Origin of the sequence: Paenibacillus sp. FSL H7-0943, assembly GCF_037963265.1 — a bacterium.
In the GTDB taxonomy this organism is placed as follows: domain Bacteria; phylum Bacillota; class Bacilli; order Paenibacillales; family Paenibacillaceae; genus Paenibacillus_AQ; species Paenibacillus_AQ odorifer.
In genome coordinates this window covers 5,709,477-5,767,147 of the sequence record NZ_CP150148.1, presented here as the reverse complement: position 1 = coordinate 5,767,147, position 57,671 = coordinate 5,709,477, and the positions used below count along the sequence as shown (strand labels likewise).

Genomic DNA, 57,671 nt, shown 5'->3' with positions numbered 1-57,671 from the left:
TCAGTGGAAACGTGTGGAAGATCATTCGTTTGTTATTTGTACTGATCACCCTTTGGCCGTTGTACATACGTACAGATGATTCTCCCAAGCGACTTTTATTTACAGTGTTGATCCTGATTGCTGTGAAGCTGATCGCGAGCTATGGATTATGGAAAGAGATAGCTATGCTGTCACGTCCGATGGCAGGTGTGTATGCTTTCTTGCGCTGGGCAGTTGGAGGTTTGATTATTGCTGCTTGGTTGTGGCAGCCTGCCGGCCCGAGCCTGATATTTATGGTGTTGTTGGCAGCAGCCTATCTTGCTGCACTGTCTGTGCCCGGACGTCACGCTGTGCCATGGGAAAGACTGATCGCCATGGAAAACAATCAAGGTGCACGTGCGCTGATGGTTCTGGGCTGGTTCGTGGATGTGCCGGGCCGTGAGCAACGGGTATATTTCCGCCGTTATCTTTCCAAATGGGGCGCTAAGCTGCCTTGGCGCAAGGATACTGCTTATCGGTATCTGCTAACGAAAAGCTTTGCCCGGGGCGATATCTTTGGAATCATTATGCGGATATCGGTGCTGGCTCTGCTGCTGAATTGGTGGAACCGTGATAGTTACTTTGGCACCGGAATTTATTTGTTCTTCCTGTTCATCATTGGTGTTCAATTGTCGGCACTCCGCAAATTGCATAGCGAGTCTTTTTGGCTGACAGTGTATCCTTTTCCTGAAGGCAGTAAGGCGGACAACACGACACAATTTGTATTCCGTGCGCATCTGGTTGTGGCATTGATTCTTGGATTACCTTTCTTAGCTTCCATAGGTGACCGTCTGATGCCAGTGATCTTTACCTTAGCGGCAGGTGTTGTGGTAGTCTTTCTGTTTAAAGGATACTTGTCCCGCAAAGCAGCACGATTGGATGACGACGATCTGTAAGGCAATTTCATATTCACAATAAAAAGGCTGTCTCACAGTAGAGAAATTCTACGAATGAGAGAGCCTTTTTTTTGCTGGAAGCATAATTTGAGCCGGGCAAGTCCTTAAATTTGCAAAAACGGAACAGAGTATTTAAAAAATGCTGTATGTCTTTTACCAGATAGCTCCAGCATAATAAGCCTGTATCTTACATCATGTATACGCTTCCAATCATGGGCGTAGTCATCCGTACCAACAAAACAGTATTGGGGGAGGATTCAGGCGTGAAAAGAAGATTATCAATATTCATAGTGGCGCTTTTACTATCATCCTTATTCTTGAATGTGCTTGAGGCGGGTATACCACGGGCTGCAGCGGATGCCGCAGGAGTTCCAGTGTACTATGATCCCACAAAAAGTGTGGAGGAGCGCACTGCGGATCTATTATCCCGAATGACGCTGGAAGAGAAGATTGGGCAGATGGTTCAAGCAGAAAGAGCTGCCGTCACTCCTGAGGAGGTACAGAAATATGCTCTTGGCTCTGTACTCAGCGGGGGAGGCTCATTCCCTAACGGAAAAGAAAGTGACAGCACTCGCGATAACTGGAGAAGTTTGATTGATAGTTATCAGGATGGTGCATTGTCTACCAGATTAGGCATTCCGCTGCTCTATGGGGTGGATGCGGTGCATGGACATAACAATGTCAAAGGCGCGACGCTTTTTCCGCATAATATTGGCCTAGGGGCTGCTAATGATCCCGCATTGACTGAGCTTATTGGTGCAGCTGCTGCTAAGGAAGTAGCCGCAACAGGAGCGAACTGGACATTTGCCCCAACGATAGCCTCCCCTCATAATGCAAGATGGGGTAGAACCTATGAAGGTTTTAGTGATAATCAGGATATTTCAGCAGAACTAGGTGCGGCTTATGTGTTTGGTCTGCAAGGACGGACTGCTGCTGCATTGGCAGGGACAGATACAATCACGGCAACTGCAAAACATTATCTAGGTGAAGGTTATACGGATAATGGTGTAAATCAAGGCAACATCACTAAATATACCGAGCAAGAGATCATGGATAAGGATTTGAAAATTTATAAAGCAGCTGTAGACGCAGGGGTGCAGACGGTTATGGCCTCCTATCACAGCATCCAAGGTCTTAAAATGCATGCCCATAAACATTTGCTGACCGATGTTTTGAAGGGTGACAAGAAAAATGGCGGACTTGGCTTTACCGGTTTCGTTATCTCGGATTATAACGCTGTGCAGCAAATCACAGTGGATAGCGAGGGCAAAGCTGTTAGCGGGTTGAAGAACCAGCTGAATGTGTCCGTAAACGCCGGAGTCGATATGTTCATGATGCCGACCGTTTGGAAGGATACGATTAAGTACATCACAGAACTTGTAGGCGAAGGTAAAATCTCTACGGAGCGCATAGATGATGCGGCAGAACGTATCCTGCAGGTCAAAATCGCTTCAGGATTGTTCGAGCATCCCAAAAGCGAACCGGAGCTGTTGAGTGCTTTTGGCTCAGCAGAAAGCCGCAAATTAGCCCGCCAAGCTGTGGCGGAGTCGCTTGTTCTTTTGAAGAACGATGAGGTAAATGGAAGTCCAATTCTATCGCAATTAAGCGGGATGGATAAAATATTCGTAGCGGGTAAAAACGCTAATAATATCGGTAACCAAGCCGGCGGCTGGTCGATCACTTGGCAAGGGAAGTCGGGCAATATAACTGAAGGCACGACGATCCTCGAAGGGATAAAGGAGGCTGTTCCTGCTTCTACAACGGTCACATATAACCTTAATGGGCGCGGGGCTGCGGGTTATGATGCGGCGATCGCTGTTATCGGTGAGACACCTTACGCCGAGACCGATGGCGACCGGACCAGCTTGAATCTGGATGAGCAGGATCTGGCGACACTTGCGAATATACGTGCTGCTGATCCTAATATTCCGCTTATCGTTGTACTGGTGTCTGGACGTCCAATGACGATAGCCAGCCAATTGGAAGATTGGGATGGGCTTGTGGCAGCTTGGCTACCAGGCACAGAGGGTGCTGGAGTAGCTGATGTGTTATTTGGTACTAAGGATTTTGTAGGCAAAAATCCGATTCGTTGGCCATTCACTTTGAACAATTATCCGGCAGACAATAACAGTACAAATGTGTTATTCAAAACGGGATATGGCTTGACCAAAAATGAGAAAACACCAAAGCTTCCAACCGCTCCTGTCGATCCGGAAGCTCCAGAGATTCCTTCTCTGCCGATTCCCGGCAAAATTGAAGCAGAGGATTTTTTGAACAAAAGCGCAGGACTGCAAACTGAAAATACGCAGGATATAGGTGGCGGTCTCAATGTCGGCTATACCTCGGCTGGCCAGTGGCTCGAATATAACGTGAATGTGGCGCAAGCAGGTACGTATCAAGCCGATTTCCGCTATTCCGTTAATAGTGGCACTACAGGCGTCAACATCAAATCAGCAGAGGGAACTAAGCTAGGAACATTAAGCGTGACCTCAACAGGTGGCTGGCAGAATTGGCAGACGAAAGCTGTAGAAAATGTTGTGTTTAAGAAGGCAGGGTTGCAAAAGATCCGTCTGGAATTTACCGGTGGAGATATCAACCTGAACTGGGTAAGCTTCACTCGAACAGGTGATGTGCCTGTAGATCCATCGAATCCCGGAGATGGCGGGGAAAGCACTAAACATGTTATTAAGTCAGATGTAGTTAGCTCTTGGGTATCGAGTGAGCGAGATCCTTCCGATCGGAAGTGGTATTATGCTGACCGTTATCAAGAGGGTGATTTGAAGCTGGAAGAGCAGGCGAAGCTGGATATTGTGGTTCCCGACGTGAAGGCAGGTACAGAGCTCCATATTGATCCTGACCGGAAATATCAATCTATTCTAGGGATCGGTACCTCTATGGAGGAATCGACGGTTAATAATCTGGCGAAGATGTCTGCGGCGAAGCAGGAGGAATTGCTGCGGAAAATGATTGATCCTGTATCGGGGATCGGAATGAGTATGCTCAGGTTGACGATTGGGACGGCTGACTTTACAGATAAACAATTTTATACCTACGATGATATGCCTCCAGGACAAACCGACATTAATTTGGAGCATTTCTCCATCCAAAAGGATATTGACTACCATATCATCAGCACGGTTAAAAAAATTCAAAACATCAATCCGGATATTAAGTTTTTTGCCTCACCTTGGAGCCCGCCCGGTTGGATGAAGACTACAGACAGTATGATCAAAGGCCAAGTGAAGGATGAATATCTGCCTGTACTGGCCAAATATTATCTTAAGTTCGTACAGGAGTACGAGAAGCTGGGAATTACCTTTGAAGGTCTGACCTTGCAGAATGAACCTTTGCTGGAAATTGAATATCCAAGCACCAAAATGCCGTGGGAGCAAGAAGCCCAGCTGGCTAAACTGCTGCGGAAGGAATTAGATGAACATGGTTTCAAAGACGTGAAGCTGTGGACATTTGATCATAATCCTGGTGACACGATGGCCTATCCAGCACAAATCCTAGGCAATCCTGAATTAGGTGCCTACGATGCGGTGGACGGAACTGCTTTTCATGATTATGGCGGTGACCTTGGTCTGATGACCCAACTCCATAATCTCTATCCTGACAAAAATGTATATTTGACCGAACGCGCAGTCTGGGGTACCTCAGGCGCAGACCGCATTGCTCAATATTTCCGTAATTGGGCCCGCAGCTATAACTCCTGGGTAGCGATGCTGGACAGTGATATTGCCTCCCATCAGTGGACCGGAACGCCAGACCCAACCCCGATTGTGCAGGATTCGGGAGACCGTAACCATTACTGGCTGCTGCCAGAATATTATCTGTTGGGCCAATATACAAAATTCGTTAAACCGGGGTACGTGCGGATTGATAGTGACTACGGCTCAAGCAGTACTGTAACGAACGTAGCTTTTGCTAGTCCAGATGGAAAAGAGATTGTGACGGTAGTAATCAACCAGACGTCGGATCCACAGCCGTTTAAATTGCTAGTGGACGGTGCGCAAATTAGTGCTGTGCTGCCGGCGAAATCAGTGGGCACTTATAGCTGGGAACGTCTGAATGGTATACAGGCGGTGCCGGGTGTAGTGAATGCTGTTGATTTTGAAGAAGCGCAAGGGGTTTACACTGTGAATGAGCAGGGTTATATTGGCGGGTTCTCGCCAGACGCATCGTCCACCTTCGACTATGTGATTGATGTTAAAGAGAGCGGTGAATATTCACTTCAATTTAAGCATGCCGCTCAATTCAGCGATGGCGCCGGAAAATCGGTGGAGATTAGTGAAGATGGTAAGGTCATTGCTACGCTTCCAATTGTGCAGCAGACGGAGAGTCTGACCGATTTTGCAGATTATCAATCCTTGATCTCTCTGAACAAGGGCATTCACAAGCTCACCTTGAAGACGAACGGGAACGGTTATAATATCCGTTCATTAGCTTTACGCCAAGCGCCTTCCGGATCACATGAGCTTCCTGCTGTGCTTCAAGGGCAAGACTACACGACAGCTTCAGGTGTATTAGTAACGGGTGGTGCAGTGGGTTATACTGACCCCGGCGATTGGGTGAAGTACAAGATTAATGTACCTGCCAGCGGTACCTACCCACTCCTGATCTCCTATGCTACTAATCAGGATGATGCAGAGCTGGAACTGCTGACGGGAGAGGATGGAGTAACGGTAACGGCAGCTACTTATGCTTTGACGAAGACGGGGGGATGGTCCAATTGGCAAATAGCTAATGGAACGGTAACCTTGCCTGCCGGGGAGCAGACGCTGACCATGAAAGTAAATGGAGCAGGATTTCATCTGCAGTCGCTTACGATCGGCCCCGCGCTTCAATCGGAGACTGCTCTGGTAGAAGGAAATGAGGAGGGTGCAGAAGTTATCGTCAAGCTAGTAAATGACAAATATGCACCTGAACTGGACACCGCTTATTGGTCTATTGAAGGTTACGAAGGTACAGTTGTCAATAGCGTATACCGGGTGGATGATTATACAGCGAAGGTCGTATTAGCGGGTACGCGAATTATTGATTTCGACACGGATCGTATTCTTACGGTTACCGCTGATGTGTATCAGACAGAATCAAATCAGTCTTTTGGCAGCGTACATGTTCTGAAATTGCCTCTTATAGTTACAGCAATCAACGACGAAGAGAGCATCAGTCTTTCTCCGAGCACGCTTCCTTATCAAGTGAACGGGAATGAATTGGTAGTCAGCCTTTCAGGAGGGACATTTAATCCTGATGCCATTCAGAGCATTTCTGTCTCGGGCCCAGGTAAGGATCAGGGGCATGTAAGTATTGGGGCAGCTGCCTTACTTGACCCTACCCATGTGAAGCTGACGCTGGCCTGGAATGATCATACCCCGTATTATAGTGATTTGCAGCTTGCCGTGAATGTGCCTGCAAATGCTTATGCCGATTCAAGTGGTGGCGGCGTGCTGCGTGCGGAGGTTAAGCTCTTAGGAACAACTAGTGCTACAGCACCTATAGAAGTCACAAGCTTGAACGCACTGGATCAATTCTACCAGTTGCAAGGGATCACAGTCAGCGGCCAAGGCAGTGGAGCGAAGCTGACCGGCATTGATGCTGGAGACAGCATCGATTACTGGGTAAATGTGCCGCAGGATGGAAACTATGCTTTTACGCTTACCGTAACTTCCGCGAATGGTGCTCCTAAGGGCATTATTTATAAAACGGAGGATGGGAAGACATTAAGAACCGTTGATGTGCCGAATCTTTACTCGCAAACCGTTGGCATACGCACCGTTCTTCAATTGAAGGCGGGTGAACAGAAGCTGCGCCTGCAAGCTGGATCAGCAGGATACGAGCTCAGTGGTATTCAAATAGAACCTTATACTGAAGAAATCATGGATGGCGCTGGTTCTTTAAAGGTGGAAGCCGAGAATTATTACGATGCTACACCCAATGGAATTCAGAGTACCATGACTGGCGGTGTGCTGGATTTTAGAAATGTAGGGTTTACCGTTGCAGGGGGTTCCATGGATTATGTCCTTGATATTACTGAAGCCGGATTTTATAAAATCGTATATCGGTATGCTACAGCACAAGGCGGAGTAAGCACTACGTTATCTGTAAAGGGTACAAAACTCTCAACAGTGCCTATGCCTACTACAGGTGGATGGTCGAATTACACGCTGGCGAGTGGTGTCGTACAACTTGCGCAAGGAAAACAGGTAGTACGGATGAGCTTCAATAATGACGGTGCCAATCTAGATTGGTTTACGCTGGAACGGACGGAAGAAGGAGAGCAGCCGATTCATTCAAAGGTTTCCTTACCCGTTTCTTCTTTGAAACCGGGAGCTTACAGCGGATTACAAACGATCAGCCTTACTACAGCGACATCAGGAGCAGAGATTCATTACACAACCGATGGGTCATTGCCTACAGCAGACAGTCCACTTTATACCGGAACTATTGACGCAGCAGGAGTCACAGTTCTTCGTACGATAGCGGTAAAAGAGGGCATGGAGAACAGTTTTGTAGCTCCATTCACGTATGTGATCAGCGGAGTGGTTGATATGAAAACGGTGTCTGCACCGCAGGCTGATCCTGCCGGGGGAACTTATACAGGGCAGGTTGCCGTGAAGTTAACTACAGCTACAGCTGGAGCGTCTATTCACTACACGTTGGATGGCACTGTACCTACAGCAACCAGCGAACTGTATAGTGGAGTGATTTATGTAGGCAAGAGCAAGACGATTAAGGCGATTGCTGTAAAAGAGGGCTGGAAGCCAAGTGATATTTCCAGTTTTGAATATATTGTTTCTGCGGATAAACCTGATCCTACACCTACACCAACAGCAACGCCTGAACCAACCCCAAGTCCAACCATTGAACCGACTACTCGGCCAACGACAGCACCAACTTCCGGAAGCGGGGGTACCACAGGTGGTGGCAACAGCGGAACAACAGGGGGGAATTCAAGCGGAAATGCAGGCAGTGTAACCGGCAGCACCATCCTTACAGCAACACCAGTGCTGAACAGTAATATCGGTGCGGCGAGAGCAAGTGTAGACCTGGAGAGCTTGAAAAAGGCTGCTACAGCAGGCTTAAGTGGAGCAACTTCAGCGGTTACTGTTGATATACCGGCAGTAGCTACAGCTAAGGGTTATGAGCTGCAATTGCCAAACGGTATAATCTTTGCAGATGATAAGACTTCATTGGTCGTTCATACTGAATTTGGTGTGCTGGAGCTGCCAGGTAGTCTGCTGAAACAAGCGGCAAAAGAGGCAGGAACCCCTTGGGTAATTACGATAACCAAGGTGGATTCAGATTCTCGTCCAGAATTTAAACTGAGCGTAACTATCAATGGCAAGGAAGCCGTATGGAACAGTCCTGACATGCGGGTTAAGGTGTCCCTACCGTATATTCCACGATCAGAAGAACGTGGTAAAGAAGGACATATAACGATTCATAGTCTGAATCCGTTGGGGATTCTAACGGTTGTTCCAAGTGGCAGATATATCGCTGCTACAGGGATGGTTTCCTTTACAGGAATTCTCTCTGGTACGTACAGTATCACCTTTACGGAGAAGACATTCCGGGATATCGGTAAATTTGAGTGGGCCCGCAATGCGATTGAGGTGCTTGGCTCCAAAGGCATCATCAACGGAATGACAGAGGATCAATTTGTGCCTCAAGCGGAAGTGAAGCGGGGAGATTTTGTGCTCCTGCTTATAAAAGCGCTTGGCTTGGAAGGCGTTAGTGCAGAAAGCTTCACAGATGTGCAGCCTGGCGATTACAGATATGAAGCGTTGGCTATAGCGAAGCAGTTGGGGATCGCCACTGGTCGTCCAGATGGAAGCTTTGATCCTAACGCTTCTGTTACGCGGCAGGAAATGATGACATTGGCTGCAAAAGCGATTGCAGCAGCCGGCAGACAGCTTCCAGCCGGCAACGGAGCTTCAATGACCCGTTTCACGGATAGCCAGCAAGTATCAGCGTTTGCACGTGACAGTGTGGCAGCACTAATACGTGCTGGCCTGATCAAGGGAGACGGCTTGCGGATTCATCCACAAGGTGTTACCACCCGTGCAGAGGCAGCGGTTTTGATCTACAACCTGTACAATCTGTAATACATCAGCTGTAAAGATACTTTTAGCTTTTGGGCTGTCACATCCGTAGATTTTCTACGTTTGCGACAGCCTTTTTAAGGTGTGGTTTGGATCTATATTAAGCCCGCACGTCCGCCGCCGATCATAATTATCCCCTGAGGCTTACGGACCCAGTTGACGTTATTTGCAAATATACAACCTTTATCGGGGAAGTTCGGACACCAGTGGCATTATTCCCTATGAAGAGGTTCATATTTGGGGTTTGGCATGCCAATAACGGCTTTGGGGTCCGTAAGTGAGTAAAATATGGGATTATACTGCCTTTAGGGTCTGCGGTGTCCGATAGCTGCTTTTGTGCGGGCAAATGTGATCTGAGGTAACAAAGGTTGGTGCGGTTGGTGCTAAGAACAAGGTGGAATTTTAAAAAAAAGACGCAGACGTCACAGCAGCCATTATCATGACCTACTGGACACCCACGTCTATTGTGAAAAAAAGGGATTGAAAATAGGAAAGAGCTTAGAGCTCTCTCCCGAGACTGTCATTAATGGTTAGACAAAAAGTGAACGGCTGATGATAACCAGCAAGATAAAGAGAACCAGGATGGCGCCAGTGCTAGTGAATGGGCCACCTCCACAACATCCATATCCGCCTCTAACTTCTTCGCTCATGTTCATTCCCCTTTCGGTGTGTGTGTTGTACTTGAGTACATCGTATTGTATGTGCGGAGAGTGGGGCGTGTATAGGCCAATGTCGGATTCGTGTACAAAAAAATCAGCTCCGTGAAAACGGAGCTGATTGTAAGCTATATAAAGTTCAGTTAGGCTTTTTCTAAATCGCGAACACCTGCGTATACAAGATCGAAAAGATCTTCGAGCTGTTCCTCTTCGATACATGAGAAGGCAATACGTAGATCAGTTTCACCCAAAGCAATAGTGCCTAGTCCGTAATTATGAATCAGATGAAGCCGGAGATCTTCAGCCGCAACAGTATGCAGCTTCAGACACATAAAGTAACCGGAGTTAAAGGGATAATACGTCCATATATCCTCGCCGTATTTGCCGCTATCCAGCAGTGCTTTTACTTTATTCGCACGGCCTTTCATGATCTGGAACTTCTCTTCCTTCTGTGCTTCGAATTCCGGCGACTTCAAGGCGTCTAGTACGAAGGTCTGCGAAGGATGCGCACCGCTGGAAATGGTGGCACGGATGATGCCTAGTGTTTTTTGCTCCAATGCTGCCAGCAGGTCTTTGTCCTCCGAGGCATAAGTGATGAAACCGACACGGAAGCCCCAGACAAATTCTTCTTTGGTTGCACCGTCAATCTTGATTGGAAGCACACGAGGATGCAGATGAGCCAGTTTGCCGAACAGCGATTCTTTCAGTGAATCCTCAAAGAATAGCCCGAAGTATGCATCATCACTTACAACAACAACGTTGATGCCTTCCTCAGCCGCACGGAGGATAGCTGCAACGATCTCATCGCCTTCCTTAATCCCTGGAGTATATCCGGTAGGATTGTTAGGGAAGTTCAGCAGTACAATCGCTTTGCCGCGTTCTTTTTGAGCAAGCAGCGCGTCTTCCAGACCTGCACTGTTAAAAGTCATTTCTTCTGTGAACAGCGGATAGTTAACGGTCTCCCCATGGCGGCGGATTCCGAAGGTTAATTCGTAGTTCTCCCAGTTCTTGTCCGGGTAGATAATCGCGTCACCTGGCTCTGCGAAGAGGTCAGCGACAATGCTAAGCCCGTGAGTCAGGGCATTGGTTACAACGGGATTGCTGATGGTTTTACCTTCTAGCGATGGATTTTCGCGCAGCATCTTTTCACGCCATACAGTACGCAGCTCTGGTTTACCTGCCGGAGGGGCGTAACTATAAAGATCCTTAGGACTGTAAGCGGAGAGTTTATCCTGAATGACGCCGAGGTGCATAGGTACGCCACCTTCAGTAGCAATACCGATGGTTGCGTTGTATTTCTTGGCGTGAGCTCCTGCTTCAGCGGATTGGCTCAGGATGCCCTCTTTTGGGAAGTAAATCTCTTTGCCAAGCGTAGAGAGCATATCATACACATGTTCATTTCCTGCTTTGATACTTTCGTTTAATTGTCCAGCTAGTGGATTCATCAGTTTCATCCTTCCAGGGTTCTTTGGGGATAACATACTGTTAACATTGCCTAACATTATATCACCGCCAATTGCAACCGTCACTTGGAAAGATACGATTTTTAAAAAATATCATTCGGCGTGGAAAGGGCAGTATTTTTTCATCATTTCTATCGTTTCTTCATCACGCGGATTATTTCTTTCAGACAGGCCGGAAATGATGCCGGAGCGCTCTTCTTCTTTTAGGTTTTGCCCAAACTTAAACTTCGCTGTGATCTCATCGGGGGTAATGCGCACAACGGCAACTCCCTTTAGACGGGGACGATATTTAGGGTCCTCTGCATCGATGGAATCATAACCCCCCTCGGGCTGGAGCTTTTTCATAAATAAGGAGAGTACACTGGCTTTTTCACTAATGTCTTCAACAGGTTCGGCTGTGCCGTAGGCAGTCACACTTTTAAAATAGGCGGTTGCTGGGCAGGCCAGCTCGGGATCGCTAAAATAAGACGGGATAAGGGCATACTCATCCGCTACCGTAAAGCAGACCTTCTGCTGATTGCGGATCGACTTCATTTTGCTACCAGCATGACTGCCATGGAAATAGAAACAACCATCTGTATATACAAAATTCAGCGGTGTCACCCGCGGTTGCCCCTGTTCATCGCTTGTACCGAGAAAACCAAAACTCATTCCGTTAAGAAAAGAGACCAATTCTTCCTCCTGATCTACTTTAAATTCTTTTCTGCGCATAGGGATCACGTCCTCTTTCTTTTTAGTCTAGAGCATCTGCTCCAATGTAAATGTTCTTTAAAGAATAGTAGAGTGGTTGACAATTAAAAAGGACCAATTAAGATAGTTTTTAATGGACCACTTGCTGGTCAAGGAGGATAACGATGAATATCACGCTGGCATATGATCAATATCTGGCGATACACCGCTACAAATATTTAGCGTTATATCACGCGCTCCGCGCAGGAATATTGGAAGGAACACTTCCGGGAGGCACTCCGCTGCCGTCTACACGAAGTCTTGCTAAGCACTATGAGCTGTCGCGCGGATCGGTCTCGCAGGTGTATGAAATGTTGCTCGCTGATGGTTATGTAAGGACTGAAACGGGGCGGGGGACATTCGTATCGGAAGATAGCTTTGCTTCAGCTGCCAGTCGCAGTGACGGTGAGAACCGGGCTTTGGGTGAAGACGCAGATGCTGCTGGGGGAGATTGTGCAAGCGAGACTACGATTCCAATCTCGGCATGGGGAAAGCGGCTACTTGCGCGCCCGATACCCTTCTATGGAAAGAGTAACAAGAAAGTAGTGAGCTTCCAGAGTAGTGGTATGCGGATGGAACATTTTCCATACTCCGAATGGCGCAGTGCGCTCTCTTATGCCGGAGGGAAGGAAGGTGGATTGCTGCAAAGCACTTGTCCACCTCAAGGCGATGAAGGACTTCGGAAAGCTATCGCTGCACATCTGCGGATTACCCGCGGGATTCGCGCGGATGCAGAGCATATCGTATTGTTCAGCGGCTCGATGCAAGGCATCGTTATTTTGACGCAGCTACTGCTGGATGCAGGAGGCTCAGCGGTCGTTGAGGACCCGGGCTTTCACGGGATTCGCCGAGCCGTAGAGATCACTGGAGGCCGATTGCTGGCAGGGGAGCTGGATGGCAACGGTCTTATTCCGGAGGATTGGAATGCCCGGCTGTTGTTTGTTACGCCGAGCCGTCAATTTCCTACGGGTGTGGTACTGCCTTTGGAACGACGCCGAACCTTGTTGGGATGGGCGCAGCGGCATCATGCAGTAATTATTGAAGATGATTATGACAGTGAGTTCCGTTGGGCTGGGCGGCCCATCGAGCCCTTAAAAGCACTGGATCGTGAAGAGCGAGTCGTATATGTGGGCTCCTTTTCAAACACGATGTTTTCAGGCCTGCGGCTCGGCTTTGCAGTGCTTCCGCCCTCTTTAGTAAAGCCGACTATCGCCGCCAAGGCGCTATATGAGCCCTTGCCGGTAGGGCTGCTGGAGCAGCGAGCCTTGGCGCGGTTCATGAATACAGGCGGCTATGGCCGTCATCTTCGCCGGATGACACGCATCTATGGTGAACGCGGACGCATCCTCAGGACGCTGCTGTCGGAACGGCTTAAGGAGCTCTTCGAGCTGCTGCCTGGTGATGCGGGCTTGCATGTATATGCCCGCTGGCTGCGCAGCAGCGAAGAGTTTGTTGCTTTCCGAGCGGCAGCGCTTAGGCGCGGCACGGATTTTAGAGATGCCGCGTTATATCAGCTATCACCGGGAGCGCCGGCCGCTTGTTTTTCTTTTGCCCATCTGAATGCCGCGGAGCTGGAGGAAGGGATAACAAGCCTGCATCTGGCGTGGGAAGATGTACAAAATGCAACATGACAAGGTATGATAAAGAAGATGAAATGCAAAACTAAGCGAATGCTTACGAATTTTGACGAAGAAACTCGGAGTAGATTAAGCTAAACAAAACTATATAGACACTGCGAAGTCAGAAAGAGCAGATTTGCTGAGAATACTAAGCGGATGCTTACGAGACAAGTTTTGCTAACAAAACAAAGCGGATGCTTACGAAGCAAGTTTTGCGAAGAGGTTTAAAGTAGGTTATGCTAACAAAACTTTTAGGAGGGAACGTTATGCTGCATGCATCGCCGTCCTCTTTTGTTATTTTGCCGGCTCTGGCTAAGATTGTATGCGAGCCGGGCTGGAAATGGCAAAAAAGAGAGAAGTCGCTGCAAAATTATGATTTATTTTATGTATGGAGCGGGGAAGGGACGGTTGTGCGTAACGATGAACCCTTTCAAGTAGGCAAGGGAAGCTGCTTCCTTTTTCGTCCGGGTGACCATACAAGTGCTACACATAATCCGCAAAAGCCACTTGTACTTACATATATTCATTTTGATGTCTCCGAAGAGGTGACGGATATTCCGCTGCCCTATCGTGAGCTTACAGAAACCGTTGAATTTGAACATCTGCTTGCTCGGTACGTTCGACTATTTCTGGTGGATACTTACGCCGCTGAGGAAGAAGGGCAGCTTGTACTGAAGCAGCTGATGATTCATCTGCTGAGGGAGGACCGTGTGAAGCCAGTAGAACGTTATGTTAGCAATCATTTGACAGAAATCATTCACGAAATAGCGAACTATGTGAGCCAGCATCCGGGGATTGCACATCGTGTAGAGGATCTTGCTGCTCGTGCGGGGCTTTCACCGCGGTATTTTTCAATTAAGTTCAAGGAGCTTACGGGTTCTTCTGTGCAGTCTTATGTCATCCGAGCCCGGATTGAGCGTGCTCAGCATTTACTGCTGTACGCGGGAATGAATGTTACTGAGGTAGCAGATGCGCTTGGGTATCGTGACATTTTCTTTTTCAGCCGCCAGTTCAAGCAATATACCGGAAAAAGTCCATCTGAGATCCGCTGATTCACTTTTGTTGTTTCAGTTTGTTCAACCAAGGGTAAATACTTTGCAGTTTAGTTTACAGAGAATTTACATAACTTCTTGGAAGGAGACTCTTGGCATGATCATCAGACGCAGAATTTGCAACACGGATTGTAAGAGTGGAGGCGGAGGTATTTTTAGAAACCGCTTAAAACGGTTAAAGCAGGCGAATGCTTTTGTCGTGGATAGCTGGTTCTAATTGAACAAGCAAGCATAGAATCGCATGATATGACTAAAAATATAAATAGCCGGGGCCGTGAGGCATCCGGTTTTTTTGTGTTGTTAGAAAATGATATATATAATGAACTTAAGTCGAAGATTAGAGTAACTGATGCGCATTTCATCGTGCCTCACGTTGTATTTTGTACAATAGATTGACTCTAATAGCAGTCGAATTTGAATTCTGTGACACATCTTACATTCAAATTCAGCAGAAACAGCCTTTCTAGAGATTATCACGATAATCTATTGCACGAAGTACAATGTAATGTATCTTCAAGTGAAAGTTAAGATTTTCTGTTGCACATTCTGCAATGAAGCATACGCTCATTTACCGCAATATCCACACACCATTCACGCTCCATGCACGCCTCATTCACGTACCTTTGAGGATGTTTAATTGGTCTAACTATGAGGTAGCGGTAGATATTTATTTCTACGATTGGGTTATTACTAAGGTGAGAGCTTTCTGCGATACGTTTCGCATAATGTTGTTCGTCGGTAGAATATATAAGGTTCATAGTTGGAAGGAGAGAGAGAAAATGTACGAAATCGTACTTATACGTCATGGTGAGAGCCAGTACAATGTACAGAATTTGTTCACAGGCTGGAGTGACCCGGATTTAACTGAGAAGGGTATCCAAGAGGCAAAGACTGCTGGTAAGCTGTTGAAGGACGCTGGGTATACATTTGATCTGGCTTTTGCTTCGGTACTCAGGCGCTCGATTAAAACTCTTAACTATGTACTGGATGAGATGGATTTGCTGTGGATTCCCGTGCAAAAGTCTTGGAAATTGAATGAACGCCATTACGGGGCATTGCAGGGATTAAGTAAAAGCGAGACAGCACTAAAATATGGAGATGAGCAGCTGCATATCTGGCGGCGGAGTTTATCGGTGAGACCCCCGTTGCTGGAGCTTGATGATCCTAGGTATGCCAGAAACGATATTCGCTACAGCAGTGTTCGTCCGGGAGATATCCCGCGTGGAGAGAGCCTGGAGGACACTGTACATCGTGTAGGCGATTTCTGGGGAAACCGGATCGTACCTCTTTTGCGTAAAAAAGAACGGGTGCTTATCTCAGCCCACGGCAATACGCTGCGTGCATTGATTAAATTTATGGAGGATATTGATGAAGCGGCATTACTGGAGCTCAATATCCCTACCGGAGTACCGCTCGTGTACAAACTGGATGAGGACATGAATCCTATCAGTCGCTTTTATCTAGGCGATCCGGAACAGGTAGCGGCCAAGGCGCTTGATGTTGCTAAGCAGGGACATGTGTAATTGGCGTGTAATAAGCGTATAGGCGTACCAGGTGTATTGAGTATGACGGGTGTACAGTAATAAGCAAAACGGGGCGTAAAGGTTAAATAAGCGCAACAGGTGTAATAGGTTATATAAGCGTAACAGGTGTATTAGGTGTAATAAGCATATTAGGGCGTAGCAGGTTGAATAAGCATAACAGGTGTAGTAGGTTAAATAGGCGCAACAGGTGTAATAGGTGGGTTACATGAAAAGATAAAAGGACAGCCTTGGGGCTGTCCTTTTTGTTATTAGTGTGTTTGTGACCAATCAAATGTGCGAAAATGCCGCGTTTAAGGTCAGCTGGGTCCGATAGCGTTGAATGCTAACGTTCCACCAACTCTCCGTAGATCCTGACCAATGCTCGACCAGCCCTCCACTAACGCTCGACTAGTCCTCCACTAACGCTCGACTAGTCCTTAACTAACACTCGACCAACCTCCACCAACGCTCTGCAAATGCTTACGGACTCAGCCGTCGCTATTTGCCCATTTATCGCTATTTGAGCGGAGTTTCGGACTCCAGCGTCGCTATTGCCCAAGAATCGACTCTAATATGGCGTTTTTCATGCCAATAGCTGCGGTGGAGTCCGATAGAATCGCAAATGTGTCAAAAATCCGCGTATAAGGTCAGCTGGGTCCGATAGCGCTGAGGCTAACCTTTCCCCAACTTTCCGTTGATTCTCGACCAACTCTCGACCAGCCCTCAACTAACGCTCGACCACCTTCCACCAGCTCTCGACTAGCCCTCAACTAACTCTCGACCACCTTCCACCAGCTCTCGACTAGCCCTCAACTAACTTTCGACCAACCTCCACCAACGCTCTGCAAATGCTTACGGACTCAGCAGCCGCTATTTGCCCATTTATCGCCATTTGAGCGGAGTTTCGGACTCCAGCGCCGCTATTGCCTAAGATCTAGCGCAAATAGGGTGTTTTTCATGCCAATAGCTGCGGTGGAGTCCGATAGAATCGCAAATGTGTCAAAAATCCGCGTATAAGGTCAGCTGGGTCCGATAGCTAGCGATAGGTGTACGTTGGTTAGACGATATGTATACGTTGGCTAGCGATAGGTAGATGATAGCTGGACGATTGGTACACGATGGTTAGACGATAGCTAGAGCGTTCGCCTCCGCAACTGTGCTCCACACTAAGTCCCAAAAATTAGAGGGCACCCCAGCAGCCATTTCATGGCTTTTGAGGCACCCTCTAATTTTTCTGGGAATTCGCCTAAATCTCCCTACAAAGGTCGATGCAACGTTCCCAGTAGTTCGCCCATTTTTACCTTTGAGTTGACCTCAAGCTTGGGTCTCGGGGTAAAGGTACCGCTTTCCGTGAGCAGCACTACGGTGGAGCCAAACTCAAAATAAGCCAGATCATCGCCTATTTGCCACTCGGCAGCGGTATCATCCGTATAACGAATACTGCTGACGTTCATTGCGCCTACCTTTACTACCGCGGTTTCTCCGTGACTCCCGGCAATATACGTAATGAGACGTTCGTTGCGGTTCAGGACACCCTTCATATGTCGCATTCCGAAATCGTTGACAGGATAGGCCCGTCCGCGAATATAATCGCTCTCCACCTTTTGTCCGGTAAGGGGAGAGTGAATCCGGTGATAATCGGTAGGACTCAAATAAAGAACGAAGAAAAAACCCTTCTTGTACAGCTCCAGATGCGGGGAGTGATTAAGGAGATCCTCGATCTTATAATCCTGCCCTTTTACATTCATAATCGTACCGGCGTTAATGTCACCCATAGCAGTAATCGTTGCGTCTACGGGACTAACCAAAGCGTCAGCGTCGGTTGCAATAGGCCGCATGCCCGGCTTCAGCCGGCGGCTGAAAAACTCATTAAGAGTGAGATATTCTCCAGGATTTTTCTCCGCTTGAGCGGAGGGGATTTGATAAGTCTTAATAAATGCCGGGATAAGAAAACGGCTGATTCTACTATGAGAAAAAGATCCCATTAACCGTGAAAGCCACCGGTGTGAGGATAGCTCGGTCATCAGCCGTAGCAATTGTTTTACCATGCCCATCTCCCTTCCATAATGCAGCAGTACGGTTGTATACGGGTCGTCTCTGCTCTGCATTATATTGACATAGAATAGGAGACAAATCAATAACTGTTATATACCGTACTGTTCGTTTCTATTAAAAAACGCGCATATCCCATAGGTCTGCGATAGCTGTCTTTCCAAATTTCCGTAAGGCCGGCTTTATGAAATCCGTAGCGTTGGTCGCGACCGTTACATTCTATGAAGAAGAGTCGTCCGTCCTTAGTAATGCCTATATCCAGTCCGATATCGGCCAGTCCGGGAAGGTGTTGCTCCAGACACCGCGCGATTGCAAGGCTAAGTATTTCGACAGACATACGGATGTGGGCCGCTGTGGATCTTGAAAAGGCTTTTTCGAGCGCCAGGGAGGAGCTTAACGCTTCTCCTCCGCGGGCTATATTGGAGACAAAGCCCCCTGGGGCAGCCAGTTTGGCGAAGAGCCCAGTGACCTGCCAATCTCCTCCCCAGCCGCGCTGAACGGTGACGCGTAGATCAAAGGGACGTCCTCCAATCTCAGCAAGGGGAATACGTTCTTGTACAAGATAAGGCACGGAGGTTAGGCGTGCGCGGAGCGCTTGTGGCAACGCCGCCGGATTAACGGGAATACTTCTCCAGCGCTGCATCGAAGGGGAGAGGTAGCTCAAGGTCCAACGCTGAGCTCCCTTGCGGACCAGCCGCATGACCCCATTCCCTATACTTCCACGGCAAGGTTTAAGAATGAGATCGGGATAAAGATTCATCATTTCTTTTAGGCCTGAGACTCTCGTTGTTACGGGTAAATATTCGCGAAGCTCCGTATTTTTTTCAAGCAGCTGATGGATCTCATCTTTGCCGTATCGATTACATGTATTGAAAATCAGGGGATAGTGCTTCAGCAGACGCTGCATCCCCGGGCTGTTTTTGCTGTATATTGCCCGGTTATGGATAACAGCAGGCGTAGGAACAACTACGCTATTATATCCATTAACTCCCTTTATATAGGCGGCACTAAAGCCTGTGTCCGTATCGATGTCCGCGAGCTTCAGGAAGCAAGGGACTAAACCGTATGCCGCCGCGGCCTCTTCATAGTTGGATAGAGACTCCTGTCCTGTTTTTAGCCGGGGAACGCCCCGGTGCATATCGGCATTTAGTAATATTCCAACGAGCTTATGCCCCATGTTTGTTCCTCCTGTTTCATCGGTTACATGATCCCTGCTTTTTCTACTCTTGTCATAGTATGTTTGTACCCGCGTGTCAGGGTGGACGAATGCGCGAAGGCAGATGCCTTTTTTTATACATAATCTTATGAAGGCCTCATCGCAAAAGGGTGTCATAAGCCCATACCGCTGCATATGATGCCTAGGAGAAACATTAGATGGAAGGAGGAGACTGCTTGTGAGGGGTTCCAAAAAAAAGCAGCCGCGCAGTCCACAGAAACGACTCTATTTTGTAGATAATCCCAATAAAGAGGAACTGAGTATGCTGGATACCAAAAGCAGCTCTAGAAGCTCGGGGAATAACAGTGACGGAGTCAGTGAAGCAGAGATCGCGGAAGTTCAGGTAAGTGGGGGAGCAATAGCTGAAGTCGTTCTAGAGGAGCCAACTTCTGCTCCAGTTCTACAATTGGAGCCGGAGCTTATAGAGGAAGCGCAGCTTCAGAAACAGGCGGATAATCTTCCTGAAACCGTATGGTTCGCTCCTCCAGAGAAAGAACGTTTTCAGCCCGTTTATACAGATGATCTTTCGGATGCAGCGGTGACCGGAGCCAAAATCGCTCCACGTACCATTGACGGTTCTAAGCTAAAGTTCGGCATTATTGGTACACCTTGGCTGCAAGATTACGCTGTACAGAGTATCAATATCGCGGACAAGGCAGTCACTTCTGCAAAAATCGCACCAGAATCGATAGTGGGCGAGCATTTAGCAGAAGGAAGCGTTAGTGGCGGTAAGCTGCTGGATCATTCGATCAGTGGAGAGAAGCTGAAAAATGGCAGTATTAGTCCAGAGAAGCTGGCTGATCGGATTATAGGCGGCGGTCAAATTGCAGATAAAGCTATTGAGAGCCGCCATTTAAGCGATTTGATTATTACTGCGGATTTACTGGAAGATGGAGCCGTTACTAGTGACAAAATAGGAAGCAGCAGCATCACAAGCCGCCACCTAGCAAACGGCAGTGTTGACCGTTCCAAGCTGGCCGATGCAGCGGTATCTGGCGATAAAATAGCTGATGGTGAAATCAGCAGCTCAAAGCTAGCGGATGCTGTCATTGAAGGCCGCCATCTTAGCGACGCTTTGATAACCGCCAGACATCTGGCCCCGGGAGCGATTGGTTCTGATCAGCTTGCCAGCAAATTGATCGGTAAGGAACAGCTGCAGACGGGTATTATCGAAGGCGGACATTTAGCTGATGGAGCCATAGGCTCCAAGCAACTTGGTGCAGATGTCGTGAGAAGCATCCATTTAAGCCCAGAAAGTGTGAATGGTAATCATATCGGTGATGGCGAAATATCGAGTCGGCATTTGGCTGACCGCAGCATCTCTTTTTTAAAGCTGGCTGAGGGTGCAGTAGGGACTGCACAGTTAGTGGAGCAAGCGGTAACCTCGTCCAAAATTGCTGACCAAAGCATTCTCCCACATAAGCTGGCAGACGAAGCAGTGACCACAAGACATATTGCTAAATCCGCCATTCGCGGACCGCAAATTGCTATGCAAGCCATAACTTCTATTCATCTGGAACGCGAAGCAGTGAATCATTCGCATATAGCTGCGGAAGCGGTCGGCTCGGAGCAGCTCAAGGAAGAAGCTATTCAGACTCAACATTTATCTTCCGGTGCTGTGACTGGAGAACAGCTGGCTTCAGAATCTGTGGGTGGGGAGCATCTACGTGCACAGAGCGTTACTTCAGCCAAGTTGGCAGATGGAAGTGTAAATGCAGCTAAGCTGGCAGCGGGTGCAGTGATTGGCAGCACGATTGCGCGTGAAGTAGTCAGTGGTGAACATATCGCTTTTTGTACAGTGGAGGAAAAGCATCTGGCGGATGCCAGTGTGAGCGGCCGTGTATTGCAGGATGCTGTGGTAAATAAGGATCATTTGGCCACGGGAGCCGTGGAACGAAGACATCTTGGTGAAAATAGTGTGACTTCCGCTGCGATTCAATCGGGCTCAGTTTCAGGAGATAAGCTGGCTTCCGCTGCGGTGAGAGAAATTCACCTGGCAGCAGGAGCCGTGCAGCCTCATCATCTGGCCGATCATGCAGTAACCTCGTTGAAGCTTTCACCGGAAAGTGTCTCAACGGATAAAATCAGTGATTTAGCAGTCACTTCGGCTAAGCTTGCAGACGGCAGCATAGAATCCAGTAAACTGGCGGCGTCAGCAGTTCAAGCGGAGCATTTGTCGGTAAATGCTGTGAGTTCGAAAACCATAAGCGAAAGTGCTGTTCAAAGTAGACATTTGAATCCCGGCAGTGTCAGTGGGGCGCATATCCGGCCGTTGTCTATCGGGAATGGTCATATCCTTCCGAATTCTATTTCTGCAGTTCAAATCCAAGAGGGCAGTATTAATAGCTCTAAGCTGGTAAAAGGTGCCGTGGATTCTCAGCATCTTTCACCTGGTAGTGTAGACGGCAGCCATCTGTGTATCGATACCATTGAAGGCCGTCATATCCTACCGGGTGAGATCACGCTGGCTCATCTGGCGGAAGAGGTACGTAGCTCTGAGTTGCTGCCAGACGGCTGCATAACTGGGGAGAAGCTGGCAGAAGGATCGGTAGATTCCAACCATCTCCTGCCTGGAAGTGTGAACGGAAGCCATTTGAACTCGGGTTCTGTAGAAGGTCGACATATCCTACCGGGTGAGGTCACGCTTGCTCATCTGGCTGCAGATGCATATACCTCCGACTTGCTGCCTGAAGGCAGTATTACCGGGAAGAAGCTGGCGGGAGCATCTGTGGATTCTATTCATTTAGTGTTTGGAAGTGTGGAAGGCGGACATCTGAGTTCAGGTTCCGTCGAAGGACGTCATATTGGAAAAGGTGAGATTACCCTAGCTCATCTCGCCGATGAAACCCGAAGCGCTGATCTGCTGCCAGACGGTAGCATTACTAGAGAGAAGCTGGCGGAAGAATCCGTAAGTTCTATACATCTAGTGCCTGGCAGTGTGGATGGCAGCCATTTAGGCCCAGACACAGTTGAAGGACGTCATATCCGATACGGTGAGATCACGCTGGCTCATTTGGCAAAAGAAACACGCAGCTCTAAATTGCTGCCAGACGGTAGTATTTCTGGAGTAAAGCTGGCACATGCTTCCGTAAATTCAAATCATCTAGTACCTGGCAGTGTGGAAGGCGTTCATCTAAGCTCAGGTTCTGTCGAAGGACGCCATATTGGAAAAGGTGAGATTACGTTAGCTCATCTGGCCGAAGAAACACGTAGCGCTGACTTGCTGCCAGACGGTAGCATCACTCGGGAGAAGTTGGCGGAAGAATCCGTAAATTCTAATCATCTGGTGCCTGGAAGCGTAGATGGCAGTCATTTGAGTCCGGACACAATAGAAGGACGTCATATCCGATATGGTGAGATCACGCTGGCTCATTTGGCCGAAGAAACACGCAGCTCCAATTTGCTGCCAGACGGTAGCATTACTGGGGAGAAACTGGCGGAAGCATCCATAAATTCAAATCACCTTGTACCTGAAAGCGTGGAGGGAACTCATCTGAGTCCGTCTGCAATAGAAGGACGCCATATTGGAAAAGGTGAGATCAAGCTAGCGCATCTGGCGGATGAGGTACGCAGCTCCGAACTGCTGCCAGACGGAAGCATTACTGGGGAGAAGCTGGCGGAAGCCTCCGTAGAAGCAATTCATCTAGTGCCTGGAAGTGTGGATAGAACTCATCTGAGTCCGTCTGCAGTAGAAGGTCTCCATATTGGAAAAGGTGAGATCAAGCTAGCACATCTAGCGGATGAGGTACGCAGCTCCGAGTTACTGCCGGATGGCAGCATTACCGGTAAAAAGTTGGAGGGTGGATCTATTACTGCCTACCACTTGGCTCCTGGCAGTGTCTATGGGGGACACTTAGGGGGGAATGCGGTAGATAGCCGCCATATCCGTGCTGGAAGCATTACTCTGAATCATTTGGCAGAAGAAGTGCGCAGCGCTGATTTATTGCCGGAAGGCAGTATTACAGGCGAGAAGATTGAAGTTGCGACGATTCAGTCTTTCCATTTAGCCCAAGGCAGCGTCTCTGGAGGTCATTTGGCCGGGGATGCGGTGGATGGCCGCCATATTCGATCGGACAGCATCACCCTGAAGCATTTGGCAGAAGAGGTACGCAGTGCGGATTTGTTGCCGGATGGCAGCATTACGGAAGAAAAACTCGCTGAAGGCTCCGTGAGTTCTTCACATTTACAACCATGGAGTGTTTACGGAGAGCATCTTGCTGACAAGATCGTGGCAGATCGGCATTTGCAGCCTGGCATCATCAAATTAGAGCATCTTGCGGATGAAACACGCAGCTCAGCCCTGCTCCCGGATGGCAGTATCAACGGAGCTAAGCTGAAGGAAGGCAGTATCGAGTCCGCTCATCTGACAGAAGGTGCAGTAGGGACAACAGAGCTTCAGGATGAAGCGGTAGTAGCATCCAAAATCTCTTCGTTTGCGATTCAAGCCCGCCATCTGGAAGAAGAGAGTGTTCAGGAATATCATATTTCCCCAGGTGCAGTAAACGGGACTCATCTGGCACCGAACTCTGTAAATACAGATCATCTGTCCTTCAGTCCGATTCAGACAGCTGGGAAGCGAGAAGCACTACAGCAGTTTGGAATGACAGCATTTATGTTCAATGGGGATGCAGAGAGTGTAGAGGTGACCGTATCGTTTGATGAGAGCTTTGGGCATACGGGTTATGTGCTTGTTGCCATGACCAATCAGCCTTACTTCTATGCTTCCTTAAAGAGCAGAGCCAATGGAGAAGCAGTGATTCAAGTGGTGCGGTTGCGCGAAACTCCGCATTTCTATGGGGTTATCTCTTGGATTGCTATAGGTGCTCCCTTAGCTAAACCGGCAGCGGATGATCGCGTATTTGATTGAACCTTAAGCAATTCCTCTTAAAAACAGCAGAGCAGCGAATCTCCTTATTGGAGATCGCTGCTCTGTTTTTTTGGTGGGGAACGGTACTTGTCAGCATCGCCGGGTTTAATCAATCGCTGTGGCTGCGGTTCTGTCCGATAGCCTGGTACTCTAAACATCTGCTACTACTTACGGACCCAAATGGCGTTATTTGCAGGTTTGTTGTCTTTTGAGGCTGGTTTCGGACTCTATGGACCTCTGTCAAGAAAGTGGACAGTCACGCAACAGACATTCTAGTCAATTGCTCAGCAAAACGAACTGGAGAAAGATACCCCAGCGCGCCATGCATTCGCTTGCGGTTATAGTAAAACTCAATATATTGAAAAAGTGTCTGGTAGGCTTGCTCCTTAGTTTTGAATCGCGGATTACAATAAATGAGCTCCTTTTTCAAAATGCTGTGCCACGACTCGATACAGGCGTTATCATAACAGTTACCTCTGCGGCTCATGCTGGACTCCATGCCATACGCTTTCAACTGCTTCGTGTATTCATGAGAAGTATATTGAGAACCTCTATCGGAGTGATGTAATAGACCCTTTTCCGGTTGTTTAGCTTCGTAAGCATCTTGTAAAGCGCCCGAAATCAAGCTAGTTTCCATATGGTTCTCCAAGCGCCACCCCACGATTTCGCGCGTGCAAAGGTCCATCACACTTGCCAGGTACAAGCGCCCTCCCCGGCAAGGAATGTAAGTAATGTCGGTAACCCATACTGAATTGGGTTTGAGTATTTTAAATTGCTGGTTCAGCGTATTCGGGGCAATCGGATGGTCATGATTGGAGTCGGTGGTCTGTACGCGATACGTTTTGGAGACAATGGAGCGAAGCTTCATATGTCGCATGTACACACTCACCGTGCGTTCGGTAACGGTATAACCTTCTTGATGTAACAGGCGGGTGATCTTCGGACTCCCATACCGCTTTTGATGGTCTGCAAAATGATACTGAATTCGCTTCATTATCGCAGCCTTACGAAGCATATGCGTACTGGTTTTTTCTGTCCGCCACTTGTAGTACCCGCTCCGTGACACATGTAGGGTCATGCACATCTTCTCCAAGAGAAACTCGGAGCGATGTTTTTCAATAAACTGGAATCTCAGTTCCTTGGTTTGCTGAAGATGTGCACTGCTTTTTTTACGATCGCTAATTCCTCTTCCACATCGGCAATCTTGTTATCTTTTTCTTGAAGTTGCCGACGCATCTCCTTCAACTGTGCCTCGAGTTCCCGTACTCGATCCACGCTAGCTGCCGGTTCATTCTTTAGTTCTCGATACTGGCTCATCCATTGATGCAGGGTACTTTTTGGGATGTTGAGCTCTTCCGCCAAGTCGCCCACTGTCTTTGTTTGCTCTTGAATGAACTGCACTGTCTGTTTTTTAAATTCTTCGTTATACCGTTGTCGATGTTCTCCCATGTGAACACACCTCCGTGGACTCATTATCGCCAGTCTGTTAACTACTGTCCACTTTTTATTCTAGCTTCACTAGTGACGCTATTGTATAGAAATAGAGCCTTATTGGGTTCTTTTGATGCCAATAGCTGCTATGGAGTCCGTTAATAATCTAAAAGTGTGATAATGCGGCGAATAGGAGCAACTGTGTCCGATAGCGCCAAAGTATAATCATCCGCTGCAGATTCGGTTGTGTCCGATAGTGCAAAAGTATAATCATCCGTTATGGATTCGGTTGTGTCCGATAGCGCAAAAGTATAATCATCCGTTGTGGATTCGGTTGTGTCCGATAGTGCCAAAGTATAATCATCCGCTGCAGATTCGGTTGTGTCCGATAGTGCTGAAGTATAATCATCTGTTGTGGATTCGGTTGTGTCCGATAGCGTCCTAACCTAATCCCCCTGCTGCGGTACTGCGTTCGTTACCGCCACAGATTGTGTCCGCGGCAGCTGGCTATGCGCAATGTATCTAAGCCGAAGTTTGGTGGGGAGTACATTTGTCCTGTTTTCAGAACGACAGGAGACAATTGCCGTTACCCTGTGCGTTGTAGTACATAAACTGTGATGTAACCCTCAGCCTGAAGAATTGGCTCTGTAAGGAAGGTGGATGAGCATGAAGCCCAAACGAACTTCTGCCCGCCGCACAGGGCGGCGGGTCTCTCGGATGAAGCGGCGGACTTCACGCCCAGTGCGGCAAGTCGCTGTAGTCCCTATAGTTAACCATCCTAATCCCTATGTTTCGGTTATTATTCCAGCCATGAATGAAGCTCAGACCATTGCGGGAGTGATATCTGGAGCCAGAGGGGTCCACCCGCGCTGCGAGGTAATTGTGGTCGTGAATGGATCCACTGATCAAACGGCAGGGATTGCACAATCGCTAGGTGCGCGTGTTATTTCCTATGAGTTGCCGCTTGGACACGACGCTGGCCGTAGTGTGGGAGCTGAGGCAGCCAAGGGAGAAATCCTATTGTTTACAGATGGAGATTTGGTGATACCTGCTTCGGGGCTGCGTCCTTACGTCACTGCTGTTAGTGGTGGAGTGGACATAGCGCTTAATGATTATTCCGGTCCGGTCCGGAAGCTGTCCCCCCATCCGGTGGTGCTGTCTAAACATGCACTGAATATTCTGCTTGGCCGTCCAGATCTGAAGGGATGTTCGATGACGGCAGTTCCGCACGCAATCAGCCGCAGAGCACTTGATATTTTAGGGAGCGATTCATTATCACGTCCTCCACTGGCGCATGCCCAGGCAATTCTTAGTGGACTGCATGTGGTAGCCGCTCACAAAGTACCTGTAGGGAAGTTAAATGCGGTGAGGCGCAAGGAAGACGGCATAGATCCATTGCAGCAGTTGATTACAGCGGATCATATGGAGGCTGTATCCCTCTTGCTGGAACATCGGGGGAACAGAGCGGGCTTTGGCGACGGAGCCCGGCGCAGAGAGATGGTGAGATGATGGTTGCAACTTTACGAGGCACAGCAGCTCGAACGGCAAAGAAACGCCCAATCCGTCACAGGTCAGCCAATCGCTCTGTAAAAGCCAACGCTGCTGCTCGCCCGCTTCTGTCTCGGCAATCGAAGGCAGGTAAGGAGACTCTGAAATTACCGAAGTTACGTGGGACTTTGTCAGTCATTATCTCCGCGCGTAATGAGGAGCAGACCTTGTCCCGTCTGCTGCATCAGGTTGCACGGCTTGAACCTGCAGAAATTATTGTCGTACTTAATGGCTGCAGTGATAACTCTTTTCCTATTTCTAGACAACATCGTCAAGCCATTGTAGTACACTGCCCAGAGTCTGTCGGACATGATGTGGGCCGGGCTATCGGTGCAAAGCTGAGTCGCGGGGATATATTGCTTTTTCTGGATGGAGATATGGTCATTCCGGCCTCTCAGCTCGTTTCATTCACGGCGGCTGTAGATCGCGGAATTGATGTAGCTCTTAATGATTTAGACTCACTGATGCCTTCCTTTGGATTATGTGATGATGTCACCCGCAGCAAACTGTTTCTGAATTATGCTCTGGATAGGTACGATCTCGGGGTTAGCTCTATGACAGCTGTTCCTCATGCGCTTTCGCGGCATGCGCTTGAGACCATAGGCTACCGTGAATTAATGGTTCCACCTAAAGCCCAAGCTCGCTCTGTATTAGAAAAGTTACGGGTGGAGAAGGTAGGAACGGTAAATGTTATTAAACATAATCGGCTGCGCAAGGCAAATACAGGGGTTGGAAATGCTGTGGAAAAACTGATCATAGGAGATCATGCTGAGGCTCTACATGAGGTTCTTTCCCGGCGAAAAGCTGGCGGTCTGCTAAGTAGTGAAACACAGCGTGAGTACCGCAGACAGGTAGCCGCTTGGAGGAATCGGATATGACGCTGACGAGTATTATTATTCCAACCTACAATGCGCTGCTCTTGCTGCGGGCCTGTGTGGAATCTATTCGTGCCTACACTCCACCGCCTTATGAGATTATTGTAGTGGACAATGCTTCAACGGACGGAACAGACACCTATTGCCGTGCGAATCATATAACGTTTATTTCATTGCCAGACAATCGCGGCTTTCCAACTGCATGCAATTTGGGGCTACAGCTAGCGTCAGGTGATGAAGTCCTGCTGCTGAATAACGATGTAGTGGTGTCTCAAGGATGGTTAACTAATCTGAAGAGGGCTCTATATAGTGCTCCTGATGTAGGTATTGTTGGACCAGTCACAAACTATGCCAGTGGACGTCAACAGGTGAAGACCGATTATGAAGGTCTGATAGGTTTTCATCAGGCTGCTGAGAGGGCGAACCTTCCAAATCCCCAGAAATGGCTGGAGACGAGACGGCTGGTAGGATTATGTTTTTTATTCAAAAGAGAGCTGCTAACTTCCGTAGGTCTACTGGATGAGAGATTCTCACCTGGACATTACGAAGATGATGATTATTGTTATCGCGCCAGGATAAAGGGATATCGGCTGCTTATCGCCGGGGATTGCTTGGTGCACCATGAAGGAAGTGCAAGTTTCAAGCAAGTTTACAATACCGGACTGCAAGAACTGGTGGAACGAAATCGCAAGATCTTTATAGATAAATGGAATGTAGATCCTATTAATTTTATATGAAGTGCAGATCCGAAGGCAAAGGACGTAGATAAAGAGGAGGAAAGTAAGTGAAAGGAGTCATACTGGCGGGCGGAACAGGATCTAGACTTCAACCGCTGACCCGGCTTATGAACAAACATTTGCTTCCGGTCGGCAAATATCCTATGGTCTGTTACGGCATAGACCGGCTTCGCCGGGGAGGAATTACCGACATTCTTCTGGTCATAAGCAAGCAGTCTGCTGGCCTGTACACGGATTTTTTAGGCAGCGGTGCTGCATTTGGTGTATCTCTGACCTATAAAATTCAGGAAGCTGCCGGAGGCATTGCCGAGGCGCTTGATTTAGCAGAAGGGTTCATTTTCCCAGGGGAACGATTTGTTGTATTGCTCGGGGATAATCTTTTTATGGATGATCTGAAGCCTTATGTGGAGAGTTATCTTCGTCAGCCGGCGGGCACTGCAAAGGTGTTGCTGAAGCCGGTGGAGGACGCGCGCAGATACGGTGTACCTGTGTTTGATAGTCAAGATGCGGCATGGATTGCTTATATCGAAGAAAAGCCTGAGCATCCGAAGACCAATTATTGTGTAACTGGTATTTATATGTACGATGAAGCTGTATTTGATATCATCCGGCAGGTATCGCCTTCCAAGAGGGGGGAGCTGGAGATTACCGATGTAAATAATATATACGCCGCTGATCGCAGACTTAGTTATGATGTGCTTAAGGATTGGTGGAGTGATGCGGGGACGTTCCAGTCTTTGCACGAGGCGGGGGAAAAGTTAAAAGATGCACTGCCATAAGGCAGTGCTTTTTTTGTTGTAATCCTACTATAGATAGCCGCAAGGGCTTTGAAATCACACGTTACTCAGAGAGCTCGAGGGTTAGAAATCCTCCACCAGATTAAATCCTCAGTTTCTTTGTATCTCTCAGAGCCTAGACGCTCCAATACTTTGTGGGAGGCTGTATTATCTTTTTCAGTGTCAGCGATTACATAGACAGCTTGGGGATGGGAGAAGATCCATGCATTAATTGTGTGTAGTGCCTCTGTTGCATACCCTTTTCTTCTATATTTCTCATCAATCCCATACCCTAGAATAACCTCGCCTTTCTCATTCGGGTAACCTTTAAGGATAATGAATCCTATAATACATTGATCCTCCCGATGAACGATGGCCCAGTTCGTTAACCATAGGTAATGGTCGGGGTCCTGCTGCACCTTTTTTAGCCTGATCTGCATAGCATATTGCATTTCATCATCAAGCGCCGCACTGATGGCAGCTAAGCCTAATTGCTGCTGTAGCTCCGAATAGTTATCTATTGCTAGCGTGAGCTCTGGGGCAGTTAAAGGTATTAGATCGATACGCTTGCTTTCAAGCTTCATATATTCCCCACCAACCTTTGGTAAACTCAGGATTGTGCATTTCACATTTTAATCCTTTTAAATGTACTTAGCAATAACGTAATTTTTATGTCATTCCAGTCACGAATAGAGCCTTAACTTGTCGAGGATCCCGGCACCGTCCCGGCTCCTGCCGCATATGCTGTAGCAGGGCGTTTGAGCAAAGGAGACATGAAGGTGCAGAGTAAAATAACTAAAGTCCTGCAGCACATGGCCCATACGCACGAACAGATGGCGCGGATATTAGACGCTGAGCGCCATGTGGCTGTCCGTATGTCGCAAATTGTCCACGATCTGCCAGATGCGGAGCCTGATTTTGATGGGATCAGCGGGATGATCGAAAGCTCAACTCAGGTAAACAAGAATATTATTGCTTACTTGAATGCACTTGCAGATCTGGAAGAAGCGATGGCTGATGGGGTAGGCAGAGTGATTAAGGAATTGAACGGTCAAGAAGAAGAGTAACGCTATAGGAGCAGGAGGCGGAAGATGAGCAGAGAAAAGGCTTATCTGCAAATGCTGGAGTCCACCGCCGCCATCCAGTGGAACGTTGCGTTGATTCTGGAAGCTAAGGCGGTTGAAGCTGAAAAGGTAAAGCAGTGGGCACAGCATCATATCCACGCTAGAGCCTTTGATTCCCACAGTGAGCAACTGAAGGAGTCCCTCTCTATACACGAGGTCATCGTGGAGATGGTCGAAGGGCTGACCAAACTGGAGAACGGACTCTACAGCAATTTAAAAGCAGTGCTGGGCAGTGGTGAAGACGATGGTGGCGGGGAAGGTTTTGGAGACATGTCAGGTGATGGCTTTAGTTTTGGAGAAGACAGCAAATGAGCGGGGACCGTCTCTCTGAACATGCCGTCAAGCTGGAGATGATTCGCTCCATTTCGCGCAGTCAGGCTGCTTTGGCGGCCATCTTGGAGAGCATCGCCGAATTGACGGAGCAATCTGAGTTGACGGCCCGCAAATTGAGCGACAATATCAGGATTTTAAGTGGGTATCAGAGTGCGATGTGCCGGATGATGTCCGGGATTTCACTACATCGTCCTAAACGGGGAATTCCTGCTGCGCCATGGCTGAGCAAGGCATACGCCGTAGGAACCTCCAGAGAACATGGAGCACAGGAGGAATAGAAGCATGAAGAAAAAAAGCCGCAGAACGCTACGTTCAGGCAGAACCCGTAGACGCACATTGCTGCTCTCGCGGAAAGCAAAAGTTCGTAAAGGGCTAGCCCGTAAATCCCGCAGAGTTCTTGCCCGGAAAACTGCTCGTTATGGGAAGTCAAAGAAAGGCCTATTGCTACGCAAGAAAAGAAGACTTCGTCGCAAGCTTGTTCGTAAAGTAAGGGTTGCGCAGCCACCGGTGATTTTGGTACCCGTGAGCGAGGCTCCGCCTGCTCCACAGGTAATTCCGCTCCCCCCGGAGCTGGGCGTTTCGCCGGAAACGCCTCCGGCAGACGCCTTTCAACAGGGCTACACCGAAGCATACAACGTGGGGTTCGACGCCGGTTTCGCCAAGGGCTTCGAGGACGGGCATAAGCTGGAATTCAGCTAGGAGACACAGATGACAAGATCCGCTCCGTCCGTGAGCGGGTCTTGGGGTTTTCGTGCGGACTGGTTTGCTGCGCTGCCGATGTGATAAACTTCATAATGAAAGTGAAAATAATATGAGGTTAAGATGAAGGCAGGGATGATTCATGGGTACTGAGATTCGCAGAGCACGCAAAGATGAGATTGATGAAATTATGGAGCTGATTGCCAAATGCGTACAGGTGATGCAAGCAGGTGGCAGCGATCAGTGGGACGAGCATTATCCGAACCGGGAGATCATCTCCCTTGACATTGAACGTGGCAATCTATGGGTATGTGAGGAGAACAATGCGGTGGCCGGCATTCTAGTGTTGGACGAGCACCAATCCGAGCAGTATGGGAAGATTGACTGGACAGAAACGCAAGGGCCTCATTTAATTATGCATAGATTGGCTGTGCATCCCGAAGTTCAAGGGAAGGGAATTGCGCGCCGTCTTAGCACTTATGCAGAAGAATATGCTCGCCAGAATGGTTATTCCAGTATCCGTCTGGATACATATGCTAAGAACACTGGGGCACTCGCCCTATATCCCAAGTTAGGTTATGATCGCAGGGGTGAAGTAACTTTTCCGGGGCGCACCGCTAATTTCCCGGTGTTCGAGAAGGTTCTAGAAAAGCACGGAAATTCGAAAGCTTAACATAGCAAGAGAACCAGAGGATATCTCAGAGCCACCAAATGGCTGCTGGGATATCCTTTTTTTGTGGAAATAACACCTTTCTCTAAACAAAAAAATTGTTTGATTAGGTAGCATTTGCGCTTACGGAAACCCTGCTCAAAAGGCGATGAATTTGCAAATAGCGTCATATGAGTCCGAAACCCTGCTCAATAAGCGAAAATGTGCAAATAGCGTCATTGGAGTCCGAAATACTGATCAATAAGCGAAAATGTGTAAATAACGTCAGCTGGGTCCGAAAGCATCAGTGGCAGAGTATGACTCGACACTATCGGACCCAGATGACCTTAAACGTGGAATTTTCCCACATTTGGGATGCTATCGGACTCCAGCGCAGCTATTACTATAAAACACACTACATATGGACCTGTTTCGAGGGAATAGCGTCACTGGAGTCCGAAATCTTGCTCAAAAGGCGATAAATGTGCAAATAGCGTCATTGGAGTCCGAAACCCTGATCAATAAGCGAAAATATGCAAATAGCGTCATCTGGGTCCATAAGCATCAGCAGTTGAGTATGACTCGATAGTAACGGACCCAGATGACCTTAAACGTGGAATTTTCCTACATTTGGGATGCTATCGGACTCCAGCGCAGCTATTGGTATAAAACACACTGCATATGAACCTGTTTCGAGGGAATAGCGTCACTGGAGTCCGAAACCCTGCTCCAAAGGCGATAAATGTGCAAATAGCGTCATCTGGGTCCGAAAGCATCAGTGGCAGAGTATGACTCGACACTATCGGACCCAGATGACCTTAAACGTGGAATTTTCCCACATTTGGAATGCTATCGGACTCCAGCGCAGCTATTGGTACAAAACACACTGCATATGGACCTGTTTCGAGGGAATAGCGTCACTGGAGTCCGAAAACTTACTCAAAAGGCGATAAAAGTGTAAATAGTGTCATCTGGGTCCATAAGCATCAGCGGCTGAGTATGACTCGATAGTAACGGACCCAGATGACCTTAAACGTGGAATTTTCCCACATTTGGGATGCTATCGGACTCCAGCGCAGCTATTACTATAAAACACACTGCATATGGACCTGTTTCGAGGGAATAGCGTCACTGGAGTCCGAAACCCTGCTCCAAAGGCGATAAGTGTGCAAATAGCGTCATCTGGGTCCGAAAGCATGGAGGATTATGACTCACCAGTGGTGTGGACGTAGCGAGAGCAGTAGAAGCAGAAGCAGAAGTAGATGTAGATGTAGATGTAGACGTAGCAGTGCAGAAATAAGAGTAGTGTAGGGACAGTAGTAGAAGCAGAAGCAGTAGACGTAGCAGTGTAATAGGCGCAAGGGGAACGTAGAAGTGCAGAAATAAGAGTAGTGTAGGGACAGTAGTAGAAGCAGAAGCAGTAGACGTAGCAGTGTAATAGGCGCAAGGAGAAAGTAGAAGTGCAGAAATAAGAGTAGCGTAGGGGCAGTAGTAGAAGCAGAAGCAGTAGACGTAGCAGTGTAATAGGCGCAAGGGGAACGTAGAAGTGCAGAAATAAGAGTAGTGTAGGGGCAGTAGTAGAAGCAGTATCAGTAGACGTAGCAGTGGAGTGGGCGCAAGGAGAATGTAGGAGTGCAGAAGCAGTGGAGTAGGCGTAGGGGAGAAATACAAGAAGCCGAAGCAGTGCAGAAGTAGCAGTTGAGTAGCAGTAGGGTCGGCATAGGTCAGTTAGATGAATAGAGCTAGACGTACACTTTCGGGCTCTGACTAGTCCACCGTACCGTGCTATATGCACAGCGGTTTAGCACAACGCGTTAGAGTAAGCAGAGATACTGTCCGAAATGGTCGACCTAATCGTGCGAAATGGCCGACTTAATCGAACGAAACGGTTGTCTCTTAAGCCATGAAATAGCTCTTGGATAGCTTATTTTTTATGTTTTCCTGACAGTAAATCTGACGCGAAGTACAGGGTATCGTGATCGAAATTTTCTTCAAACAGAATAATCGTGATCATAAATCGAATTATGTTATTTAACATAACATAAAATTCTAAATCACTTTTATGAAACAGTATTAATAAAACGAAATCGATTTTATATGTCATGTATATTGACATATAACCTGTCTTTAGATTATTATTGGACTATTCAAATTACAAATGAATAGTCTTTTTTTCGTATATCCTTAATAATTGGTTTAAGGGTCTCTACCGGGAACCGTAAATTTCTGGCTACGAAAATATGCTCAGGCATATTTTTGTGGCCTTTTTGTGCTACAAGCGTGAAGTTGTACTGGAATTAACTCAATGAGGGGGAGAAGGGCTATGGGGAATATTTTGATCAAAAATGCCGAAATCATTACGATGAACAAGCAAGAGGAAATTATACACGGGGATGTCCGGATTAAGGATGATCTCATTGTTGAAATCGGCACTGGCCTGATCCCGCAGGGTGACGAGCAGATCATTGATGCTACGAACCGTACATTGATTCCGGGTTTTATCCAGACTCATATTCATTTATGCCAGACGTTATTCCGAGGTAAAGGGGACGATCTGGAGCTGATGGATTGGCTGCGCAAACGAATCTGGCCATTAGAGGCCGCGCATGATGAAGAATCCCTTTATTATTCGGCTATGCTTGGCATCGGCGAACTGATCACCAGCGGCACGACGACGATTGTGGATATGGAGACTGTCCATCATACGGATTTTGCGTTTCAGGCTATAGCTAAAAGTGGAATCCGGGCCTTGTCCGGCAAGGTGATGATGGATCAAAAAGGGGGAGATGTGCCTGAGGCGCTGCAGGAGGATACCGCATCTTCTTTGCAGGAAAGTGTCGATCTACTGGAAAAATGGAATGGTTATGGAAACGGCCGGATTCAGTATGCATTTTCTCCACGTTTTGTGATTTCCTGTACAGAGCCTTTATTAACCGAGGTGCGAGATCTGTCCGCAAGATACGATGTGAAGGTGCATACTCATGCGTCTGAGAATTTAGGGGAAATTGAGATTGTGCAGGCCATGACTGGCATGCGTAACATCGTCTATCTGGACCATCTAGGATTAGCCAATGAACGGCTTATACTGGCGCATTGCGTGTGGCTGGATGCTGAGGAGCGGCGGATTTTGCGGGATCGAGGAGTGCATGTAAGTCATTGCCCGGGTTCCAATCTGAAATTGGCCTCCGGAATTGCCGACACACCAGGGATGCTTCATGAGCATGTTTCTCTTAGTCTGGGAGCGGATGGCGCTCCATGCAATAACAATCTGGATATGTTTAATGAGATGCGATTGGCGGCGATTATTCAAAAGCCTCATCACGGACCCACAACCATGGATGCCCGCAGTGTATTCCGTATGGCTACTATTGGTGGGGCGAAGGCCGTAGGGATGGAGGATAAGATCGGGAGTATCGAGGTAGGCAAAAAAGCAGATCTAGTGCTCCTGAATCTCTACAATTTTCATACCTTCCCCTCTTACGACGTAGATCCCATCTCTAGAATTGTATATTCCGCTACGCGGGCAGATGTGGAGACAACGATAATCGACGGGGAGATCGTGATGGAAAGAGGTTTGCTAAAGACTGTGGATAAAGAAATTGTACTAAATGAAGCTAACCGTTCTATTAAAAGATTACTCACGCATACCTCGATCGTTTGAGGGGAGAGGTCGATTCGGATTCGGATATCTTATCATTCGCAGGGGATCATCACTGGACCCCCTGTTTTTTTATGAGAAAATATGAACATAAGGGAACTAAAGTGCCTTTTGTGAGGTCGTATTAAGTGAGGTGAAGCTAATTGGAACTGGAAGGTCTTCAGCACAGCGAGACGATGAATGAACAGCAACTAAGAGAAATCATGAGCCGTTACGGAGAGGATATATGGAATTATATCTATTATCTTACCAAAAATTCTGAACAAGCCGATGATCTGGCTCAAGAAGTATTCATTAAATGTTATTACAGGATTGGAACGTACCGGGGGAATTCTTCATTTAAAGCATGGTTGCTTACGATTGCCAGGAATACTGTTTTTTCGCACCGGAAATCGCGCTTTTTTCGTTCGGGCTTATGGGGTGGTGTACAGCCATTGTCCACGGTTGATGTGAAGCAGCGGGAAAAAACTATCGAACCTCTTGGCGTAGCCCGATCTGCGGAGATGGAGTATTTGGGTAATCAGTCCATTGGTGAGATATGGGATCTAATTATGGCATTGTCTCCAAAGCTGCGCGAAATATTGGTCCTGGATTTGAAATATGAACTCTCTATAAAAGAAATAGCTGAACTGATGAACTTGAGTCACGGAACGGTAAAATCAAGATTGCACCGAGCGCGGCAAAAAATTCAGAACAAATTAAAGGGGGTAGAATGATGGAGGATCATAAACCGGAATGGTATGCTCAGGCCCGAAAAGGACCTTTTGGAAATGAAAAGTTTACTATGAGGCATGCAGACAACGTCATTCGCCGAATTCAAAAAGATCAACAGGGAGCGAAATCTTACTCAGGAAAAAGACTGCCTGTGCAATTGTTGGCTGTGGCGAGTTTTATTGTATTGTTGGGCTTAGGTGTATTCTTTCTGAACGGAAGGTTCCTCGGTAATGAATCAAGCAACCCTGCGCAAACTGAGGTTTCGTCGCATTTCACGGAGGCTGAGCTACAGCGGAACGCAGATCAGGTGATGCAGAGTTTACTTGGAAAGACTTATCCGCTAGATCACCGGGAATGGCTTAAGGAGCAACAGCAGATATTTTACTCTTACCAGAAAGGTGAGGACTCCGCATATATCTGGATCAATTATGAGACAGGAGAACTGGTGCAAACGAAGATGAGTAGGATTCTGACAGCTGCGGAGATCGACGCTGAAATGAATACCCGTGCGGAAGAGATCAAGGGCAAACTGGGTTATGCGAATGATTCAGCTTATGAAGTGCTCAGATACGTTGAATATGATGTTACACAACATTCTGGCGTGAAAATTGAGAATAACTTTAGGGCGGAGAAATGGCGTATCGGATTTGTAAATGGTGAATTCGATTACGCATCAGCCACGCTTGAGGCCTCGACGGTTTCAGAAGAGATGCGTCAAGCTGGGGAAGAGGCATTGAAGGTGTTGAGAGGTAACGGAGGTGATGAAGAGCTTAGTTTAGTATTTCGGGCTATGGACAAGGATCAGGATACGCTTACGCTGCAATACGGATCAAAGGTTTCGGTTACGTTCGATACTGTTACTAGAAGGATTGAGCAGATTAGTGATACAAATCCTCGTGCTAGTGATAAAACAGATCCCAAACAACTAACGGTATTAGACCGGGAGCTGTCTCTAATTGATGGGGATCGCCTACGTGAGAAGGCAGCACCTCTGCTGACTAAGATATTTAGCGTTGCTGATGTGGGCGAATATAGCTTGCTTAAAAGAGATCAGGAGCCCGGGAATCTCACCTTTCATAAGCTTGGCAGTCCTGAGATCACTGTATATTATGATAGTGATTTAACGATCTGGAAGGTAAAAGAGGATTTGCCAGCAAGCCAGTCTTAGATTGAAAGGCATAACATAATAGGCTTAAATAGGGAGGTTCCACAGCCGAAAAGGCGTGGGATTTCCCTATTTGTAGTGGGAGCGAAAGGTGCACATTTTTGATAAAAAAAGTAAGTATTGTTATACTAGAACAATCTGATATTTTACAGAAAAGATGAATAGAGTTCATAATCAGAACAAATGAAAAGGTAAGAGGGGATTAAAACGTGAAAAAGCACGGGCCGAATCGAGCTCAGTTCTATATTGTTGTCCTGCTGCTATGGTTGAAGCTGCTCCTGCTGAGAGTGCTGTTCTTTGATAGAATTGCTTGGGAATGGATTGCAGCAGATGTTGCTCCAGTCCTCTTCATCATGGGGATACTGACGGTCATTACTCCTTCGCGGGTGAGAACAGCTGTCTATTGGACATTTAACGGGATATTATCGCTGCTGCTGTTCGCAGCCAGTGTATATTTCAATCACTTTGGTTCTGTTCCTACGTATCTGGCTTTATATGAACTGAATCAGGTATTTCAAGTGAAGGCAAGCGTAGAATCAACGATACAGACTATTGATTATTTATTTTTCGCTGATTTTGTGATCATGGCAATGTATGTCTTGATCCGCAGATGGAAGCATGGAAAAGCCTATCCGCGTGAGCGTGAGCGATTCAGCTCCCGGAACACACGATTGGCACATATGATGGTGATTCTGGTGGCTATTCTTGGAGGTTTTGCTTTATCGGCCAATTCTGTCAATTCTGCGCGGGGAATTACAAATGAGCTTGTGCAGGCAGAAAGTGCCGGATTCCTGAATTATGAGGTCGTTGCCGCAATTAAGGTCAAGGAAGATAACAATCTCATTGGAACCGGAGATATTAAGGATACCATCGCGAAGATTGATGAACTACAAGCTTCCTATCCTTATAGTAGTAAGGCCGCGGGCACAGCACCTGAGTATTTCGGCTCGCAAAAGGGCAAAAATGTAATTGTCATCCAAATGGAAGCTTTCCAAAACTTCCCGCTGCATCAATCCCTGAAGGGTCAAGAGCTGACTCCAGTGTTGAACAAGTTGGCAGATGAGGGATTTTACTTCCCCCATGTCTACCAGCAGATTGGTCCGGGCAATACTTCTGACGCTGAATTTATGAGCAACACGTCGATTTATCCAATCGGGACCTTGGCAATGTCCACTGGATTCGGGGACAGAGAACTGCCGAGCCTACCACGTCTGCTGAGAGATAAAGGATATGAGGCGTACACCTTTCACGTGAATCAAGTGGGCTTTTGGAATCGGAATGAGCTATATCCTGCACTTGGATTTAACGGCTATTATGATAAAGATTATTTTACCAATGATCATTTTAATGCGTTTGGTGCTTCCGATGAACAGCTTTATATTACGGGTGTCGAGAAATTGGCAGAGCTGCAGAAGAAAGGAACCCCTTTCTACGCACAAATGGTGACGGCGTCCAGCCATCATCCCTTCCAAATTCCGGACTCTTTTAAGAAGATATCAGTGCCTGATGAGTTAAAAAACACGATGCTTGGCGATTATTTGACTGCTATTAACTATACTGATTATGCCATTGGAACTTTAATAGAGGGTTTGAAGAAAAATGGAATGTGGGATAACACTGTGCTGGTGATGTATGGCGATCATTTTGGCTTGCAGCCGCAGGATGTGCCACCGGAGCAAGTGGAAAGTGCACTGGGGATTCCATACGATTCCCGAATCAGTCGCTTTAATATTCCATTGATTGTACATGTACCAGGAATGGAGCAAGGGAAGGTAGTAGAGAGAACCGGTGGACAGTTGGATATTCTTCCAACAATAGCTAACCTATTGGGGGTTTCTTTAAAAGAAGAAGGTTATACAGCATTTGGTCATGATCTCTTGAACATTGATCGTAATGTGTTAGGGATGCGGTATTATTTGCCTTCTGGTTCTTTCTTTAATGATGATATTCTCTATGTGCCTGGTAAAGATTTTGCTGATGGTAAAGCTGTGTCGTTGGATACGCTTAAGCCAGTATCGGATTTCACAAAATATCAGACTGATTATGAGTATATTTTGAAGCTAATGAATTTGTCCGACGAATATGTGAAGCTGTTACCACAGAGATAGGGGGAATCATGAAAAAGTTCTGGAAACCGGAGTATCTCGTAGGCCTTGCCGGCTGCGGTATCATTATTTATTTGCTATTCGTAGGGCCATTTATTGGTGTTGCCGATAACGGAGATTTTCTGCGTATGATGAATACCATCGGTCTGAACTACTATGATACTGGAGCATCGTATGCCGACCAGTTTTTCAATTTTAGTCATTCCAGTTTTGCGTATGAAAATTTATTTAGAGGTTTTTATCCATCCTCACAGATTTTTATAGTACTTGTGCCGAGATTGATCGGCGGGCTCATCCATGGCAGCTTTTTTGATGTTCGTTTGCTGGGTGCAGTTTATGGGCTTCTTTTACTGGCGGCAACTTGGCTGCTGGTGAAGTATAATGCTCGTGGTTCTTATGTTACAGGGCTGCTGTTGGGAGCAGCTATCTTATTTGTATTTTACGATATCGGGTATGTGGCCTATTTCAACTCCTTGTTTGGAGAACCAGTGTCGATGGTGTTTATGCTGCTGACATTTGCATTAGGATTAAGATTAACCAGCCAAGAGAAGCCAACCACTAAAGGATTAACCTTATTTTTTATCGCGATTCTGTTTCTGGTCACCTCCAAAATCCAGAATGCACCGATTGGGATTGCCTTTGCACTGATTTTCTTGCGGTTTATGATGCTTGACGGAGAGGGCAAATGGAGGAAGCTGGCGTTACGTTTTTCGATTGCCATCTTTCTTGTATCCATCGTTTTGTATGTGGCAGCGCCAAAAGATCTTAAGCATATTAATCTGTATCAAACGGTGTTTTTTGGGATTCTAAACGAATCGCCGGATGTGAAGGGAGACTTGCAGGATCTCGGATTGCCGGAGCGGCTGGAGGTACTGGCGGGTACAAATTATTTTCAGACCGATACAGTGATTAAGCAGGATGATCCTTCGCTGGTTCCGGACTTCTATGACCGTGTATCTCATAAAGATGTATTGTTCTTCTATCTGAAGCATCCGGACCGGTTGATAGATAATATGAAATATGCTGCGAGTAACAGCATGGCGATTCGCCCGTATTATCTAGGAAACTATGAGAAAAGCGAGAATAAACCAGCAGGTGCATTATCCTATACTTACAGTGCATGGAGCCAATTCAAAAACAAACATATTCCGCACACGCTCGGATTTCTCTCCATATTCTATCTGGTGTATTTTGCGGGAGCTTTGTTCCAGTATTTCCGCAGCAGGGATATTCGTGGCAAAGTTGCCGGCGAGCTGCTGATGCTGCTAGGGCTAATAGGGATTTTCTCCTTCTTGGTTCCGATTCTTGGGGACGGAAGGGCTGACATCGGTAAGCATTTATTCTTGTTTAATGTGTGCTTCGATATGATGGTTGTAGTCATGTTTGGATGGATTGTTCACAAGCTGACGGGGATTGCGAGACGCTAATTTCAAGAACCTATCAAACACAAAATAACACAAAGCAAACAGCAAGTTTCCGATTTGGAGACCTGCTGTTTTTTTAAAAATATGGCTATGTTAAACTTTGTTGTTGATATTTCATAATTACGAACAAGTGTCCTATAATAAGGGCGATATAACTGTTCGGAGATGATTTGCCTATGGATTTAAAGGAACTGAAAAAGCTTGCTGATACGTTGGACGATAATGGTAAGCGAGAACTTATCTACTTTTTGCAGTCCCGAACCAAGGGAGTGGCACTTCCAGTTCGAGCGATTGATGAAATTCAAGAGCAGAAGCATAAAGATGGACTTGTTTGCCCGCATTGCAAAAACCATTCTGTTGTTCGATTTGGAAAGTAGGCTGTAAGAACACGCACTGGAGAGGTTAAACGTCAACGTTACCGTTGTAAGTCCTGTCGCCAAACATTCAATGACCTTACGAACACCCCTCTGCAACGAATGAGGCGACCTCATATGTGGGTTCGGTTTATCGAATGCATGATTGAGGGCTTTTCTCTGAGAAAATGTGCAGAGCAGTTAAACGATGAAGTCACGCATGTCACCTTGTTTTACTGGCGGCATAAGATTCTTTCCGCTCTGAAGCAGATTCCAACCGAAGCATTTCAAGATATTGTTGAAATGGACGAGACCTACTTTCTTTACTCGGAAAAGGGCAAGCGGAATATTACCGAACGCAAGCCACGTAAACGTGGCGGCAAAGCGAAATATCGTGGTATAAGCCACGATCAAGTGTGCGTGCTGGTTGCCCGTGACCGTCAGAAAATGACTTACTCTGGCGTACTTGGGCGTGGACGTATTCGGATTACAAAATTAGACGAAGCGATTGGTGGTCATCTATCTGACTCAAACGTGTTATGCACTGATTCATGGAGGGCATTTAGCTCCTATGCGAATTCAAAAGGCATGACTCATTACCGATTCAAGACCGACGGAAAACAACGTGTGAAAGGCGTGTACCATATCCAAAACGTAAACAGCACCCACAGCCGCTTGAAGAAATGGATGGATCGCTTCACTTTTAGGGAATGTAAACATCTAAATAACGTAAGGAACGAGGAGGCAGACAATTCATGGGAGGAACGAATGTATGGGATGCGGAGTGGGAGGTTAACGAAGAGCAGGCGCGGACGCTGATCGGCAGACAATTCCCTCAGCTGTCATCGAAGCAAGTGAAGCGATTGGGCTGGGGCTGGGACAATACGGTTTTTCTCATCGGTGACGAGTACGTGTTCCGGTTTCCAAGAAGAACGATTGCAGTTGGCTCGATTCGTATGGAAGGGAAGCTGCTGCCAAAGCTGGAGGCATATATAACCATCCCCTATCCGAAACCGTTGTTTTATGGCGAAGCAAGTGACGAATACCCGGCACCATTTCTTGGCTATGCCTACGTGCTAGGAGATTTCCCAATCGGTTTGACGGAAGAACGCCGGGCTTTATCGGCAGAGACGCTGGCGAAATTTTTGCGGAGATTGCATGAGTTTCCGGTGCAGGCGGCGCTGGAGTGCGGAGTTCAGCAAGATCATCGAAACTTGACGGACATAGCATCGCGCAAAGTGAAATTGGAGGGCTTTCTATCGAAGGTGGTTGAACACTTGTCGCCGGAGGAGTCCGGTGTGATCGAAGCGTATATTAGCGGGCTGCAAAAGGACCGTGTCGAGGCGGTGAATGCACTGCTACATGGCGATCTTCATTTCAAAAATATGCTTGTGAATGAGAACGGGATCGTTTCCGGCATCATTGATTGGGGCGATCTGAGCGTAGGCCATCCGGCTTGCGATTTGAGCGTTGCTTATAGCTTTTTACCACCTTACGCTCGCGGCGTGTTTTTCGAAACGTACGGAGGAGCGGACGAGGAAACGAAGCTACTGGCGCGGCTAATCGCGGTATACATCCCCATACTGATCTTAATGCAAGCGGTCGATGACGGGAATGAAGCAATTGCGGCAGAGGCGAAATCCAACATCATGCGGGCACTGTCGGATTAGGCTTATTATTTCGTTGCGGCTATGGGGCTATGGCTATCGGCACCATTTTGTCGTTTAAAGGCCGCGATAAGGTACGATCCGCCTTCTCTGATGCCGCTTTATGTTGAGGAATACGAAATTCAACAGAGTAAGTCGTTGCGCTAACGGGACACGATAGCTAGCAATAAACCGCCTTTTCAACGAAGGCGGTTTTCTTATGGTCAAATATCAAACATAGCCAAAAATATAAAAATTTATATGTTCCATGTTGTAAATATCCTTATATTTCTCGCTTAAACGCTTACCGTCCTTAAAGGGACGTCGAAGTCGTGTATGCTTATTCATCTTCAAATAACTCACGCAACATCCCTTGACGATCGTTCATAAACGCTTTGGTCACGGTATAATGTTCGGTTTCCTCCAAGGCGACGGACCGTATTCCCTCCCCCTCCAAGAGAAAAATTTCAGCACCGGGATAGGACATCAGAATGGGGGAATGAGTTGCGATAATGAACTGTGAATCCTGTCCGACCAGCTCATGCATACGCACCAGCAGAGACATTTGACGTAAGGGGGAAAGCGCTGCTTCAGGCTCGTCGAGGATATAAAGGCCGCGGCCGCCGAAACGGTGAACGAATGTAGCTAAAAAAGACTCTCCGTGGGACTGCTCATGCAGAGATTTGCCTCCGTAGGAGTCTTTGATCGGTGGGCCACCGGGTTGTTCATCCAACTCATCAATATAAGAAGCCACATTATAGTAACTCTCCGCACGCAGAAAAAAGCCGTCCTTCGGCCGTCTAACCCCTCTAGCAATTCTAAAATACTCATAAAGATTCGAATGCGAGGAACGAGTGTTAAAAGAAAAGTTTAGCGTTCCACCCTCAGGGTTAAAGCCCCAAGCAGCAGCAATTCCCTCTAACAAGGTTGATTTGCCCGTGCCGTTCTCTCCAACAAGAAAGGTCACTGGTTTTTGAAAAGTCAGGCGATCCAGCGTTCGAACAGCAGGCAGATGAAATGGATAGGTTTGAAAGGATGGCACCAGATCACGCAGCAGCTCCGCGTGTCGCAAATACAACGTGGTGTTATTCATAGTTCCCCCCTTGTGAATTTCAAAAAGTAATCATCTTCGGACAGATTGGACAGAGATGACAAGTTTAGTGCCTCTAGCTAGACCTTTATAGTATAACAGCATCCAGCGAGTGGATGAAATCTGACGGGGTTCGGGCAAGCCGGGCAAAAGACAGGGTACATCTGCCAATTTAGTTTTAGTAATGACAGATGTCCATGAGGCGAGTGCTGACTCCGCATATAGTTATACTGTCTTGAGAATACAACGGGGCAGGGTGAAGGCCGTGAAAGCGAAAAGGAGAAAACACAAGCGTCCGCGAGATTATCGCGACGGTTATCACGAAGGATATCGTCTTGGCATGTGTGAGGCTGTGCAGCGTCGGAGTACTGTAGAGGTCGAAGCCTGTCGGCCATTTAAGCTAATGTATGTTCCTCAAGGGTTCCATGCAATCGATACTGGGGTAATTGAGGCGCTTCAGCAGCTTGTAAGTGAGCTTGTGATAAGCACTCCAGAAACTATGCTGGAGACCGCAGCTCGGGAGATGCCCGGGGCAGTGCTGGTTATGAATGGACTGCATGTTTTTCCGGAAAATCATTTAGAACAGATTACAGAAATCAGAAAGCTGGGCATTCGGACTGCGATCTGGTTTGTGGATGATCCTTATTTTACAGAGGATACTTCAGTGATTTGCCGGCATTATGATCACGTCTTTACGCATGAGCTCGGTTGTGTGGAGTTTTATCAATCCTTTGGAGTTCCATCCGTTCATTATTTACCGCTTTGCGTCAATCCAAAGATGTTCTATCCGCGCCGTACGGCACCGCAGTATAAGTACGACATTGTGTTTATTGGCAATGCATTTCATAATCGGACAGCGCTGTTTGATGAACTTGCCCCCTATTTAAAGGATAAGAAGGTGCTGATCGCTGGCGGCTTCTGGGAACGGCTTGCGACTTATGACCAGCTTGCCCCTTTTATTAGCAATGGCTTTATCCCACCTGAGGAAACTGCGAACTATTACAGTGGTGCAAAGCTAGTCATTAATATTCACCGTCCGTGGGAGGAGGGGCAGGATAACCGGAATAGCTTCCGTTTACCATCACGCTCTATCAACCCACGTACTTATGAGATCAGTGCCTGCGGTACTATGCAGCTTACGGATGTTCGTGAGGATCTGGGCAATTATTATCGGCCAGGTTATGACTTGGATACTTTTGGCTCTGCTAAGGAATTGCAGGAGAAGATTGAGTACTATCTGAAGCATGAAAAAGAGCGCCGAATTTACGCTTTACGGGGACTACAGACAACCATGCGGAACCATACATTCACTGCGCGTTTGCCTCATTTGCTGAATGTGATTGCTTCAAGTGTATGAAATCTATAACGGGATAAAGGAGCGAGGATGATGATAAACAACAATGAATTTATTATGCCTGCACCACCGCTACCACTGACACCTCCAGAGGAAGAAAAGCTTCGTGGTCGTCTGAGTGGTTTTAAGGGCGGATATGATGAGGGATATTTACGGGGACGGCTTGCGATTTTAGATGGTCGGCCAGAAGAAGTATTTCCTGTACGGAATATTCATGTAATGTATGTGGCTTCTGGTAAAGGATATCCCTACTCTCCATTAGACGATGCAGTCCTCTACGCGCTGCAAAAATTAACCACACAAGTCACGATAACAGATGTGCGTCAAAACTTAGTGGAGTTAGCCGCCGCTCAAAGACCGGATCTGGTACTTGTGCTGGATGGTATGGATTTACCGCTTGAGCAGATCTCCGTTCTTCGGGCTAGCGGGATTAAGACAGCCATTTGGCTTACAGATGATCCTTATTACACTGATTTTACAGTTAAAATTGTGGCGCATTACGATTTTGTGTTCACGCTTGAGCGTAATTGTATTGATTTTTATAAGGGACTTGGCTGCCCTGAAGTTCATTATCTTCCTTTTGCCGCTCACCGCGAGCATTACCGTCCAACTACAACACGTTCACCATTGAATCGCGAAGTTAGTTTTATTGGCTCTGCCTATTGGAACCGGGTTAATTTCTTCCGTGAGATTCTTCCGGATTTGATGAACTATAACACGGTGATTAACGGCATCTGGTGGGACCGTCTGCCTGAGGCGGCACTCTATGGAGATCGAATTGAGATTGGTAAGTGGATGTCACCACAGGAAACAGCGGTAGCTTACAGCGGATCCAAAATCGTCATTAACCTCCACCGCTCGCACATTGATGAAGTAGTGAACAACAATACGCTTTCGATTCCGGCGGTATCTCCTAATCCGCGTACTTTTGAAATCGCGGCTACGGGTACGCTGCAATTAGTGGATGCCAGAGATGATATGGGATCTTTCTACAAACCTGGTGAAGAAATTGAGACTTTTGCAAGCCCTCAAGAAATGATGGATAAAATCCGTTATTACCTGACTCATGAGGAAGAACGCCGTGCGATTGCCCTGCGCGCTTTTGAACGGACGCTTAAGGATCACACCTACACCAAACGTATACACCAGCTGTTAACAGTAATTTATGGCTAGGTCATATGCCCGGAAATGGAACGGAAATGTGCGCTTACCAGGGGACAGGTGTCGTGCCGGCATCTGTTTTTCCTCGATATACTGTAGAACCGAACCTCAGCTTATGCCTGTGGCCTGATGAAAAGAAGCAACGTCTGGAGCGGGCTTGTATAGCGGAGCGGAAGCGACTGGCTAGATTCGAGAGCAGAGTGGAAGTGAAGGGGCGAAGCTCGGGAGCGAAGTGAAATTGACTGACGAGATTCTAGAGCTAAGCGGAAGCGATGTTGCGAGTCACAGGAGCGACCATTTTCAAAGAGAGTTTTACTGCGAAGGATAGAACTTAGCGCAAAGTTTGTAAATTTTTTAAGGAGGTGAATGGCTGCTCCAGGCCCCTCGTTAGGGAGCGCCGAAACGCCATGGCTGACAAAGCTACAATCGTCCTCTTTTCACATGTATCCAATACACGCAGTATTACGGGAGCGGAGAAGCTATTGTTGTTTTTCGCTCAGGAGCTTTCTCCGTACTTTAATTGTATTCTCGTTGCGCCTCAGGACGGCAAGCTGACTTCTCAGGCTCGAAGCTGTGGAATAAGTGTACAGTTGCTTTCGATTCCTCTTTTATATGGAATGTACACTCCTTATGCAGGGTTGGAGGCAGATGCTCGGAAATTCCAGGAAAGCAGGGAGTATCACGAATTAACAGACTGGCTGAATTCCCTGCGCCCGGCGTTTGTTATTACAAGTACCTGTGTGCATGCTCTGCCAGCAATGGCTGCAAAGTCACTGGGCATTCCGGTGATATGGAAAATATCAGAGACGATAACAGACAATGAATATACACCTATTAGTGTAGGGCTGATTCATCGGAATAGTGATGAGATACTAGCTATTTCACAAACAGCTGCGGCTTGCTTTCCAGAGGACGTGAGAGCGGAAAAAGTGATCCAGCTGCCTCCCTCTTGGAATGATAAAGAGATGATGATTGAGGCTTGGAGCAAGCTTCGGAGCGAACGGCGGCGGGAATTGCGGGTTAAACCGCATGAACAGCTGATCGGCTATATTTCTTCTTTTATCAACAAGGAAAAAGGTCTAGAACATTTTGTGAAAATGGCTGTGCTTGTGCACGCGGTTCATCCAACCTCGAAATTTGTTGTCATTGGGTCAGCTGGCGATAAAAGCTACTATGAGCGCTGTGTCCGCAAGGTGAAGCTTGAGGGACTGTACACCCGGTTTAAATTTGTTGGTTATGCTGAATGTCTTCCATCTGCCTATTGCGCCATGGATGTGCTAGTGGTTCCTAGTCTGATCCGCGAAGGCTTCGGCATGACTGCTCTGGAAGGAATGGCTTTTGGAAAGCCCGTGGTCGCTTACGACTCTGGGGGCTTGCGAGAAATTCTGCACGCAGCGGGCTGTGGCGAAAATCTCGTGCCAGCATCGGACATTTCCGCGCTGGCAGAAAGAGTCAACGTCATGCTGGCGCAGCCGGGACTGGCGTTGACTCTAGGCAGTCAAGCGCGGGAGCGCGTCGACGCCGTCTATGGTCCGGCGGCTTATCGGAGCCGCCTGCAGGGCCTTGCGGAGATGTGGAACCTCCGCTATTGCAGCGCACCTGCGGTGCGCGAGGCTGACAGCGTGGTGGTGGTGGAACCACCCGCTGTCCAGCCTGATTTACCCGCAGCGTCGCCGGCTTTGCCGCCGCGAAGCAAGGGCCTGCCAAGCCGCGTCGCCCGCAAGCGGCGCGGCAAAGCCCGGGCGCGCCGGCGAAGCGGGCGCCCGTTGGTTTTGCGCCGCGTTGCTCGCAAGCGGCGTAAAGGTTCTGCCCGGCGGCGCAGCACTGCCGGGGGCAAGCGCCGCCGGGCCCGCCGCGGTGGACGGCGGCGCGCGGCGTAAATGCCTCGATTGCAGCGAAGCGGCAAGCTGAGCGCAAAGAGAGGCATATTTGCCCTCGAATGCGTCGAATTCGGTAAGCTGAACGCAAAGAGAGGCATATATGCCCTCGAATGCGTCGAATTCGGTAAGCTGAACGCAAAGAGAGGCATATCTGCCCTAGATTGCAGCGAAATTGGCAAGCTGAGGGCAAAGAGAGGCATATATGCCCTGGATTGCGTGGAATTCGGCAAGCTGAGTGCAAAGAGAGGCATATATGCCCTCGAATGCGTCGAATTCGGTAAGCTGAACGCAAAGAGAGGCATATATGCCCTCGAATGCGTCGAATTCGGCTAACTGAGCACAAAGAGAGGCAAAAATGCCCTTCATTGAGCTCATTCCAGCAACCTGAGCCAAATGAACGGTACATTTCCCGCTAAATGAGCTCATTCCAGCAACTTGAGCCAAATGAACGGTATAAATCCCGCTAAATGAGCTCAATCCAGCAACCTGGGCCCAATGAACAGTACATTTCCCGCAAAAAGAGCTCATTCCAGCAACCGGAGCCCAATGAGCGGTATAATTCCCGCTTATTGATCTCAATCCAGCAACCAGAGCCAAATGAACGGTATAAATCCCGCTCAATGAGCTCAATCCAGCAACCAGAGCACAGTCCGCTGACTGAGCCAAGTCAGACCATAATTAAACAGGCAGGGGAGTGAACTCATGAAGATCATGACGATTTTAGGCACGAGGCCTGAAATCATTCGCCTCAGTGTAATCATTCCGCTTCTCGACGAACATGCTGAGCGGCACATCCTGGTGCATACAGGCCAGAACTTCACCGCCAGTCTCAGCGGCATTTTCTTTGCTGAGCTGGGACTGCGCGCACCGGATTATGTGCTGCAGGATAAACAAGCAGGACTAGGCGGCCAGCTTGCCGCCATGTTCGGAGGGTTAGAAAGCATTTTACTAAAAGAACAGCCAGATCGCGTCTTGCTTCTGGGCGATACGAACAGCGCGTTATGTGCGATTTTGGCTGAACGTATGGGAATTCCGGTGGTGCATATGGAAGCGGGCAACCGCTGCTATGACCTCCAAGTACCAGAAGAGAAAAACCGCCGTGTCATCGACGCCGTTTCGACCATTAATATGCCTTATACGCAGCAGAGCAAAAGACATCTAATCAGCGAAGGTTTCCCCAGCAGGCGTATCGTGTTAACAGGAAATCCGATCCATGAGGTCATGACCCATTTTGAGCACAAAATCCAGACCAGCGACATTCTGGAGCAGCTGAAGCTTACCTCAGGACAGTATTTCCTAGTCACGGCCCACCGTGCTGAGAATGTAGATGATCCAGAGTCCCTTGTACAAATTATGTCGGGTCTTAACGCAGTGGCTGAGCATTTTGGAATTCGTTTAATATGCAGCATTCATCCTCGCACTCGCTCCAAACTTACCGAGCAATTTTCCCTTCCAATGAACCCACTAGTTGAATTTCATGAACCTTTCGGATTTTTTGATTTTGTCTATTTGGAACAGCACGCCTTATGTGCCATCACCGACAGCGGGACTGTACAGGAGGAATGCTGCTTGATGAAAGTGCCAACAGTTACGATTCGCAGAACGACGGAACGTCCAGAAACAGTGGATTGTGGCAGTAATGTAGTCTCAGGTGTAGATCAGAAAAGTATTCTGCGCAGCGTCAAGCTGATGACGGCGCTCAATCGGGATTGGGAGGCACCGGAAGGATACATGACTCCGGATGTTTCGGTCAAGGTAGTTAAATTCTTGCTTGGAGGGAACCTGCATGTTCAATAATAAAAGGATTGTGGTCACAGGCGGAACTGGTTCCTGGGGGCATGAGCTGATTAGGCAACTTCTGCCACAAAATCCTAAGGAAATCATCGTATTCTCCCGCAGTGAATCCGCTCAAGTGGCGATGAGCCGGGAGTTTGAAGATCAACGTCTCAGCTTTATCATTGGCGATATCCGTGACAAGGATGCGCTGATTGCAGCCTGCCGTGGCGTTGATTATATCTTTCATCTGGCGGCGCTCAAACATGTTCCAGTCTGTGAAGATCAGCCTTATGAAGCACTCAAAACCAATGTAGTGGGAACTCAAAATGTGATCGAAGCTGCCATTGTAAATGGCGTTGAGAAAGCAATTTACATCTCTACCGATAAGGCTGCGAACCCATCCAACTTCTATGGAATGACCAAAGCGATCGGGGAAAAATTGTTCGTTTATGCCAATCTGATTGGCTCAAACACCCGGTTCGTTACTGTACGCGGAGGTAATGTGCTCGGAACGAACGGCAGCGTAGTGCATTTGTTCATGAAGCAGATTAAAGATAAGGGTCAGGTACGCATTACGGATATGAAAATGACCCGCTTCTTTTTTACCCTACGCGATGCTATTACGTTATTATTTAAAGCTTCTGAGGTTAGCTTAGGTGGAGAAATCTTCGTCATGACTATGCCTACCTGCCGAATTATCGATCTTGCTGAGGTGCTGATTGAGGCTTCCGGAGAGTCCAATGTGAGTATTGTTGAGACCGGGATTCGTCCGGGGGAGAAAATCCACGAGATTCTGATGAGCGATTTCGAAAGCTTAACTACCGTTGTCTACGATGAACAGTATCTAGTAATTCTCCCTACGCTGAACATGCCGGAATTAAAGGCACATTATAGCGCTTATCCTCATGTCTCTTTCAATAGCTTCAGTTCAGAGACGAATCTGATGGATCGGGAAGAGATCAAAAGCATCTTGATCCGGGGAGGGTTCCTGCAATGAAGCTGCTTATCCTAGGTGGAAACGGTATGGCGGGGCATATGCTGGCGGATTATTTTCGCCGCCAGGGCAAGCATCACGTCTTCCATACAACCCGGGATAAGAGCGATCTTGGCGGGCTGTATGTAGATGCGAACGATATAGCCGGAGTTGAGAAGCTGGTCGATATCGTTTCCCCTCATTGCATTATTAATGCAATGGGGGTTCTCAATCAATTCGCGGAGCGTGACAAAATTGGGGCTTACCACGTGAATGGCTTTCTCCCTCATCACTTGTGGCGAAAGGCGGAGGATGTTCAGGCAAGGCTCATCCATATCAGTACCGACTGCGTGTTCGAAGGAACACGCGGAGGGTACACCGAAGAGGATGCTCCTGATGGAACCTCTGTATATGCAATTTCGAAAAGTCTCGGTGAGGTGCAAAAACCCGGGCATCTTACGATTCGCACTTCCATTATTGGTCCCGAAATCCGCTCAGGCGGTATTGGTCTGATGGATTGGTTCCTGGCGCAGAGTGGTAAAGTTTCAGGATACCGGCGGGTGATGTGGAACGGGGTCACAACGCTCCAATTAGCCAAAGCAGTGGATGTAATGCTGGATTCCCCCGTATCGGGGCTGATCCATTTAGCGCATCCAGAGCCGGTAAGTAAATATGAGCTGCTTCAGCATATTCAGGCGGCTTTTCATAAAGAAAATGTGGAGATCATCCCTGAGGATGAACATATTCAGGATCGTACACTAGTGAATACAAGAGCGGATGTCCTCTTGCCGCTGCCTTCATATCCTTTAATGCTGCAAGAACTGGCTGACTGGATGAAACAGTCAGAGATGTATTTATGACAGGTCAAAGACTTCTGATTACCGGAGCCGGTGGATTCACCGGGCAACATGCCGTTCGATTATTTTCGGCAGGAGGGGCTGAGGTTATCGCTGTATTGCGGCCGCAATCGACAGCTGCCTCCACTCTTTTTCCAGAAGGAGTAAAGATATATATTTGTGATTTAAGTGACCGGAAAGCAGTAGCTGAGATGATCAAGCAAACTGCACCGGACGCTGTTCTTCATTTGGCTGGGAAGAACTCCGTACCCGAGTCATGGACTAATCCCTTGATTTATATGGAGACCAATGTGATGGCCACTTTATATTTACTAGAGGCCATGCGAAGCCTGCCGAGCAGTCGGATTCTAGTGGCAGGCTCCAGACTTAAGTTCAAACCGGGTGTGGTGGCTGGGCCACCACACCCGTATAGCCTTAGCAAAACAATAGAAGAGCTGGTGTCCCTCGCTTGGGGCACCTTATTTAAACAGCCGGTTCTGCTGGCTGAGCCCTGTAATCTGATTGGTCCCGGTCCTTCCACCGGCTTCTGCTCTTTATTAGCACAGCACATTGTCCGAAGTGAAGGCCAGCCAGAAGAGGAAATACCTCCATTTAAGCTCTCTTCTCGTTATGCGCTGCGTGATTTTTTAGATGTAAGAGATGCCGTTAGAGCTTATGATTACATTTTGCGTAAAGGTACAAATGGAACCATCTATCGCATCGATTCGGGGAAGCAGCGGGAACTCGGGGAGATCGCGGAGCAGCTGCTCAGTCATTCTGTAGGTCCAGTGCCAATGGACTGGGGACCTGCAGATGCTGAACGGGCTATTTCAGAGATCGCAGCCACAGCGGATAAGCAGGTTCATTCAGAAGCATCAACCCCTGAGGCTGATGTGACTTCACTGGGCTGGCTTCCGGAAATTGGGCTTAACCAATCGTTAATGGATATTTTGAATTATTACCGAGTTAGCGGGGAGGGGAGGTTGTTATGAGACCGAAGGTTTCGGTAGTGATTCCTTTTTATAATTGTCCTTATATTGAGCACGCCCTGCAAAGTGCGTTCTCCCAGTCTTGGGAACCTTACGAAATCATTGTTGTTGATGACGGCTCGCATGCCCATAGCAATCTAATTACACCGTATCTTTCCCGAATTCATTATTTGGGCAAAGGCAATGGGGGAACCGCCTCCGCACTGAATCACGGCATATTGAATGCAACGGGGGACTATGTGGTCTGGCTTAGCTCGGATGATTTATTTTATCGGGATAAGATCAACAATCAGGTTCTGTTCATGGAGCAGAACCACTTGTTAATCTCCTATACCAACTTTAATTATATTAACGCTCAATCGCAGCTGGTTCAGCTGAATGCTGCGCCATTGTTTCCTAGTCACCTGGATTACTTACGTTGTTTTTTACACGGTAATCCCATTAATGGCTGTACGGTGATGTTTAAACGAGAGGTGTTTGGAGCCATAGGGCTTTTTGATGAATCACTTCCTTACACCCATGATTATGACTTATGGTTCCGCGCCATTCTGAACGGATACCCACCTGTGATGTTGAATCAATCCCTCACAGCTTACCGGACGCATGAGGGCATGGGAACGATCAAATATTTTGATGTAATTATGGCAGAGGCAGCTGCGACCAATGCCCGCTACAAGAATTCGCTGCAGCACTTGATTTCTTCTATGGGGGGCTGAAGGTAATGTACCGGGAAATTGAAGTGAATGACTTTCTGCCAGTCTTACTGGAACAGTTGAAATTCTGCCAGAGTATTCTGGATATCGGCAGCGGCACCGGTACCCTGCTTGAACGATATGAAGCCGCAGTAGTGCTTGGATTAGAAATTCACAGGCCGTACCTGCTGCATCGTCAATATAAGTCACCTCATATTATTCCGGTACATGCAGATGCCAGTCATATGGATAAATTATTCCTCCCCAAAACATTTTCAGCGGTTACCTTTATTGATTCTATAGAGCACTTTAATAAAAATGAAGCGAAGACACTGCTCGGGATGGCCGAAAGAATTGCCAATAACCGAGTAGTAGTATTTACCCCTCGGGGCTTTTTTCCACAGGAGGGTATGGATCATTATCATTTGCAGGGAGAGCATTATCAAAAGCATCGGAGCGGATGGGAACCGGAGGATTTTATTGCACTCGGATATGAGGTAACGGTACTGAAAGGCTTCCATCATGCCCAAAATCCATCGTTTCGTGAAGCATTCGGGGAGGGCCATGCAGCAGTAGATGCCCTGCTTGCTTGTAAAACAGTATAAAAGTTGAGCTCCGGGTGAAGGAGGTGAGCGCGTATGAGTGAAGAACCTAAAGTATCGGTGATCATCCCATTTTATAACTGTTCGTATGTGGATCTCGCCATCCAAAGTGTCTTGGATCAAAGCTATCCGAATATAGAACTTATTGTAGTCGATGACGGTTCTACCCTATGGCTGGAGAAGTTGGCCCCCTTCCGTGACAGAATCATTTATATACAAAAGAGTAATGGAGGGACGGCTTCTGCTTTGAACAAAGGGATAGAAGTGGCTACCGGAACGTATTTTGCCTGGCTCAGTGCAGATGATCAATTTCACCCGGATAAAATCAAAAACCAAATAGAAAAGCTCAAAAGTACGGGTACTTTGTTTAACTATACAGCCTATTATTATATAAATGAGCAGGGAGAACGGATCTCAGATACGGTAAGTATGCTTTTTAGCAGCAGAGCCCATTTTATTGAGACTATGATGTTGGGGTGTCCGGTGAATGGGAGTACAGTTCTTCTTCATATGGATATATTTCGTGCCGTAGGAACGTTTGATGAGATGTTGTTATATACTCAAGATTATGATTTATGGCTGCGTATTTTACCGCATTTTAGCTGGTCTTATATTGAGCATCCGCAGCTTGATTATCGAGTGCATCAAGAGATGGGTTCAGTGATTCATAGTGAGGCGCAGAAAAGAGAGATAGAACTGGTACAAGCAAAACATCACGGGGTTCTATCGCATCTGCTGCTAAAGGAGAGAGGGGAATGAAGTTAATATTTCCTGTTCTAACTCTATCTAGGGGCGGAGCACAACGGATGCTGGCAGAACTGGCTAATCGTCTGTCAGAAATCGGTCATGAAATTACGATTCTCCTACCCAGCGATGGTGTCGTTGAATACGAGATGAATTGTGAATTGCGTTATGCGGCAGATGGTGAATTAACGGCCCATGATTTTCCAGTGGGGGACGTGATTGTCTCCAACTTTTATACCACAGTCGAGGTATCGCAGCAGGCAAGTAATGAGGGGAAAGGGATTCATATTCGCTTAGCACTTTGCTACGAGCCCACTTTTTTACCTGACAATAGCCGCTCTTTTGCATCTTATAGTTTAACTAGCAATCTGCTCGTACTTTCCCGCTGGCAGCAAGAAATCGTCCAGAAGAATCATGGCATTAAGGGGACAATCGTACCCATTGGTGTGAATCCTGTTTTTAGAAACCTGAACATTCGTGAACCTGAAAATAAGCTTGTAGTTTCCGCGGTTATGCGAAAGCCAGAGGGTGGATTCTCAGGCCATCGTGAACAAGACTATTTGCTTGAACAGTTAAATCGGGTCAGAAGAATGCATCCAGAAGTTGAACTTTATTTGATTATTCCACCTGGTGAATTTGCTGAATCGACTACACTGCAAACTTTACTAACGGATGAACGATATCATATAAGAACCCCAGCAAATGATACTGAGCTTTGTTACCATTATAGTGAGAGCGATATTTTTGTAAGCTCAAGTACGTATGATACGGGATCGCTACCAGGCATCGAGGCTATGCGTTGTGGAGCAGCACTCGTTACTGTTTACTCCGGTGGGAATATGGAATATGGCAGGCATGGCCACAACTGCTTAATGTCTTACCGGTTTGAGAATCGGCTTGCGGATGATATCATAACCTTGATCAAAGACCCTGATTTGCGCCAGCGGCTTGCTCGTAGGGGTGAACAGGATTCACAACGTTTCACTTGGGAAAAAAGCACACAATTGTTTCAGAATGCGTTGTTTGAGATCGTATCACGGAACTCTTTATAATATACCCCTAAAATATAAAAAACCTTCAATACCACGTGAGAAGTGGCTTGAAGGTTTTTTTGCATGATTTCGGTTAGAAGATGGCATAGGAATTCATCATTTCACGAAAAGACTGCGCATACTTCTCTGTTCCGAAGCGTGAGACCATATATCCTCTTCCTTGCTGGCGGAGACCCTCTCGCAGAGGAATATTGTTCATAAGCTCCAGTCCTTCGTTGACGGCAGTTGGAATATTGCCAAGCGGGTAAAATTTACCCGTGACATTATGAACAATAAAGGATCTGACACCATCGGAATCTGTACTAAGTACTGGACAAGTGCAGCAAATCGCTTCGGCAACAGCATATCCAAATCCTTCTGTAATGGAGGTGGCTAACAGGAATCCACCAGAATTAGCGATCGAGGAATAATAAATCGGCATTACATGATTAGGAATATTGGTAAAAGTACTTAGACGATCATTCAGCCCTAGGGCGTGTAGCTCCTCCTGAAAGGATTGTTTCTGATCCTCTGCGGCTAAATTAGGATCATGGAACATCCACAAATGAATATCTGGTTTATAAAGGCGAATATCATGGGCGATTCTCAAATATTCCCGCCAATTTTTATTGCTCTCTAGCCGGCCTACCCAAGCGATAACCGGATTAGCGGGAGGTTCAGCAGGGATATGCTGAAAGGACTGGACATCAACAATATTCGGAATTACATAACGATGCAGCCAGGGACAGATTTCAATAAACAGCTCCAATAAATGATCGGTTGGCGGGATTAGTACCGCATTACAATAAGAACGTAAATAAGGGACGGCATCTCTGATCAGAGTTTCCGCATGACTGCGTTTTCCAAGGCCTTGAGATTCGTATATCATAATACCGCGGTAACCGAGTTCACGCAGACGTTTCAGTAATAAATAATCAGATGTAACAATAATGGCATCGTAATTATGGGTCTCCAGCAAATTTTTAATTTCTTCATCTGAAGATGAGACAAATACCGGAAAATTGGTCGTATTCTGGCCTGAACCCGGCATTAGATATAAAACATGGCATTCGATCCCATTTCGCTGGAGACTTTCACATCGCAGCTTAT

45 protein-coding genes, 1 pseudogene and 1 riboswitch (2 of these 47 cut by a window edge) are annotated in these 57,671 nt (G+C 47.4%); of the genes and pseudogenes, 35 read left to right on the top strand and 11 right to left on the bottom strand.

From position 1 onward, the window contains the following. On the top strand, positions 1-914 hold the 3' portion of the coding sequence (locus NSQ55_RS25185; RefSeq protein ID WP_339169653.1) for an ABC transporter permease. Its footprint begins 307 nt before the window's first position; the window shows 914 of its 1,221 coding nt (coding positions 308-1,221); its start codon lies beyond the left edge, outside the window; its stop codon occupies positions 912-914. 263 nt (positions 915-1,177) lie between these two features. Beyond that, positions 1,178-9,022: a glycoside hydrolase family 3 N-terminal domain-containing protein gene (locus tag NSQ55_RS25180; protein ID WP_339169652.1), complete on the top strand. Its 7,845-nt coding sequence runs from the start codon at positions 1,178-1,180 to the stop codon at positions 9,020-9,022. Positions 9,023-9,549: 527 nt separating this feature from the next. Here NSQ55_RS25180 and NSQ55_RS25175 read toward each other — a convergent pair. The 3 genes from NSQ55_RS25175 to NSQ55_RS25165 all read right to left on the bottom strand — a co-directional run bounded on the left by NSQ55_RS25175 (position 9,550) and on the right by NSQ55_RS25165 (position 11,849). Further along, complete coding sequence (locus tag NSQ55_RS25175) at positions 9,550-9,669, bottom strand: YjcZ family sporulation protein (protein ID WP_212592220.1); 120 nt, start codon at positions 9,667-9,669, stop codon at positions 9,550-9,552. A 149-nt stretch (positions 9,670-9,818) separates the two neighbouring features. Next, entirely contained in the window at positions 9,819-11,120 is a 1,302-nt protein-coding gene (locus NSQ55_RS25170; RefSeq protein WP_339169651.1) for an aminotransferase class I/II-fold pyridoxal phosphate-dependent enzyme, read from the bottom strand. 111 nt (positions 11,121-11,231) lie between these two features. Then, positions 11,232-11,849, bottom strand: coding sequence for a pyridoxamine 5'-phosphate oxidase family protein (locus tag NSQ55_RS25165; protein WP_339169649.1), 618 nt, complete (start codon positions 11,847-11,849; stop codon positions 11,232-11,234). A gap of 143 nt (positions 11,850-11,992) precedes the next feature. Between NSQ55_RS25165 and NSQ55_RS25160 the strand changes: the two genes are divergently transcribed. The 3 genes from NSQ55_RS25160 to gpmA all read left to right on the top strand — a co-directional run bounded on the left by NSQ55_RS25160 (position 11,993) and on the right by gpmA (position 16,061). Continuing rightward, positions 11,993-13,498, top strand: a complete 1,506-nt coding sequence (locus tag NSQ55_RS25160; RefSeq protein ID WP_339169648.1) for a PLP-dependent aminotransferase family protein — start codon at positions 11,993-11,995, stop codon at positions 13,496-13,498. 254 nt (positions 13,499-13,752) lie between these two features. Continuing rightward, on the top strand, positions 13,753-14,538 hold the full coding sequence (locus tag NSQ55_RS25155; RefSeq protein ID WP_036679782.1) for an AraC family transcriptional regulator: 786 nt from the start codon (positions 13,753-13,755) through the stop codon (positions 14,536-14,538). 779 nt (positions 14,539-15,317) lie between these two features. Beyond that, positions 15,318-16,061 (top strand): 2,3-diphosphoglycerate-dependent phosphoglycerate mutase, encoded by a 744-nt coding sequence (gene gpmA, locus NSQ55_RS25150; RefSeq protein ID WP_076141983.1) that lies wholly within the window; start codon positions 15,318-15,320, stop codon positions 16,059-16,061. Positions 16,062-17,317: 1,256 nt separating this feature from the next. On the opposite strand, the gene asd is transcribed toward gpmA, so the two are convergent. Both asd and NSQ55_RS25140 read right to left on the bottom strand, forming a co-directional pair. Next, positions 17,318-18,109, bottom strand: coding sequence for an archaetidylserine decarboxylase (asd, locus tag NSQ55_RS25145; protein WP_076130450.1), 792 nt, complete (start codon positions 18,107-18,109; stop codon positions 17,318-17,320). Between the two features lie 86 nt (positions 18,110-18,195). Next, the gene (locus tag NSQ55_RS25140; RefSeq protein WP_339169644.1) at positions 18,196-19,290 is read right to left on the bottom strand and encodes a YheC/YheD family protein; all 1,095 of its coding nucleotides are present in this window, start codon (positions 19,288-19,290) and stop codon (positions 18,196-18,198) included. Positions 19,291-19,507: 217 nt separating this feature from the next. Between NSQ55_RS25140 and NSQ55_RS25135 the strand changes: the two genes are divergently transcribed. Further along, positions 19,508-24,196, top strand: coding sequence for a WIAG-tail domain (locus NSQ55_RS25135; RefSeq protein ID WP_339169643.1), 4,689 nt, complete (start codon positions 19,508-19,510; stop codon positions 24,194-24,196). Between the two features lie 256 nt (positions 24,197-24,452). Here NSQ55_RS25135 and NSQ55_RS25130 read toward each other — a convergent pair whose 3' ends face one another. The 3 genes from NSQ55_RS25130 to NSQ55_RS25120 all read right to left on the bottom strand — a co-directional run bounded on the left by NSQ55_RS25130 (position 24,453) and on the right by NSQ55_RS25120 (position 25,980). Next, positions 24,453-25,316, bottom strand: coding sequence for an IS3 family transposase (locus NSQ55_RS25130; protein ID WP_256715073.1), 864 nt, complete (start codon positions 25,314-25,316; stop codon positions 24,453-24,455). An 11-nt stretch (positions 25,317-25,327) separates the two neighbouring features. Further along, positions 25,328-25,645 (bottom strand): transposase, encoded by a 318-nt coding sequence (locus NSQ55_RS25125; protein ID WP_076305695.1) that lies wholly within the window; start codon positions 25,643-25,645, stop codon positions 25,328-25,330. 140 nt (positions 25,646-25,785) lie between these two features. Next, complete coding sequence (locus NSQ55_RS25120; protein ID WP_339169641.1) at positions 25,786-25,980, bottom strand: hypothetical protein; 195 nt, start codon at positions 25,978-25,980, stop codon at positions 25,786-25,788. Positions 25,981-26,293: 313 nt separating this feature from the next. On the opposite strand from NSQ55_RS25120, the gene NSQ55_RS25115 reads away from it, so the two are divergent. The 4 genes from NSQ55_RS25115 to NSQ55_RS25100 are packed head-to-tail and all read left to right on the top strand — an operon-like array spanning position 26,294 to position 29,566. After that, the gene (locus NSQ55_RS25115) at positions 26,294-27,136 is read left to right on the top strand and encodes a glycosyltransferase (protein WP_249267796.1); all 843 of its coding nucleotides are present in this window, start codon (positions 26,294-26,296) and stop codon (positions 27,134-27,136) included. Beyond that, positions 27,133-28,053: a glycosyltransferase gene (locus NSQ55_RS25110; RefSeq protein WP_111505479.1), complete on the top strand. Its 921-nt coding sequence runs from the start codon at positions 27,133-27,135 to the stop codon at positions 28,051-28,053. The genes NSQ55_RS25115 and NSQ55_RS25110 overlap by 4 nt, the downstream gene beginning before the upstream one ends. Further along, complete coding sequence (locus NSQ55_RS25105) at positions 28,050-28,787, top strand: glycosyltransferase family 2 protein (RefSeq protein WP_339169638.1); 738 nt, start codon at positions 28,050-28,052, stop codon at positions 28,785-28,787. The genes NSQ55_RS25110 and NSQ55_RS25105 overlap by 4 nt, the downstream gene beginning before the upstream one ends. Positions 28,788-28,834: 47 nt before the next feature. Next, on the top strand, positions 28,835-29,566 hold the full coding sequence (locus NSQ55_RS25100; RefSeq protein ID WP_076208710.1) for a sugar phosphate nucleotidyltransferase: 732 nt from the start codon (positions 28,835-28,837) through the stop codon (positions 29,564-29,566). 65 nt (positions 29,567-29,631) lie between these two features. On the opposite strand, the gene NSQ55_RS25095 is transcribed toward NSQ55_RS25100, so the two are convergent. Continuing rightward, positions 29,632-30,147, bottom strand: a complete 516-nt coding sequence (locus tag NSQ55_RS25095) for a GNAT family N-acetyltransferase (RefSeq protein WP_076195275.1) — start codon at positions 30,145-30,147, stop codon at positions 29,632-29,634. Between the two features lie 195 nt (positions 30,148-30,342). Here NSQ55_RS25095 and NSQ55_RS25090 point away from each other — a divergent pair, with 195 nt between their 5' ends. The 12 genes and pseudogenes from NSQ55_RS25090 (at position 30,343) to NSQ55_RS25035 (ending at position 43,457) form a co-directional block, all read left to right on the top strand. Continuing rightward, positions 30,343-30,630 (top strand): hypothetical protein, encoded by a 288-nt coding sequence (locus tag NSQ55_RS25090; RefSeq protein ID WP_036679726.1) that lies wholly within the window; start codon positions 30,343-30,345, stop codon positions 30,628-30,630. Between the two features lie 24 nt (positions 30,631-30,654). Further along, the gene (locus NSQ55_RS25085; RefSeq protein ID WP_036679724.1) at positions 30,655-30,999 is read left to right on the top strand and encodes a hypothetical protein; all 345 of its coding nucleotides are present in this window, start codon (positions 30,655-30,657) and stop codon (positions 30,997-30,999) included. Beyond that, positions 30,996-31,298, top strand: a complete 303-nt coding sequence (locus NSQ55_RS25080; RefSeq protein ID WP_051491084.1) for a hypothetical protein — start codon at positions 30,996-30,998, stop codon at positions 31,296-31,298. Before NSQ55_RS25085 ends, NSQ55_RS25080 begins: the two co-directional genes overlap by 4 nt. Continuing rightward, positions 31,279-31,719 (top strand): hypothetical protein, encoded by a 441-nt coding sequence (locus NSQ55_RS25075; protein ID WP_339169631.1) that lies wholly within the window; start codon positions 31,279-31,281, stop codon positions 31,717-31,719. The genes NSQ55_RS25080 and NSQ55_RS25075 overlap by 20 nt, the downstream gene beginning before the upstream one ends. A 142-nt stretch (positions 31,720-31,861) precedes the next feature. Further along, positions 31,862-32,392 carry a GNAT family N-acetyltransferase gene (locus NSQ55_RS25070; protein ID WP_076302427.1) on the top strand — a complete coding sequence of 177 codons (531 nt, stop codon included), beginning with the start codon at positions 31,862-31,864 and terminating at the stop codon, positions 32,390-32,392. 2,130 nt (positions 32,393-34,522) lie between these two features. Further along, positions 34,523-34,621, top strand: a riboswitch (purine riboswitch). Positions 34,622-34,691: 70 nt separating this feature from the next. Further along, complete coding sequence (locus NSQ55_RS25065) at positions 34,692-36,029, top strand: 5'-deoxyadenosine deaminase (protein ID WP_076130441.1); 1,338 nt, start codon at positions 34,692-34,694, stop codon at positions 36,027-36,029. Between the two features lie 140 nt (positions 36,030-36,169). Further along, positions 36,170-36,742: an RNA polymerase sigma factor gene (locus tag NSQ55_RS25060; protein ID WP_076272754.1), complete on the top strand. Its 573-nt coding sequence runs from the start codon at positions 36,170-36,172 to the stop codon at positions 36,740-36,742. After that, the gene (locus NSQ55_RS25055) at positions 36,739-37,908 is read left to right on the top strand and encodes a hypothetical protein (RefSeq protein WP_339169629.1); all 1,170 of its coding nucleotides are present in this window, start codon (positions 36,739-36,741) and stop codon (positions 37,906-37,908) included. Before NSQ55_RS25060 ends, NSQ55_RS25055 begins: the two co-directional genes overlap by 4 nt. A gap of 206 nt (positions 37,909-38,114) precedes the next feature. Beyond that, positions 38,115-40,013 carry an LTA synthase family protein gene (locus NSQ55_RS25050; protein WP_339169627.1) on the top strand — a complete coding sequence of 633 codons (1,899 nt, stop codon included), beginning with the start codon at positions 38,115-38,117 and terminating at the stop codon, positions 40,011-40,013. A gap of 8 nt (positions 40,014-40,021) precedes the next feature. Continuing rightward, the gene (locus tag NSQ55_RS25045) at positions 40,022-41,437 is read left to right on the top strand and encodes a hypothetical protein (protein ID WP_076302431.1); all 1,416 of its coding nucleotides are present in this window, start codon (positions 40,022-40,024) and stop codon (positions 41,435-41,437) included. Between the two features lie 173 nt (positions 41,438-41,610). Continuing rightward, a pseudogene (locus tag NSQ55_RS25040) lies at positions 41,611-42,516 on the top strand (IS1595 family transposase); the annotation flags it as partial. Positions 42,517-42,542: 26 nt separating this feature from the next. Next, on the top strand, positions 42,543-43,457 hold the full coding sequence (locus NSQ55_RS25035; protein ID WP_339169625.1) for a phosphotransferase: 915 nt from the start codon (positions 42,543-42,545) through the stop codon (positions 43,455-43,457). Between the two features lie 316 nt (positions 43,458-43,773). Here the strand turns inward: NSQ55_RS25035 and NSQ55_RS25030 are convergent, their stop codons facing one another. Further along, a complete protein-coding gene (locus NSQ55_RS25030; protein WP_076130435.1) occupies positions 43,774-44,526 on the bottom strand; it encodes an AAA family ATPase in 753 nt (250 codons plus the stop codon). A 253-nt stretch (positions 44,527-44,779) separates the two neighbouring features. Between NSQ55_RS25030 and NSQ55_RS25025 the strand changes: the two genes are divergently transcribed. The 13 genes from NSQ55_RS25025 to NSQ55_RS24965 all read left to right on the top strand — a co-directional run bounded on the left by NSQ55_RS25025 (position 44,780) and on the right by NSQ55_RS24965 (position 56,582). Continuing rightward, positions 44,780-45,880: a DUF3880 domain-containing protein gene (locus NSQ55_RS25025; RefSeq protein ID WP_076098583.1), complete on the top strand. Its 1,101-nt coding sequence runs from the start codon at positions 44,780-44,782 to the stop codon at positions 45,878-45,880. A gap of 54 nt (positions 45,881-45,934) precedes the next feature. Beyond that, on the top strand, positions 45,935-47,050 hold the full coding sequence (locus NSQ55_RS25020; protein ID WP_076134266.1) for a glycosyltransferase: 1,116 nt from the start codon (positions 45,935-45,937) through the stop codon (positions 47,048-47,050). Between the two features lie 53 nt (positions 47,051-47,103). Then, positions 47,104-47,274 (top strand): hypothetical protein, encoded by a 171-nt coding sequence (locus NSQ55_RS25015; protein ID WP_178420205.1) that lies wholly within the window; start codon positions 47,104-47,106, stop codon positions 47,272-47,274. A gap of 171 nt (positions 47,275-47,445) precedes the next feature. Further along, complete coding sequence (locus NSQ55_RS25010) at positions 47,446-48,918, top strand: glycosyltransferase (protein WP_339169622.1); 1,473 nt, start codon at positions 47,446-47,448, stop codon at positions 48,916-48,918. Then, a complete protein-coding gene (locus NSQ55_RS25005) occupies positions 48,919-49,251 on the top strand; it encodes a hypothetical protein (RefSeq protein ID WP_339169620.1) in 333 nt (110 codons plus the stop codon). Between the two features lie 369 nt (positions 49,252-49,620). Next, positions 49,621-50,715: a UDP-N-acetylglucosamine 2-epimerase (non-hydrolyzing) gene (gene wecB, locus NSQ55_RS25000; protein WP_076103696.1), complete on the top strand. Its 1,095-nt coding sequence runs from the start codon at positions 49,621-49,623 to the stop codon at positions 50,713-50,715. Beyond that, positions 50,705-51,691, top strand: a complete 987-nt coding sequence (locus NSQ55_RS24995; protein ID WP_036679704.1) for a polysaccharide biosynthesis protein — start codon at positions 50,705-50,707, stop codon at positions 51,689-51,691. Before wecB ends, NSQ55_RS24995 begins: the two co-directional genes overlap by 11 nt. After that, a complete protein-coding gene (locus NSQ55_RS24990; RefSeq protein WP_076130430.1) occupies positions 51,688-52,527 on the top strand; it encodes an SDR family oxidoreductase in 840 nt (279 codons plus the stop codon). Before NSQ55_RS24995 ends, NSQ55_RS24990 begins: the two co-directional genes overlap by 4 nt. Further along, positions 52,524-53,495, top strand: coding sequence for an NAD-dependent epimerase/dehydratase family protein (locus NSQ55_RS24985; RefSeq protein ID WP_339169617.1), 972 nt, complete (start codon positions 52,524-52,526; stop codon positions 53,493-53,495). Before NSQ55_RS24990 ends, NSQ55_RS24985 begins: the two co-directional genes overlap by 4 nt. Beyond that, entirely contained in the window at positions 53,492-54,208 is a 717-nt protein-coding gene (locus NSQ55_RS24980) for a glycosyltransferase (protein ID WP_076130428.1), read from the top strand. The genes NSQ55_RS24985 and NSQ55_RS24980 overlap by 4 nt, the downstream gene beginning before the upstream one ends. A gap of 5 nt (positions 54,209-54,213) precedes the next feature. Beyond that, positions 54,214-54,789, top strand: a complete 576-nt coding sequence (locus tag NSQ55_RS24975) for a class I SAM-dependent methyltransferase (protein ID WP_076187177.1) — start codon at positions 54,214-54,216, stop codon at positions 54,787-54,789. 33 nt (positions 54,790-54,822) lie between these two features. Continuing rightward, positions 54,823-55,545 (top strand): glycosyltransferase, encoded by a 723-nt coding sequence (locus NSQ55_RS24970; RefSeq protein ID WP_076130426.1) that lies wholly within the window; start codon positions 54,823-54,825, stop codon positions 55,543-55,545. Then, on the top strand, positions 55,542-56,582 hold the full coding sequence (locus tag NSQ55_RS24965; protein WP_339169615.1) for a glycosyltransferase family 4 protein: 1,041 nt from the start codon (positions 55,542-55,544) through the stop codon (positions 56,580-56,582). Before NSQ55_RS24970 ends, NSQ55_RS24965 begins: the two co-directional genes overlap by 4 nt. A gap of 73 nt (positions 56,583-56,655) precedes the next feature. Here NSQ55_RS24965 and NSQ55_RS24960 read toward each other — a convergent pair whose 3' ends face one another. Then, a protein-coding gene (locus NSQ55_RS24960; protein WP_076130424.1) for a glycosyltransferase family 4 protein crosses the window boundary here: on the bottom strand, positions 56,656-57,671 show its 3' portion. 52 nt of this gene lie beyond the right edge of the window; the window shows 1,016 of its 1,068 coding nt (coding positions 53-1,068); its start codon lies off the right edge, out of view; its stop codon occupies positions 56,656-56,658.

Excerpts from the sequence above, each read along its gene's own strand:
- NSQ55_RS25175 (WP_212592220.1), bottom strand. The coding sequence starts at position 9,669 with ATGAGCGAAGAAGTTAGAGGCGGATATGGATGTTGTGGAGGTGGCCCA.
- NSQ55_RS25170 (WP_339169651.1), bottom strand. The coding sequence starts at position 11,120 with ATGAATCCACTAGCTGGACAATTAAACGAAAGTATCAAAGCAGGAAAT.
- NSQ55_RS25165 (WP_339169649.1), bottom strand. The coding sequence starts at position 11,849 with ATGCGCAGAAAAGAATTTAAAGTAGATCAGGAGGAAGAATTGGTCTCT.
- NSQ55_RS25160 (WP_339169648.1), top strand. The coding sequence starts at position 11,993 with ATGAATATCACGCTGGCATATGATCAATATCTGGCGATACACCGCTAC.
- NSQ55_RS25155 (WP_036679782.1), top strand. The coding sequence starts at position 13,753 with ATGCTGCATGCATCGCCGTCCTCTTTTGTTATTTTGCCGGCTCTGGCT.
- gpmA (WP_076141983.1), top strand. The coding sequence starts at position 15,318 with ATGTACGAAATCGTACTTATACGTCATGGTGAGAGCCAGTACAATGTA.
- asd (WP_076130450.1), bottom strand. The coding sequence starts at position 18,109 with ATGGTAAAACAATTGCTACGGCTGATGACCGAGCTATCCTCACACCGG.
- NSQ55_RS25140 (WP_339169644.1), bottom strand. The coding sequence starts at position 19,290 with ATGGGGCATAAGCTCGTTGGAATATTACTAAATGCCGATATGCACCGG.
- NSQ55_RS25125 (WP_076305695.1), bottom strand. The coding sequence starts at position 25,645 with ATGGGAGAACATCGACAACGGTATAACGAAGAATTTAAAAAACAGACA.
- NSQ55_RS25115 (WP_249267796.1), top strand. The coding sequence starts at position 26,294 with ATGAAGCCCAAACGAACTTCTGCCCGCCGCACAGGGCGGCGGGTCTCT.
- NSQ55_RS25110 (WP_111505479.1), top strand. The coding sequence starts at position 27,133 with ATGATGGTTGCAACTTTACGAGGCACAGCAGCTCGAACGGCAAAGAAA.
- NSQ55_RS25105 (WP_339169638.1), top strand. The coding sequence starts at position 28,050 with ATGACGCTGACGAGTATTATTATTCCAACCTACAATGCGCTGCTCTTG.
- NSQ55_RS25095 (WP_076195275.1), bottom strand. The coding sequence starts at position 30,147 with ATGAAGCTTGAAAGCAAGCGTATCGATCTAATACCTTTAACTGCCCCA.
- NSQ55_RS25085 (WP_036679724.1), top strand. The coding sequence starts at position 30,655 with ATGAGCAGAGAAAAGGCTTATCTGCAAATGCTGGAGTCCACCGCCGCC.
- NSQ55_RS25080 (WP_051491084.1), top strand. The coding sequence starts at position 30,996 with ATGAGCGGGGACCGTCTCTCTGAACATGCCGTCAAGCTGGAGATGATT.
- NSQ55_RS25075 (WP_339169631.1), top strand. The coding sequence starts at position 31,279 with ATGGAGCACAGGAGGAATAGAAGCATGAAGAAAAAAAGCCGCAGAACG.
- NSQ55_RS25070 (WP_076302427.1), top strand. The coding sequence starts at position 31,862 with ATGGGTACTGAGATTCGCAGAGCACGCAAAGATGAGATTGATGAAATT.
- NSQ55_RS25065 (WP_076130441.1), top strand. The coding sequence starts at position 34,692 with ATGGGGAATATTTTGATCAAAAATGCCGAAATCATTACGATGAACAAG.
- NSQ55_RS25055 (WP_339169629.1), top strand. The coding sequence starts at position 36,739 with ATGATGGAGGATCATAAACCGGAATGGTATGCTCAGGCCCGAAAAGGA.
- NSQ55_RS25045 (WP_076302431.1), top strand. The coding sequence starts at position 40,022 with ATGAAAAAGTTCTGGAAACCGGAGTATCTCGTAGGCCTTGCCGGCTGC.
- NSQ55_RS25035 (WP_339169625.1), top strand. The coding sequence starts at position 42,543 with ATGGGAGGAACGAATGTATGGGATGCGGAGTGGGAGGTTAACGAAGAG.
- NSQ55_RS25030 (WP_076130435.1), bottom strand. The coding sequence starts at position 44,526 with ATGAATAACACCACGTTGTATTTGCGACACGCGGAGCTGCTGCGTGAT.
- NSQ55_RS25020 (WP_076134266.1), top strand. The coding sequence starts at position 45,935 with ATGCCTGCACCACCGCTACCACTGACACCTCCAGAGGAAGAAAAGCTT.
- NSQ55_RS25010 (WP_339169622.1), top strand. The coding sequence starts at position 47,446 with ATGGCTGACAAAGCTACAATCGTCCTCTTTTCACATGTATCCAATACA.
- NSQ55_RS25005 (WP_339169620.1), top strand. The coding sequence starts at position 48,919 with ATGCCTCGATTGCAGCGAAGCGGCAAGCTGAGCGCAAAGAGAGGCATA.
- wecB (WP_076103696.1), top strand. The coding sequence starts at position 49,621 with ATGAAGATCATGACGATTTTAGGCACGAGGCCTGAAATCATTCGCCTC.
- NSQ55_RS24995 (WP_036679704.1), top strand. The coding sequence starts at position 50,705 with ATGTTCAATAATAAAAGGATTGTGGTCACAGGCGGAACTGGTTCCTGG.
- NSQ55_RS24990 (WP_076130430.1), top strand. The coding sequence starts at position 51,688 with ATGAAGCTGCTTATCCTAGGTGGAAACGGTATGGCGGGGCATATGCTG.
- NSQ55_RS24985 (WP_339169617.1), top strand. The coding sequence starts at position 52,524 with ATGACAGGTCAAAGACTTCTGATTACCGGAGCCGGTGGATTCACCGGG.
- NSQ55_RS24980 (WP_076130428.1), top strand. The coding sequence starts at position 53,492 with ATGAGACCGAAGGTTTCGGTAGTGATTCCTTTTTATAATTGTCCTTAT.
- NSQ55_RS24975 (WP_076187177.1), top strand. The coding sequence starts at position 54,214 with ATGTACCGGGAAATTGAAGTGAATGACTTTCTGCCAGTCTTACTGGAA.
- NSQ55_RS24970 (WP_076130426.1), top strand. The coding sequence starts at position 54,823 with ATGAGTGAAGAACCTAAAGTATCGGTGATCATCCCATTTTATAACTGT.
- NSQ55_RS24965 (WP_339169615.1), top strand. The coding sequence starts at position 55,542 with ATGAAGTTAATATTTCCTGTTCTAACTCTATCTAGGGGCGGAGCACAA.